Origin of the sequence: Streptomyces sp. NPDC048018 (assembly GCF_043202995.1) — a bacterium.
GTDB lineage: Bacteria > Actinomycetota > Actinomycetes > Streptomycetales > Streptomycetaceae > Streptomyces.
In genome coordinates, this window is sequence record NZ_JBIDBK010000007.1 from 114386 (window position 1) to 172056 (window position 57671).

Consider the following 57671-nt stretch of genomic DNA (forward strand, 5'->3'; position numbering starts at 1 on the left):
GCTGGCAGCGCACACCGCCGGTCGCCCGGCCCTTGCGCGGGTACTGGTCGAACGGCGTCAGCTTGGCGGACGTGCCGGCCGAGGCGTCCAGCGTGCCGGTCGCGCCGGCGACCGTGAACACCACGGCCTCCGCCGCCGGATCCACCGCGGTGAACGAGATGACCTCGGCGCCGGCGGTCAGCTTGATGCCCGCCATGCCGCCGGCCGGCCGGCCCTGCGGCCGCACCTGGGAGGCCTGGAACCGCAGCAGTTGGGCGTCGGAGGTGATGAAGACCAGGTCCTCCTCACCCGTCCGCAGCTCGGTCGCGCCGACGATCCGGTCACCGTCCCTGAGGGTGATGACCTCCAGCTCGTCCTTGTTCGCCGGGTAGTCCGGCACCACGCGCTTGACGACGCCCTGCAGGGTGCCGAGCGCCAGACCCGGCGAGGCCTCGTCGAGGGTGGTCAGGCACACCACGGTCTCGCCCGCCTCCAGGGAGACGAACTCCGAGAGCTGCGCGCCGCCCGCCAGGTTGGGGGCGTTCGCGGTGTCGGGGAGCTGCGGCAGGTCGATCACCGCGAGACGCAGCAGACGGCCGGCCGACGTGACCACACCGACGTCACCGCGCTGGGTCGCCGCGACCGCCGAGACGATCACGTCGTGCCGGGTCCGCTTGCCCTCCTCGGCCGCCGGGAGCTCCGCGGTCGCCGTCCGGGCCAGCAGACCCGTCGAGGACAGCAGCACCTGGCACGGGTCGTCCGCGACCTCCAGGGACACGGACGCGACCGGCGAGCCCGCCGACTCCAGCAGGACCGTGCGCCGGTCGGTGGCGAACTTCTTCGCCACCGCCGCCAGCTCCGCCGAGACCAGCTTGCGCAGCTCCGAGTCGGACTCCAGGATCCCGGTCAGCTCGTCGATCTCGCCGTTGAGGCGGTCGCGCTCGGTCTCCAGCTCCAGCCGGTCGAACTTGGTCAGCCGGCGCAGCGGGGTGTCCAGGATGTACTGCGTCTGGATCTCGCTCAGCGAGAAGCGCTCGATCAGGCGCGCCTTGGCCTCCGCGGAGTTCTCGCTCTCCCGGATCAGCCGGATGACCTCGTCGATGTCGAGGAGCGCGACGAGCAGGCCCTCGACCAGGTGGAGCCGGTCGCGCTTCTTGGCGCGGCGGTACTCGGAGCGCCGCCGGACGACGTCGAAGCGGTGGTCGAGGTAGACCTCCAGGAGCTCCTTGAGGCCCAGCGTGAGCGGCTGGCCGTCGACCAGCGCCACGTTGTTGATGCCGAAGGACTCCTCCATGGGCGTCAGCTTGTACAGCTGCTCCAGGACGGCCTCCGGCACGAAGCCGTTCTTCACCTCGATGACCAGGCGCAGGCCGTGGCTGCGGTCGGTGAGGTCCTTGACGTCGGCGATGCCCTGGAGCTTCTTCGACCCGACCAGGTCCTTGATCTTGGAGATGACCTTCTCGGGTCCGACGGTGAAGGGCAGTTCGGTGACGACGATGCCCTTGCGGCGGGCCGTGACGCTCTCCACGGTGGCCGTCGCGCGGATCTTGAACGTGCCGCGGCCGGACTCGTACGCGTCCTTGATGCCGGACAGGCCGACGATCCGGCCGCCGGTGGGCAGGTCCGGCCCCGGCACGAAGCGCATCAGCGCCTCCAGGTCCGCGTTCGGGTGGCGGATGAGGTGCCGGGCCGCCGCGATGACCTCGCCCAGGTTGTGCGGGGGCATGTTCGTCGCCATGCCGACCGCGATCCCGGAGGCGCCGTTGACCAGCAGGTTCGGGTACGCCGCCGGGAGCGCGACGGGCTCCTGCTCCTGGCCGTCGTAGTTCGGTGTGAAGTCGACGGTGTCCTCGTCGATGGAGTCCGTCATGAGCAGGGCGGCCGGGGCCATCCTCGACTCCGTGTACCGCATGGCGGCCGGCGGGTCGTCGTTGCCCAGGGAGCCGAAGTTGCCGTGGCCGTCGACGAGCGGCAGGCGCATGGAGAAGGGCTGTGCCATGCGGACCATCGCGTCGTAGATCGACGCGTCGCCGTGCGGGTGCAGCTTGCCCATGACCTCGCCCACGACGCGGGCGCACTTCACGAATCCGCGATCGGGCCGCAGACCCATCTCGCTCATCTGGTAGACGATGCGGCGCTGCACGGGCTTCATGCCGTCGCGGGCGTCGGGCAGGGCGCGCGAGTAGATCACCGAGTACGCGTACTCGAGGAAGGAGCCCTGCATCTCGTCAACGACGTCGATGTCGAGGATTCGCTCCTCGAACGCGTCGTCCGGCGGCGGTGTCTTCGTGCTGCGGCGGGCCATCGCGGCTGCGGCTCCTTCACCAACAAGGTTGATCTGACGCGGACCATTGTGGACCGTGCCACCGACAACGCCGACCGCGACCCGGAAGAGGGACATCACGAACGGGCGGGAACTTCGCCAGGTGTCGGCGCGCTTGCATACAGTGGCAGGACTTTTCCACATCGCGATCGAAGGGACGTACATGCCCATGGGTCACACGGCCACGGCCGAGGCCGGCTCCGGCGGCCTGACAGCGACCGAGCACCGGCTGGCCAACGGCCTGCGCGTGGTGCTGTCCGAGGACCACCTCACCCCGGTCGCCGCGGTCTGCCTCTGGTACGACGTCGGTTCGCGGCACGAGGTCCAGGGCCGCACCGGGCTCGCCCACCTCTTCGAGCACCTGATGTTCCAGGGCTCGAAGCAGGTGCACGGCAACGGGCACTTCGAGCTGGTGCAGGGCGCCGGCGGCTCGCTCAACGGCACGACGAGCTTCGAGCGCACCAACTACTTCGAGACCATGCCCACGCACCAGCTGGAGCTGGCGCTCTGGCTGGAGGCCGACCGCATGGGCTCGCTGCTCGCGGCCCTTGACGACGAGTCCATGGAGAACCAGCGGGACGTCGTCAAGAACGAGCGCCGCCAGCGCTACGACAACGTGCCGTACGGCACCGCGTTCGAGCGCCTCACCGCGCTCGCGTACCCCGAAGGCCACCCGTACCACCACACCCCGATCGGTTCGATGGCCGACCTGGACGCCGCCACCCTGGAGGACGCGCGGAACTTCTTCCGCACGTACTACGCGCCGAACAACGCGGTGCTGTCGGTCGTCGGCGACATCGACCCGGAGCAGACGCTGGCCTGGGTCGAGAAGTACTTCGGCTCCATCCCCGGCCACGACGGCAAGCCCGCGCCGCGCCCCGGCGACCTCCCCGAGGTCATCGGCGAGCAGCTGCGCGAGGTGATCGAGGAGGAGGTCCCGGCCCGTGCGCTGATGGCCGCCTACCGTCTGCCGCACGACGGCACGCGCGCGTGCGACGCGGCCGACCTGGCCCTGACCATCCTCGGCGGCGGCGAGTCCTCCCGCCTGCACAACCGCCTGGTCCGCCGCGACCGCACCGCCGTGGCCGCCGGCTTCGGCCTGCTGCGGCTCGCCGGCGCCCCCTCGCTCGGCTGGCTGGACGTCAAGACCTCCGGCGGCGTCGAGGTGCCGCAGATCGAGACCGCCGTCGACGAGGAGCTGGCCCGGTTCGCCGCCGAGGGCCCGACGCCCGAGGAGATGGAGCGTGCCCAGGCCCAGCTGGAGCGCGAATGGCTGGACCGGCTCGGCACGGTCGCCGGCCGCGCCGACGAACTGTGCCGCTACGCGGTGCTGTTCGGTGACCCGCAGCTCGCCCTGACCGCCGTGAACCGGGTCCTGGAGGTCACCGCCGAGGAGGTGCAGGAGGTCGCCAAGGCCCGGCTGCGCCCCGACAACCGCGCCGTCCTGGTCTACGAGCCGGTGGGCACCGAGAACGCCGACGACAGCGACGAGGAAGAGGGAGCGGACCAGTGACCGACGCTGCCGCGTCTTTGACGAGCATGACCTTCCACCCGCAGCCCCAGCCGGGCGCGGCCAGGCCGTGGGCCTTCCCGGCCCCCGAGCGCGGCGCGCTCGACAACGGTCTGACCGTGCTGCGCTGCCACCGTCCCGGCCAGCAGGTGGTCGCCGTCGAGATCTTCGTCGACGCCCCGCTCGACGCCGAGCCCGAGGGGCTCGACGGCGTCGCCACGATCATGGCCCGGGCCCTGTCCGAGGGCACCGACCAGCGCTCGGCCGAGGAGTTCGCGGCCGAGCTGGAGCGCTGCGGCGCCACCCTCGACGCGCACGCCGACCACCCCGGTGTGCGGGTCTCCCTGGAGGTCCCGGTCTCCCGGCTGCCCAAGGCGCTCGCCCTGCTCTCCGAGGCCCTGATCGCCCCGGCGTTCGCCGAGTCCGAGATCGAGCGCCTGGTGCGCAACCGGCTCGACGAGATCCCGCACGAGTCGGCCAACCCGGCCCGCCGGGCCGCCAAGCAGCTCTCCAAGGAGCTGTTCCCCGCCGCCGCGCGCATGTCCCGGCCGCGCCAGGGCACCGAGGAGACCGTCGAGGCGATCGACGCCGCCGCCGTCCGCGCCTTCTACGACGCGCACGTACGGCCGGCCGCGGCCACCGCCGTGGTCGTCGGCGACCTCACCGGCGTCGAGCTCGACAAGGTGCTCGACGAGACCCTGGGCGGCTGGACGGGTGCCCCGGCGGCGCCGCGCCCGATGCCGCCCATCACCGCCGACGACACCGGCCGGGTCGTCATCGTGGACCGCCCGGGTGCCGTCCAGACGCAGCTGCTCATCGGCCGCGTCGGCGCCGACCGGCACGACCGTGTGTGGCCGGCCCAGGTGCTCGGCACGTACTGCCTCGGCGGCACCCTCACCTCCCGTCTGGACCGCGTCCTGCGCGAGGAGAAGGGCTACACCTACGGGGTGCGTGCCTTCGGCCAGGTGCTGCGCTCCGACGGCGAGGGCCACGGCGCCTCGATGCTCGCCATCAGCGGCTCCGTCGACACCCCCAACACCGGTCCGGCACTTGGCGACCTGTGGAAGGTGCTGCGCACGCTCGCCGCCGAGGGCCTGACGGACGCCGAGCGCGACGTCGCCGTGCAGAACCTCGTGGGCGTCGCCCCGCTCAAGTACGAGACGGCCGCCTCCGTCGCGGGCACCCTGGCCGACCAGGTCGAGCAGCACCTCCCGGACGACTTCCAGGCGCAGTTGTACGCGCGTCTCGCCGAGACGGGCACCGTGGAGGCGACCGCCGCGGTGGTCAACGCCTTCCCGGTGGACCGCCTCGTCACCGTCCTGGTCGGGGACGCTTCGCAGATCGAGGAGCCGGTGCGCGCCCTGGGCATCGGTGAAGTGAGGGTCGTCACCGGCTGACTGAGCCGCCGTCACGCACGGAGGAGGACCCCGGCGACCTGGTTCGCCGGGGTCCTCCCCTTTGTCCGTATTGATGGTTGCTGTTGCTGAATGACCTGTGGCATGCCTTACAAAAACGCGGCTCTGTTTGGTGATTGACAGAAGATCGGCCTAGCGTCGGTCCGGCTGTCCGGCCACATGCACGACGCCGCACCCGCGGCAACGGACAGTCATCGCCGAGTCCCCCTGAGGCGCGAGCCTGGGGAGCCGGGGACCCACACGCAGTCCCTGGGGTGAATCGGACGCCTTCGCGCCACGCGGAGGGGCCCGTAGGAGACCTTCCTGCTCCGAACCCGTCAGCTAACCCGGTAGGCGAGAGGGAAGGAAAGGATCAGCCACTACATGGCGTTCACCCGTGCCACCGGGAAGCATCGTGGTCCGAGCCGTCTGGCGCGCCGTGGCGCGGGCGTCGCCGGCGTGGCGACCATCGCCACCGCAGGCGTCATCGGCACCCTCGCCTCCCCGGCGCTCGCCGCCGACACGGAGCAGCCCTCCGTCGAGGACACCGGCCTCACCCAGGTGATCACCGAGGAGTCCCTCGCCCAGCGGGTCGACGCCCAGGCCGCCGCGCAGGAGAAGGAGGCCTACGAGGCCGCCGCCCGCGCCAGGGCCGCCGCCGAGGCGAAGCGCAAGGCCGAGGCCCGCGCCAAGGAGATCCGGGCCGCCAAGGAGCGCGCCGCCCGCGAGGCCGAGCGCAAGCGCCTGGCGTCCTTCCAGCTCCCCGTCTCCGGCTCCTACGTGAGCACCGGCTACAAGACCGGCGGCTCGCTCTGGTCCTCCGGCAGCCACACCGGCATCGACTTCCACGCCGCCTACGGCACCACGGTCGTCTCCGTCGGCTCCGGCACCGTCGTCGAGGCCGGCTGGGGCGGCGCGTACGGCAACAACATCGTGATCCGGATGAACGACGGCACGTACACGCAGTACGGGCACCTCTCCGCGATCCAGGTCTCCGTCGGCCAGAAGGTCACCCCGGGCGAGCGGATCGGCATCTCCGGCTCCTCCGGCAACTCCACCGGCCCGCACCTCCACTTCGAGGCCCGCACCGGCGCCGACTACGGCACGGACATCAACCCGCTCAGCTACCTCCGCTCCCGCGGCGTGGACGTCTGACGGTCGCCTCCCGCGCAAAAGCCCCGGCTCGCAGCGAGCCGGGGCTTTTTTGCGTCCCTTTCCATCGGGCGGCATCGGAAATTCCGGCGTCCTGCAATAGAGTCGCCGGACAGGCGCCGCTCGATCTGGATTCGCGCGGACAAAAGCGGAGGTCGGACATGCGCATTCCCGCGCACTCGGTATGCACGGCGATCCGGGACGACATCGTCTCCGGGGTGTACGCGCGGGGAGCCAGACTGACCGAGGAACAGCTCGCCCGCCGTTACGGCGTCTCCCGTGTCCCGGTCCGCGAGGCGCTGCGCACCCTGGAGTCCGAGGGCTTCGTGGTCAGCCGCCGGCACGCCGGCGCCCATGTCGCCGAGCCCACCGCGCAGGAGGCCGCCGACCTGCTCGACATGCGCTCCCTGCTGGAACCCCTGGGCGCCGCCCGGGCCGCGCAACGGCGTACCGAGGCCCACCTCAAGGTGCTGCGCGGCCTGGTCAGGCTGGGGCAGGAGCGGGCCAGGCGGGGCCGGGGCGAGGACCTGGCCTCGCTCGGCGGCTGGTTCCACGAGACGCTGGCGCAGGCCTCGGGCAGTCCGCCGCTCACGGCGCTGCTCACCCAGCTGCGCCACAAGATCGCCTGGATGTACGCGGTCGAGCCCTCGGAGCGGCCCGTGGAGGCCTGGGCCGAGCACGGCGCGATCGTGGACGCGGTCGCGCGCGGGGACGCCGAGCGGGCCCGGAACCTGACCGCGCTGCACGGGGAGCACGCGGCGGCGCTGCACCGGCTGAAACAGGCGGACCGGCCCCGTGTGAGGCTTTCGCAACACGTCGTCAACATGGCGGGCCCCCGAAATTAACACGGGCGCCGTATACAAAGGAGTGAGGGAATTCCTCGGCGTAATGCACGGCGCCTGAATTCTCCGGCGGCGTGCCGTGCCGGTCCTCCGGCTGCCCGCATTGTTCGACCCGTCGGGAAGAGACGAAAAAGAAGCCGCACCTCCGGAATTCCGGAGCTGCGGCTTCCGTGCGATCCGTCGTCGGGGAGGAGACGGCTCAGACGGTCTCGGGGAGCTCCTCGAGACCCTCGGCCACCAGCTTCGCCAGGCGGTCGAGCGCGGCCTCGGCGCCATCGGCGTCCGAGGCGAGCACGATCTCCTCGCCGCCCTGGGCGCCCAGGCCGAGCACCGCGAGCATCGACGCGGCGTTGACCGGGTTGCCGTCGGCCTTGGCGATCGTCACGGGGACGCCGGCGGCCGTGGCGGCACGGACGAAGATGGAGGCGGGGCGGGCGTGCAGGCCCTCGGCCCAGCCGACGTTGACGCGGCGCTCAGCCATGGTGGTTGCCCTTCAACTTTCAGCGGTTGTCTAGACCAGTCTCTCACGGGTGGCGACGTGCTCCTACCGACCTCCGACCCCGGTGCGGGAGGGCCCTTCGGTCCTCCTTACCTTGCACGGAGGGCAACCGGCGCGCGACCGGTGCCACCGTCGTACCCCGGCCGTAGGCTTGGCCCATGCAGAGCGCGTCGGAGCAGTCGGAGCAGTCGGAGCACGCGTACCCCGACCACTGGGAGGCGGACGTCGTCCTCCGCGACGGCGGCACCGCGCGCATCCGGCCCATCACCGCCGACGACGCCGAACGGCTGGTCAGCTTCTACGAGCAGGTCTCGGACGAGTCGAAGTACTACCGCTTCTTCGCCCCCTACCCGCGCCTGTCCGCCAAGGACGTCCACCGCTTCACCCACCACGACTTCGTGGACCGGGTGGGGCTCGCGGCGACCGTGGGCGGCGAGTTCATCGCCACCGTCCGCTACGACCGCATCAACGAACTGGGGCGCCCGGCCTCCGCCCCCGCCGACGAGGCCGAGGTCGCCTTCCTCGTCCAGGACGCCCACCAGGGCCGCGGCGTCGCCTCCGCCCTCCTCGAACACATCGCGGCCGTCGCCCGGGAGCGCGGAATCCGGCGGTTCGCCGCCGAGGTGCTGCCCGCCAACACGAAGATGATCAAGGTCTTCACGGACGCCGGCTACACCCAGAAGCGCAGCTTCGAGGACGGATCCGTCCGTCTCCACCTCGACCTCGAACCCACCGACCGCTCGCTCGCCGTCCAGCGTGCCCGCGAACAGCGCGCCGAGGCCCGCTCGGTGCAGCGTCTCCTCACCCCCGGCTCCGTCGCCGTGATCGGCGTCGGCCGCGCCCCCGGAGGCGTCGGCAGGACCGTACTCCGCAATCTGCTCGACTCCGGCTACACCGGCCGCGTCCACGCCGTGAACGCCGCCCTGGGGGAGGGCCCGCACCAGCTGGAGGGCGTTCCCGCCGTCCGCTCCGTCGCCTCCATCGGCGAGCCCGTCGACCTCGCCGTCGTCGCCGTCCCCGCCGAGCGCGTCCCCGAGGCCGTCGCCGACTGCGGCGAGCACGGGGTCCGCGGGCTCGTCGTCCTCTCCGCCGGATACGCCGAGAGCGGCGCCGAGGGCCGCGAACGCCAGCGCGCGCTGGTGCGCCAGGCCCGCTCGTACGGCATGCGGATCATCGGGCCGAACGCCTTCGGGATCATCAATACGGCCGAGTCCGTCCGGCTGAACGCCTCCCTCGCCCCCCAGATGCCGGCCGCAGGACGGATCGGGCTCTTCACCCAGTCCGGCGCCATCGGCATCGCCCTGCTCGCCGGACTGCACCGGCGCGGTGCCGGCCTGTCCGCCTTCCTCTCCGCGGGCAACCGCGCCGACGTCTCCGGCAACGACCTCCTCCAGCACTGGTACGACGACCCCGCCACCGACGTCGTCCTCCTCTACCTGGAGTCGATCGGCAACCCCCGGAAGTTCACGCGGCTGGCCCGCCGGACCGCCGCGCTCAAACCCGTCGTGGTCGTCAAGGGCGCCCGGCACAGCGGCAGCGCCCCGTCCGGCCACCGGGTCCCGGTCACCCGCATCCCGCACGCCACCGTCTCCGCCCTGCTGCGGCAGGCGGGCGTCATCCGCGTCGACACCGTCACCGAACTCGTCGACGCGGGTGTCCTCCTCGCCGACCAGCCCCTGCCCGCCGGCCCCCGCGTCGCCATCCTCGGCAACTCCGAATCCCTCGGCCTGCTCACCTACGACGCCTGCCTCACCGAGGGTCTGCGCCCGCTCCGGCCCCTCGACCTGACCACCGGGGCCACCCCCGCCGACTTCCGCGCCGCGCTCACCGCGGCCCTCGCCGACGACGCCTGTGACGCCGTCGTCGTCACCGCCATCCCCTGGGTCGGCGAGAACGGCGCCACCGAGTCCGGCGACGGCCAGGTCCTCGCCGCGGCCCTCCGCTCCGCCGTGGCCGCCGCCCCCGGCCCGGCCAAGCCGGTCGTCGTCGTCCACGTCGAGATGGGCGCCCTCGCCGAGGCCCTCTCCGTCGCCACCCGCACCCGCCCCGCCGGCCGCACCGCCCCCGTCGCCCCCGCCCCGGCGGGTGGCGCGGCCCCGACGACGGACGGGCCGCCGACGCAGCCGGACACGGCGGCCGAGCCCGCTCCGGCGCAGGCCCCCGCACCCGGGCCCATCCCCGCCTACCCCGCCGCCGAGCGCGCCGTCCGGGCCCTCGCCGAATCCGTCCGCTACGCCCAGTGGCGCCGCCAGGCCGCCGCCGACCCCGGACGCGTGCCCGAGTTCGACCGCATCGACGAGACCGGCGCCGCCGCCCTCATCGAGCGCAGCCTCGGCGAGCCGCAGGCCGACCCGCGGGGCGTCACCCTCGGCCCCGACGCCACGCTGCACCTGCTCGGCCGGTACGGCATCGAGGTGCTGCCCACCCTGCCGGCGCCCACCCCCGACGACGCCGTCCGCGCCGCCGCCCGCCTCGGCTTCCCCGTCGCCCTCAAGACCACGGCACCCCACCTGCGCCACCGCCCCGACCTCGGCGGCGTCCGGCTCGACCTGGCCACCGAGGAGCAGCTGCGCACCGCGTACGGCGAGCTCACCGAGACCCTCGGCAAGCCCGAGGAGCTCCAGCCGGTCGTCCAGGCGATGGTGCCCCGCGGCGTCGACACGGTCGTCCGCTCCGCCATCGACCCCGCCGTCGGCGCCGTCCTCTCCTTCGGTCTCGCCGGCGCGGCCTCCGAACTCCTCGGCGACATGTCCCACCGGCTCGTTCCGGCCACCGACCGGGACGCCGCCGAGCTGGTCCGCTCCATCCGCACCGCACCCCTCCTCTTCGGCTGGCGCGGCTCGGCCCCCGTCGACACGCCCGCCCTGGAGGAACTCCTGCTGCGCGTCTCCCGGCTCGTCGACGACCACCCCGAGGTCGTCGCCATCTCCCTCGAACCCGTCGTCGTCGCCCCCCGCGGCCTCTCCGTCCTCGGCGCCACCGTCCGCCTCGCGCCGCCGCCGCCCCGCACCGACCTCGGCCCGCGCCGTCTGCCGAGCTACTAGGGAGACCGTGAGATGACCGAGCCGACCAGCCCCGCCGGAGGGCCGGAGGGGGCCCCGCAGCCCCGTAGGATGGAGTCCATGGCGAAGACCGGTACGACGACCCAGGGGCTGCGCGCGGCGATCGAGCGCAGCGGCTACTACCCGGCCCTCGTGGCCGAGGCGGTGGAGTCCGCCGTCGGCGGCGAGGCCGTCACGTCGTACGTGGTCCACCAGGAGACCACCTTCGACGCCAACGAGGTCCGGCGCCACGTCACCGTCCTCGTCCTCACGGCCAACCGTTTCATCGTCAGCCACACCGACGAGCAGTCCGCCGACAACAGCTCCCCGACGCCGTACGCCACGACGTCCACCGAGTCCGTCAAGCTCGACCGGATCTCGTCGATCGTCGTCAGCCGCGTCGTCGCCAACCCCGAGTCGTACACGCCCGGCACCCTGCCCCGCGAAGTCGTCCTGACCATCGGGTGGGGCGCGGTCTCGCGCATCGACCTGGAGCCGGCCGCCTGCGGCGACCCCAACTGCGACGCCGACCACGGCTACACCGGCAACTCCACCGCCGACGACCTCAGCCTCCGGGTCAGCGACGCCGGCGACGGCCCCGACACCGTCCGGCAGACCCTGGCCTTCGCCCAGGCGCTCTCCGAGGCCACCGCCGCCACCGCGGTCGCCCGCTGATGGCCCAGCCCGCCGCGCTCGCCCAGGGCTGGCCCGACGAACCGGTGCCGCTGGACCCTGCCACGGCCCCGCTTCCCGAGTACGGCAGCGGGTCGCTCGCCGACCTGCTCCCGACGCTCGTCGCCGGTCAGGGCGTCCCCGGCTGCGAGGCGCGGATCACCGAGCTCGCGCCCGCCGACCGCAACTGCGTCTTCCTCATCGACGGACTCGGCTGGGAGCAGATCACGACCCACCCGGACGAGGCCCCGTACCTCACCTCGCTCCTCGCCACCTCACGCGGCGGCACCGGGCGCCCCCTCACCGCCGGCTTCCCCGCCACCACCGCGACCTCGCTCGCCTCGGTCGGCACCGGACAGTTCCCCGGCGCCCACGGCCTGCCCGGCTACACCGTGCGCAATCCGGACACCGGCGAGCTGATGAACCAGCTCCGCTGGAAGCCCTGGACCCCGCCCCGCGCCTGGCAGCCGTACCCCACGATCTTCCAGCTCGCCGACGAGGCCGGGGTCCACACGGCCCAGGTCTCCTCGCCGATCTTCCAGGACACCCCGCTCACCAAGATCGCACTGAGCGGCGGCACCTTCCTCGGGCGGCTCTCCGGCGAGGAGCGCATGGACGGCGCCGCCGAGCAGCTCGCCGCCGGCGACCGCGCGCTGGTCTACACGTACTACAGCGAACTCGACGGCGCCGGACACCGCTTCGGCATCGACTCCGACGCCTGGCGCGGCCAGCTGATGTTCGTCGACCGGCTCGTCCAGCGACTCGCCGAACAGCTGCCGCCCCGCTCGGCCCTCTACGTCACCGCCGACCACGGGATGGTCGACATCCCCTTCGACGAGGACCACCGGATCGACTTCGACGAGGACTGGGAGCTGCGGGCCGGAGTCGCCCTGCTCGGCGGCGAGGGGCGCGCCCGGCACGTCTACGCCGTTCGCGGTGCCGAGGCGGACGTCCTCACCTGCTGGCGCGAGGTCATCGGCGACCGCTTCTGGGTGGCGAGCCGCGACGAGGCCATCGAACTCGGCTGGTTCGGCGACCGGATCGACGAGCGGGTGTACGGCCGGATCGGCGACGTGGTCGCCGCGGCCCAGGGCGACCTCGCCATCACCGCCTCCGTCAACGAGCCGAACGAGTCCGCCATGGCGGGCATGCACGGGTCCATGACCCCGGCGGAGCAGCTCGTCCCGCTGCTCGAAGTCCGCACCTGAGACGACCGGCACCGCCGGCCCCCGCCCCTCGCCACCTTCCCCTCCCCGATCGCGAAAGGTCCTCGACCTCCCATGCCCGAGCTGGTGTTCTTCTCCGGAACGATGGACTGCGGAAAGAGCACCCTCGCTCTTCAGATCGAGCACAACCGCTCCACCCGCGGCCTCCAGGGCATGATCTTCACGCGGGACGACCGCGCCGGCGAGGGCAAGCTCTCCTCCCGGCTCGGCCTGGTCACCGACGCCGTCGAGGCCGCCGAGGGCTTCGACTTCTACGCGTACCTGGTCGCCCACCTGTCGAAGGGCGGCCGTTGCGACTACGTCATCGCCGACGAGGCCCAGTTCCTGGCGCCCGAGCAGATCGACCAGCTCGCCCGGGTCGTCGACGACCTGGAACTCGACGTCTTCGCCTTCGGCATCACCACCGACTTCCGCTCCAAGCTGTTCCCCGGCTCGCAGCGGCTCGTCGAGCTGGCGGACCGGGTGGAGGTCCTCCAGGTCGAGGCCCTGTGCTGGTGCGGTGCCCGCGCCACCCACAACGCGCGCACCGTCGGCGGCGAGATGGTGGTCGAGGGCGCGCAGGTGGTCGTCGGCGACGTCAACGCGGGTGACGAGGTCGGCTACGAAGTGCTGTGCCGCCGTCACCACCGGCGCCGCATGACGGCCGCCACCGCCCGCGCGGCGGCGCTGTCCCCGGACGTCCTGCCCGTCCCCGACCCCTCCTAGCCACCGCCCCCGGCCCTCCCGGCAACCGTCCCCGGCCCCTCCTGGCAGCCGTCCCCGGCCCCTCCTGCGTCCCCCGCCGCCGCGGGGGAGGGAAACACCCGGAAGCGGCGCCGGTACTCCATCGGTGTCGTGTCGAGCCTGCGCCGGAAAGCCCGGATCAGGGTGTCGGTGGTGCCGAAGCCGCAGCTGCTCGTGATGCGTTCGAGGGTGGCGTCGGTGGATTCCAGCAGGTGGCGGGCGCGTTCGACGCGGGCCGACTCCACGTAGGCGCCGGGGGTCGTGCCCAGCTCGGCCTTGAAGATCCTGGTGAGCTGGCGCTCGCTGACGTGGGCGCTCGCGGCGAGTTCCGCGAGGGTCAGCGGGGAGTCGAGCCGGCGCATGACGTAGTGGCGCAGGTCCTCGACGCGCCGGGTGGTGGAGGCCGGTTCGAGCGGCACGCCGAACTGGCTCTGGCCGCTGGGCCGCTTCAGGTACATCACCAGCTGGCGCGCCACCCGCAGCGCCAGTGCCTCGCCGAAGTCGTCGGCGACGAGGGCGAGCGACAGATCGAGGCACGAGCTGATGCCGGCGCCGGTCCACACGTCGCCGTCACGGATGAAGATCGGGTCGGCGTCGACCTCCACCGCCGGGTGGTCGGCGGCGAGTTGCTGCGCGGTGGACCAGTGGGTGGTGGCGCGCCTGCCGTCGAGCAGCCCGGCGGCGGCGAGGATGTGCGCGCCGACGCAGACCGACGCCACACGTCGGCTCCGCTCGGCCAGGGTGCGCACCCGGGCGACCACCGCGGGATCGACCAGCGCGTGCACACGCCGGTCGTCGTCCACCTCGACGGAGCCGGGTACGAGCAGCGTGTCGATGCTCCGGGCGGCCGCCTCCTCGAAGGTGACGTCGGGCAGCACGCGTACCCCGGCCGCCGTGGTGACCGGCGCCATGGTCTCGGCGGCGAGGAGGACCTCGTAGGCCGCCGCGTCGTCCGTCTCGCGCCGCAGGAGGGCGAACACCTCGGGCGGTCCGGTGACGTCGAGCAGGTCCACCCCCTCGAAGAGGACGATGACGATCAGGCGTCCGACGGTGCTCATGAGGTCTCCGCCCGGTGTTCGGCACATGGTGTGGGAAACGGTGTTCGGATACGCAGGGTAGCCGCGCCCGGCGGCACCGGCTGTTCACCTGAGGTGCGCTCAGGGACCTCCTCGTGCTCGGACGGGGGTCGCCCGGCTCGGGGGTAATGCGTTTCTACGACGATCAGAACGCCGAGCCGGGCCGAGGAGCCGTACGGGCCGATCCGGGCGGAACGGGCCGGCGAGCCGCCCCTGGAGGACGTGTGCCACCCGCTGCCGAGACCGAGCACTCCCCGTCACGGCCCCGGCTGCGGGCAGCGGCCGGGGCGGCCGCGCTCACCGGACTCCTCTTCTGCCTCGCCGGCCGGCTCGCGGGCAGCTACCCGTTCGGTCCCAGGACCCGGAACATCGTCGACCTGGGCCAGCAGTACCTGCCCTTCCACGCCTACTGGCGGACGCTGCTGACGGGGGAGAGCCCCGGCGACCTCTTCCTCAACTGGTCGTCGGGCTTCGGCTCCAACTTCCTCGGAGACTTCGGCACCTACCTGAGCAGCCCCTTCGACCTGCTCGTCGTCCTCTTCCCGGCCGACCGCACCGAACTCGCGCTGTACGTCATCACCACGGCCAAGACCGCCACCGCGGCCGCGGCGATGGCGGCCCTGCTCCTCACGCTCAGGCGCGGACCCTGGCCGCTCGCCGCCGTCCTCGGCACCGCGTACGCCCTGTCCGGCTGGACCTTCAACTACGCGGCCACCGTCCCGATGTGGCTCGACGGACTCGTCGCCTTCCCGCTGCTGTGCCTGGTGGGGGAGTGGGCCCGCACGGGCCGCCGGCCGGTCCTGGGGCCGCTCGTGGTGGCGCTCGCCTGGTTCGCCAACTTCTACACCGCGTACATGGCCACCATCGGCGCCGCCGTCGTCCTCGCCGTCCGGCTGCTCACCACCGACGACACCGGAACCGACCGCCCGTCCGGGCCGCGCGCCGGCACCGGAGCCGACCGCCCGACGGGCACGCGCACGGCGAGCGGCTCCGACGGCACCCGCCGCTCCGGCGGCCGGCGGCGCCCGCGCCTGGCCGCGCTGCTGCGGGCCGCCCGCAGCGTCCTGATCGGCATCGGGCTCGCCGCCCCGCTCGTCGGCGTCATCTTCCTCGCCACCAAGGTCGCCGACCCGACCCCGCCCACCGCCTTCGCGCGCGCCGCCTGGACGGACGTCCTCGCCCGCTTCCTGCCCGCCACCGCCGGCGTGGCCACCCCCGCCCTCTTCATCGGCACCCCCGCCCTCGGCCTCGCCCTCACCCTGCCCTTCAACACCGCCGTCGCCGCCCGCGTCCGCACCGGCTGGGCCGTGGCGATCGTCCTGGTCACCCTCTCCCTGCAGTGGGAGCCGACCCATCTGATCTGGCACGCGGGCGCCTCGCCCAACGGCATCCCCTACCGCCAGACCTTCGTCCTGTGCGGCCTGCTCCTCGTGGCCGCCTGGCTGTCCGTGGCCCAGGGCGTGCCCCGGCCCCTCGCGCTGCTCGGCGGTGCCGGACTGCTCGCGTTCGGCGCCCGCGCGGCCGCCGTCAGCCCGGACATCGACCGCTGGACCTACCCGGCCGCCGCCGGGGCCGCCGCCCTCGCCGCCGTCGCCGCGCTGCTCGCCCACGGGGCGACGGGCCGCCGCGCCCGGCGGCTGCTGCCCGTCCTGGCCGTCGGACTGCTGCTCGCCGCGCAGGCCGGGGAGACCCTCGTCACCGGCAAGCGCATCGAGGAACAGCAGCTGAGCAAGGTCTCCTGGTCGCCCCGTGTCGGCCCCTGGCACACCGACATGACCCGGGCCGTGGCGGAGAAGGACGCCTGGCCGGGCCACCGCACCGACCCCGGCGAGGTGCCGGGCGGCAACGACGTCCTGCTCGTCGGCGGTCAGGGCGCCGACTACTACAGCAGCCTCACCGCCGACACGTACTCCCGGATGCTCGCCGGGCTCGGCTTCGGCTATTACGCCAAGGGCCGGCACCCCGTCAGCCTGGACAACCCCGTCACCGACGCGATCTTCTCGATCGGCACCCGGATGCGGTCCACCCCGAAGGGCGAGCCCGCCGTCGACCGGCTCCCCGAGGCCGGCATCACGGTCACCGACACCCCCGTACCGCCGCTCGTGACCGTCCACCCGGCGGACCCGCGGACGGGGACGAGCACGCCCAGCGCCTTCGCCCGCCAGGAACGCATGCTCGGACACACCGTCTACGAGGTCCCCGCCGCCCCGCGCCGCACCGACGCCCCCGACGGCACCGCCACCCTCGAAGCGCAGTGCCCGGCCGGCTCCGAGGTCTGGTTCTGGGCGCCCGAATACCAGGGCACCGCCGCGCTCGCGGACGGCCCGGCCGTCGGCTTCGCGGGCAGATTGCCCGCCGTCCTCGGCCCCATGCAGCGACTCGGCACCGTCCCCGCCACCGGCGCCGTCCGGATCCGGCTGCACCCCGAGCCGGGCGCGAAGCCCCGGCTGAAGCTGCCCCCGCAGCCCGTCGGCTGCCTGGACCGGCACCGGCTCGCCGACGCCGTCCGGGACCTCACCGCCACCGGCGCGACCGACGTGCGCACCACCGGCCACACCCTCACCGCCGACCTCCCCGCCGGCAGCACCGGCACCGCCGTGCTCGCCGTCCCCCGGATCTCCGGCTGGCGCTGCGCCGCCGGCGCCGCCCGCCTCGCGCCCGCGCACAGCCGCCTCGGCCTGCTCGCCGTCCCCCTCGACGGCAAGGCCACCTCCGTGACCTGCTCCTTCCGCCCGCCGGGCGTCCGGCTCGGTGGCGCGGTCGGTGCGGCGGCCCTCGCCGCCCTCCTGGCCACCGCATGGCTCCACCGGCGCCGCGGCCGGGCACACGGGGGACGGCAAGAGTTCACCGACCGTGCACGTCCGGCTTGTTCACCGGAGAAGAGCGCTGTCTAGTCTGCCCGCCTGTACCGATACGTGAGCCGAGGATTCCGAGTGCCGAAACTGTCCGTCGTCGTGCCGTTCCACAATGTCGGGCCCTACGCCCCCGACACCCTGCGCAGTCTCGCCGACAACGCGGATGCGGACACCGAGTTCCTGCTGGTCGACGACCACTCCACCGACGAGACCCCGGACTTCCTCGACCGCTGGAAGGACCGCATCCCGCAGGCCACCGTGATCCGCCACGAGACCAACCTCGGCGTGGCGCAGGCCCGCAACACCGGCATCGACGCGGCGACCGGCGACTACGTCACCTTCCTCGACGGCGACGACTGGTACGCCCCCGGCCACCTGCGCGCGATGGTGGCCGGCATCCACCGCCTGGGCTGCGACTTCGCCCGCACCGACCACGTCCTGTCGACCGACCGCAACCGGCAGATCCGCTACGCGCCGGCCAAGGAACGCGACACCGTCATGGACCCCAGGGACGGCATCGCCCCGGCCGCCATGGTGACGATGGTCGACTACCCCTTCGTGCCCTTCGGCATCTACAGCGCCCGCCTCTTCGAGAACGGTGCCTCGCGCTTCGAGACGAAGCTGCGCACCGCGGAGGACCGGCTGTGGATCTGGCGGCTCCACCTCACCGCCCGCACCTACGCGGCACTCTCCCTGCACGGGGTCTTCTACCGGCGGGGTGTCACCACCTCGCTGACCCAGATCACCGACAACCGCCAGCTCGACTTCATCCCGTCCTACGACCTGCTGCTCGACGAGGTCTCCCGCGACCGCGACGCCGACCGCTTCCTGCCGAAGGCCGTCCGCACCTACTGCGCGATGATCGCCTTCCACATGGCGAAGGCCGGCCAGTACGAGCCCGCCGTCACCAAGCGCCTCCGGCGCGACGTCACCGACGCCCTGCGCCGGATGCCGCAGTCGGTCCTCGACGAGACCCTCGCGACGATGGACACCCCCCGCAGCACCCTGCTCAGGAGCCTGCGCGACACCGGAAAGGCCGCCTGACCCATGGCGCACGACCGCGTTCAGATCTTCCAGGTGTCGACGCTCTACGGCGCCGCCACCGTGGCGGCCGCCCTCGACGCCGGGCAGTTCGGCGCCCCCGGACACGCCCGCCGCCTCCTTCTCGTCTCGAACAACGCCGAGATCCCCGAGACCGCCGTCCGGATCGACGCGATGACCGGCTACGAGCGGATCGCCGCCCGCTTCGACGAGGTCGTCGACTGGAACGAGGCCGTCCACCCGCATCACCCCAGCTCCTGGGCGCCCCGCCCCGAGGAGTCCCCGCTGTGGCAGCGGGTCCTCCGCACCGCCTGGGGGCTGGGCTCCGCCACCGTCGAGGTGATCGTCGAGTCCATCCAGGTCAACCCGGCCAAGGCGCTCGCCGCCGTGTTCGCGGAGAGCGCCGTCCACGTCTACGCCGACGGCCTCATGAGCTACGGCCCCACCCGCGACGAGCTGCCCCAGTCGATCGCCGCCCGGGTCCGCCGGGTCCTCCACCTGGACCTGGTGCCGGGACTGCGTCCGCTGCTGCTCACCGAGTACGGCGTCGGGGCCGAGCTCGTCCCCGACGACGCCTTCCGGGCCGTCCTCCGGGAGATCGCGGAGGACGGGGGCGAGGACGGCCGGCTGGCGCGCGCGGTCGCCGCGGCGCCGACGGCGCTGCTGCTCGGCCAGTACCTCGCGGTCCTCGGCATCCTCACCGGCGAGGAGGAAGAGGAGCTGCACCTGCGGATGCTGCGCGGCGCGGCCGCGGCCGGGCACCGCTCGATCGTCTTCAAGCCGCACCCCACGGCCCCGGCGAGCTATTCGACCGCCCTCCACGAGGAGGCCGCCCGCACCGGCGTCACCCTCACCGTGCTGGACGGGCCGCTGCTCGCCGAGACCTTCTACGAGCGCTGCCGTCCCGGTCTCGTCGTCGGCTGCTTCTCCACCGCGATGCTCACGGCCGCGGTCTACTACGGCGTCCCCGTCGCGCGCGTCGGCACCGGCACGGTCCTGGCCCGGCTCACCCCGTACGAGAACAGCAACCGCGTCCCGCTGACGGTCGTCCACCACATCGTCCCCGACCTGGAGGGCGCCGCCGAGCCCGCCGTGCCCGGTGCGGCACCGGACGGTCTCGCACCGCTCGTCCGGGCGGTCGGCCACTGCATGCGCCCGACCGCGCACCCCGGCCTGCGCGCCGAGACGCTCGCCTACCTGGCGGCGCACGGCACCGGCCCCGCGGCCGCGCTGCACTTCCCGGCGGAACGGCTGGCGGAGCTGGACCTGCGCGTCCCGGCGCGGACGACGTAGTCCCACCGGCCCGCGGCCACGCCCGGTGCCCTGGCCGGGCTACCGTGCGGCGGCGTCCTGACCGCGGTCCGACGCGTGCCCTGGGGCGTGGCTTCCGGAGCGCGGGCCGGCACGATCCGGAGGGCGTGACCTAAGGCCGGACCGCCGACCGCACCAGAGTGAAGACCGCGCCCTCGGGGTCGGCGACCAGGGCGAGCCGCCCCGCCGTGCCCTCGTGCGGCGGGCGCAGCAGCCGGCCGCCGAGCTCGTCGACCAGGCGGGCGGACGCGTCCACGTCGTCCACCTCGAAGTACGTCATCCAGTGCGCGCCGCGGTCCCGCGGCAGCTCCGTGCCGACCCCGCGCAGGGAGGCGACCGGCCGGCCGTCGAGGTGGAGCGTCTGGTGGTCGAGGTCGGCGGAGACGACGGGCCGGGTCTCGTAACGGAAGATCGTCCGGTAGAACTTGCCGACCGACGACGTCTCGTACGTCAGGAGCTCGTTCCAGACCGGAGTCCCGGCGGGTCCGGCGGTCGCGGTGCCGTGGTGGGCGTCGGCCTGCCAGACGCCGAAGACGGCGCCGGCCGGGTCCGCGCAGATCGCCATGCGCCCCGCCTCGCCCGCGTCGATCGGGCCGACCGCCACCGTGCCGCCGCAGCAGCGGATGTTCTCCGCCGTCTCGTCGGCGTCGTCGGTGGCCAGGTAGGTGGTCCAGGCGATCGGCAGATGCCGGTCGGGGGGCAGCTGGCCGATGCCGGCCACCTCCCGGCCGTCGAGCAGCGCGCGCACGTACGGGCCGAGCTGCTGCGGCCCGGGCACGAACTCCCAGCCGAACAGCGCGCCGTAGAACTCCTGCGTCGCGTCAAGTCCATGCACCATCAGGCTCACCCAACAGGGTGTACCGGGTGTGCGCCGAGTCGCCTCGGTCATCGTCACTCTCTCCTCGCCAGGGGGCGTACGAGGTGGGGCCGGAAGCCCGGACAGGAGCGCCCCGGCGGGTCATTGCCCGCCGCCCGGCCCTCCTACACCTGCACCGGTCGTACACTCTGCGCTGATCGTCGCACCACGGAGCGTGCCGCGCGCCCCGGACAATACGGGAGAGGCCCGGTCCCGGGGCGCGTGCTGCGCGAGGATGGCCCCATGAAGCCCATCATCTCCGCAAGCGAACTCGTGAGCGAATCGGCCGGGGCGCGGCCGCCGGTCCTGCTGGACGTCCGCTGGACCCTCGGCGGTCCGCCCGGACGCCCCGAGTACGAGGCCGGGCACCTGCCCGGCGCCGTCTACGTGGACCTCGACACCGACCTCGCGGGCCCGCCCGGAAGCGGCGGACGGCACCCGCTGCCGGACGTCACCGCCTTCGGCGCGGCCATGCGCCGGGCGGGTGTCTCGGCGGACACGCCGGTCGTCGTCTACGACGGCGGTCCGGGCTGGGGCGCGGCGCGGGCGTGGTGGCTGCTGCGCTGGGCCGGGCACCCGGAGGTCCGGGTCCTCGACGGTGGGCTGGCCGCGTGGCCGGGGGAGCTGGTGAAGGACGTCCCGGACCCGGAGCCGGGCGACTTCGAGCCGCGTCCGGGCGCCCTGGGCCTGCTGGACGCGGACGGCGCGGCGAGCCTGGCCCGTTCCGGTCTCCTTCTCGACGCGCGCGCCGCCGAGCGCTACCGCGGCGACGTGGAGCCCATCGACCGGGTCGGCGGCCACATCCCGGGCGCCGTCTCGGCCCCGACAACGCAGAACGTGGGTCCGGACGGTCTGTTCCTCCCCGCGGAGGCCCTCGCGGCCCGCTTCGCCGCCCTGGGCGCCGTGGAGGGCGCGGACGTCGCGGTCTACTGCGGCTCCGGTGTCTCCGGAGCCCACGAGGTCCTCGCCCTCGCGATCGCCGGCCTCCCGGCGGCGCTCTACGCGGGCTCCTGGTCCGAGTGGTCCGCCGACCCCGGCCGCCCGGTGGCGACGGGTCCGGATCCGCAGTAGTCCGCCGGGCCGCGCGCACGGCGAAAGGGCCCGCGCCCCGGGCGCGGGCCCTCACACGTCAGGCCTCAGTCCTGCTTCTTGCGGCGGGTGCCGAAGACGATCTCGTCCCAGCTCGGTACGGCCGCGCGGCGGCCCGGGCGGACGCCGTCGGCCTCGGCCTGGCGGTCCGTGGTGCCGATGAGGCGGTCGCGGTGGCCCGAGACGGCGCGGGGCATGAGGACGTCCGCGTAGGCGGAGCCGGCGCCCGCGGAGGCCGCCGGGGCCGGCGGCTCCTCGGCCTCGACCTCGTCGGAGGGCTCGGTGTCGGCCGGTTCGGGGACCACCATGTCGCCGCGGAAGCTCGGCACGGCCTCCAGGAGGCTGGTCAGGGAGTCCCGCTCCTCCTCCGGCTCGGGGGCCGGGGCGGGCGTCCGCTCGATCTGGCGGTCGAGCGCACGGTCCAGCGGCCGGTCCCGGGGCAGCCGGGCGATCCGCGGCACGAAGGGGAAGGTCGGCTCCGGGGCGGCGGCCAGCGTGTCGTCGGTCTCGCCGATCAGTGCCCGCGCCTCGTCGTCGACGGCCTGCACGAGCCGCCGGGGCGGGTCGTACGTCCAGCTCGCGGTGTGCACCTCGCCCGCGACGCGGTAGACGAGCAGCACCTCCCAGGTGCCGTCGTCGCGGCGCCAGGAGTCCCACTGCACGGTGTCCTTCTCGGCGCCGCGCAGCAGCAGCCGCTCCTGCACCGCCTCGCCGAGCTGGGGGCCGGTGTTCTCGCCGGGCCGGCGCACGGGGGTCTTGCGGGCCCGCTCCGCCATGAACGCGCGCTCGGCGAGGACGGGGCCCTCGAAGCGCCGCACCCGGTCGACGGGGATGCCGGCGAGCTGAGCGACCTCCTCCGCGGAGGCGCCGGCCCGTATCCGGGCCTGGATGTCGCGGGGGCGGAGGTGGCTCTCCACCTCGATCTCGATCTGGCCGAGCCGTGCGCGGTCGTTGCGCACCGCGGCGCGCAGCCGCTCGTCGATCGGAAGCGTGTACTCCGTGCTGTCAGCAGCCTTCAGCACCAGTCGTGTGCCGTCGTTCGAGACGGCCACGACACGCAGTTCGGGCATGGGAACCTCCCGGGTGGTGCCTGCCGACGTCACGTGCGTCGCTGCTTCCGCTAGTCGAGTGTGGCCTGCCCGGGTGCAGCCTGCCACAACCCTGCCGAGTTGCCCGGCGTGTCGGGCATGGACCCTGGAGCGCCGTTATGGCACGGTTACCTGATTGCGACGCAGAGTGACAGGCCGTCACGCTGTGTCGCGGGTGCCCGTGTGTGCCGTGGCTCCGCCGGTTCGAGTGCCACCATCGGCCCCCTTCCGTCGATTCCGGACACCCGTGAGGGGTCCGGACCCAGGGCTCGCCACAGTACTCCATTCGGGCCACCTGGGTGGACCGCCGCGCCGCCCAACTTCTCGGGAGGTTCGGGAGTTGAGTCTCCGCCTCCCACCCCCGTGCGTGTCCCTCTTCACAGAAACACCAGAAACGGAACTAATCCCTTCGCCCATTTGTCCCTTGTGAGTGCATGGTGGAACAGATGAACAGCAGGGGTTGGACATGCGTCACACGCCGGAAACCGGCACTGAGGAGCGGAAAACCGGCGCAATGGAGCGCGAGAACGAGAGGAGACGCTTCGACCTGAGCGTCCCTCAGGTCGCGGGCAGCGCCATCGCCGCCGTCCTCGCCGCCAAACTCGCCTCCACGCTCGGCGTGTACGGCACCATCCTCGGCGCCGGTGTGATCAGTGTCATCGCCACCTGCGGCGGTCCGGTCCTGCAGCACGTCTTCAAGCGCACCGGCGAGCAGATGCGCGAGGCGGCCGGCACCCAGGCGAAGCCCTGTGCGCGCCGCCCGGCCGCGACGCCCGGGAACGGCCACAGCGGGGAGTTCGGCGCGGCCACCGTCCACGGCACCCGGGTCAGAGGCTGGAAACGCCCCGCCCTCGGCGCGGCCGTGGTCTTCCTGGTCGCGATGGGCGGCATCACCGCGTACGAGCTGAGCTCCGGTCAGGACCTCGGCGGCACCCAGGGGTCCACCACCTTCGGCTCGGCGGTCCGCGGCCAGGCGAACGGCGACGCCGGCGGCGACAAGGGCGAGGAGCGCCCGTCGGAGGGCGGCACGCCCGGCGCCACCCCGAGCTCCGGCGGCGACGGGTCCACCGGCGGACGGGGGACGCACCCGACCCCGGGCGCCACCCCCGGGACCGGCTCTCCGACCCCCGAGGCCACCCCGACCCCCACGCCCACGCCGTCCGGCTCCGCCGATCCCACCGACGGCGGCACGACCCCGCCCCCGACCGCGCCGACGGCGACCCCGCCGCCCACCGCTCCCGCGAGCCCGCGGGAGACGGACGGGTGACGGTCAGTCGCCGAGCACGCGGCGCAGGTAGTCGTTGCCGAAGCGCCGGTCCGGGTCCAGCCGGTCCCGCAGTTCGACGAACTCGCCGAACCGCGGATAGACCTTCTCGAAGTAGGCGGCGTCCCTGGTGTGCACCTTCCCCCAGTGCGGCCGGCCGCCGTGCTCGGTCATGATGCGCTCCACCGAGGTGAAGTACGCCTGGTGGGGCGTGCCCTTGTACAGGTGCACCGCGATGTACGCGGACTCCCGGTCCGAGGCCGTGGACAGCGTGATGTCGTCGGCGGGCGCCGTCCGCACCTCCACCGGGAAGCTCACCTTCAGCGGCGAACGCTCGATCATCGCCTTCAGCTCCCGCAGCGCCGGCACGGCCGCCTCACGGGGCAGGGCGTACTCCATCTCCAGGAAGCGCACCCGCCGCGGCGAGGTGTAGACCTTGTACGGGATGTCCGTGTACGTACGGGCCGACAGGGCGCGGCTGGAGATCCTGGCGATCGACGGGATGACCGGCGGCACGGCCCGGCCCAGGGAACAGGCCAGCTGGAAGATGCCGTTGGACAGCAGCTCGTCCTCGATCCAGCCGCTGATCCTCCCGGGCGGGGCCACGGGGCCCGCGCTGCGGTTGTTGCGCTTGGTGTTGCAGTTGTCCGTGTGCGGGAACCAGTAGAACTCGAAGTGCTCGTTCTCCGCGTGCAGCTCGTCGAACTCCGCGGTCACCCGGTCGAAGGACATCGGCTCCTCGCGCGCGGTGAGCAGGAAGACGGGCTCCACGGCGAAGGTGATGGCGGTGATCACGCCGAGCGCGCCCAGGCCGATCCGTGCGGCGGCGAAGACGTCGGGGTTCTCCGTGCTGGAGCAGGTCATCAGACGCCCGTCGGCCGTGACCAGTTCGAGTGCGCGGATCTGCGCGGCGATCGAGGCCGATTCCCGGCCGGTGCCGTGGGTGCCCGTGGAGGTGGCCCCGGCGACCGTCTGCTCCATGATGTCGCCCATGTTCGTGAGCGACAGACCCTCGCGGGCCAGCGCCACGTTGAGCCGCTTCAGCGGCGTGCCGGACTCCACGGTCACGGTCATCGCCTCGCGGTCGATCCGCCGGATGCCGGTGAGCAGTCCGGGCCGGACGAGCACGCCGTCCGTGGCGGCGATCGCGGTGAACGAGTGGCCGGTGCCGACCGTCTTCACCCGCAGCCCGTCCTCGGCGGCCTTCCGCACGGCGTCCGCGAGCTCCTCGGCCGAGGCCGGGCTCACCTCCCGCACGGGGCGGGAGGTGACGTTCCCCGCCCAGTTACGCCACGGGCCGTTCGCCGCCCCGTTCCCCGACCACTGCGTCGCCCGTGTCCTCGGAGTCCTGCTCACGCTGCCCCTCCCGTGTCGGCACCGGCCTGCGCAGCCGGCGGAAGCCCAGGAGTGCCACCACGACCGCGAGCGCACCCGAGACCACGGGCACCACGTACGCCGCCTTCGCCCCGGACGCGTCGACCACCCAGCCGGCGGCCGAGGAGCCGAGCGCCACACCGATCGCGAGCCCGGTCCCTGTCCAGGTCATGCCCTCGGTCAGCTTGGTGCGCGGTACGTGCGCTTCGACGAGGGCCATCGTGGTCACCATCGTCGGTGCGATGGAGAGGCCCGCGACAAAGAGCGCCACGGCCAGCAACGGCAAGTTCCCGGCCAGTAGGAGGGGGATCATACTCACGGCCATCGCGCAGACGCCCAGGAGCCACCTCAGCGACGCCTCGCTCCTGAGGTGCAGCAGCCCGAAGACCGCGCCGGCCAGGCAGGACCCCAGCGCGTAGACGGCCAGAACCAGACTTGCGGCGGCCTTGTGGCCCTGCTCCTCGGCGTACGCGACCGTCACCACGTCCACGGATCCGAAGATGGCCCCGGTGGCGACGAACGCGAGCGCGAGCACCTGGAGGCCGGGGGAGCGCAGCGCGGAGCCGCCGGTGTGCGCCCCGCGCGGATGCGGGGCGGGCTCGGTGGCGCGCTGCGCGGTCAGCCAGAAGACGCCGATGGCGAGGAAGACGCCGGCGAGCAGCGGGCCCGCCTCGGGGAACCAGACGGTCGACAGGCCGATCGAGACGATCGGCCCGAAGATGAAGCAGACCTCGTCGACGATCGACTCCCACGAGTACGCGGTGTGCAACCGGCGCGCCTCGCCCCGGTAGATGTCCGCCCACCGGGCGCGCGTCATCGCGCCGACGCTCGGCACACAGCCGATGAAGGCCGTGAAGACGAACAGGGTCCAGTCCGGCGCCTCGAACTGCACGCAGAACAGCAGTCCCGCGCCCGCCACGAGCGAGACCAGGGTCGCCGGGCGCAGCACCCGCCGCTGCCCGTGCCGGTCGACCAGCCGCGAGATCTGCGGGCCGATCGCCGCTGCCGACATCGCGAGCGTCGCGGAGAGCGCGCCGGCGAGCCCGTACCGCCCGGTGACCTGCGAGATCATCGTGACGATGCCGATGCCCATCATGGACAGCGGCAGCCGGCCGACGAAGCCGGCCACGGAGAAGGCTCTGCTGCCGGGGGCGGTGAAGATCGCACGGTAGGGACTGGGCAAGGGGATCTCCGGGCTCGGGCAGGACGTGCGGACGCGCACGGGTCGGGCGGGGCACGCTCAACACGTGTAATTAATAGCTAAAGCCTACGGCTTTGAAGTGGTCGGGTCACTCACTTTTCCCGGTCGGGCCGCGCCCCGGGCCGTCCGCGGCGAGTGGGAGGATCGGTGCCATGTCCGACGAGCTCGATCCCGCCCCGTACGACGCCCTGCTGCTGCTCTCCTTCGGCGGCCCCGAAGGCCCGGACGACGTGGTCCCGTTCCTGGAGAACGTGACCCGCGGCCGCGGCATCCCCAAGGAACGGCTGAAAGAGGTGGGGCAGCACTACTTCCTCTTCGGCGGCGTCAGCCCCATCAACGACCAGAACCGCGCCCTGCTCGACGCCTTGCGCGCGGACTTCGCCGCCGGCGGCCTCGACCTGCCGGTCTACTGGGGCAACCGCAACTGGGCGCCGTACCTCACCGACACCCTGCGCGAGATGATCACCGACGGCCGGCGCCACATCGCCGTCCTCGCCACCAGCGCCTACGCCTCGTACTCCGGCTGCCGCCAGTACCGCGAGAACCTCGCCGACTCCCTCGCCGAGCTGGAGGCGGAGGGGCTGCCGCTGCCCCGCGTCGACAAGCTCCGGCACTACTTCAACCACCCCGGCTTCGTCCGCCCCATGGTCGAGGGCGTGCTCGCCTCCCTCGACGAGCTCGACCCGTCCGTACGCGACGGCGCCCACCTCGCCTTCACCACCCACTCCATCCCCGACTCCGCCGCCGACACCTCGGGCCCCGTCACCGACCACGGCGACGGCGGCGCCTACGTGAAGCAGCACCTCGACGTCGCCCGGCTGATCGCCGACGCGGTCCGCGAGGAGACCGGAGTCGAGCACCCCTGGCAGCTCGTCTACCAGTCGCGCAGTGGCGCCCCGCACATCCCGTGGCTGGAGCCCGACATCTGCGACCACCTGGAGGAGCTGCACGGCGCCGGCGCCCCCGCCGTCGTCATGGTGCCGATCGGCTTCGTCTCGGACCACATGGAGGTCCTCTACGACCTCGACACCGAGGCCACCGCGAAGGCCGCGGAGCTGGGGCTCCCGGTCCGGCGCTCGGCCACCGTCGGGGCCGACCCGCGGTTCGCCGCGGCCGTGCGCGAGCTCGTCCTGGAGCGCGCCGCGAACGAGCGCGGGGAGCGCGTCGAGCGCTGCGCCCTCGGCGCGCTGGGCCCCTCCCACGACCTCTGCCCGATCACCTGCTGCCCCGCCCGGGCCGAACGGCCGGCGGCGGCCGGCGCCGACAGCCCGTACGCGTAAGGAGACCGCCCCCGTGACCGACCCCCTGCTGCCCGAACTCCTCGACCTGGCCCTGGAGGCCGGTCGCCGGGCCGGCGCCCTGCTGCGCGACGGGCGACCGGACGACCTGGCGGTGGCCCGGACCAAGACCAGCGCCATCGACGTCGTCACCGAGATGGACATCGCCGCCGAGAAGCTGATCACCGGCTTCCTCGCCGAGCACCGCCCCCAGGACGGCTTCCTCGGCGAGGAGGGCGCCTCCAGCACCGGCACCAGCGGCATCCGCTGGGTCGTCGACCCGCTGGACGGCACCGTGAACTACCTCTACGGCCTGCCGACCTGGTCGGTGTCCATCGCCGCCGAGCGGGACGGCGAGACCGTCGTCGGCGTCGTCGAGGTCCCGCTGCGCGGCGAGACCTTCCACGCGGTCCTCGGCGGCGGCGCCTGGCTCGGCGACCGGCGCCTGGCCGTCCGCCCCTCCCCGAAACTCGACCAGGCCCTCGTCGCCACCGGCTTCGGCTACCTCCAGACCCGCCGCGCCCACCAGGCCGAGGTCGCCCAGCGCCTCCTCCCGCGCGTCCGCGACATCCGCCGCGGCGGCTCGGCCGCGATCGACCTCTGCGACGTCGCCGCCGGCCGCCTCGACGCCTACTACGAACGCGGCCTCAACCCCTGGGACCTCGCCGCCGGCGACCTCATCGCCCGGGAGGCGGGCGCCCTCACCGGCGGCCGGGCAGGCGTCGCCGCGTCCGGAGAGCTGGCCCTGGCGTCGTCCCCGGGGCTGTTCGGCGTCCTCCAGGAGTTCCTGGAGGAGTCGGGCGCCTGGCACGACTGAGCCCGGACGCGCCATGACAGGGGTGGGCCCCCGGAGTCGGTGACTCCGGGGGCCCACCCGTGGTGCGGGTGCGGGAGGTCAGGCGCAGCGCGCGCCGACCTCCACGCCGTGTTCGGCGGCCAGGCGGTGCAGGTCGTCCAGCTCGGCCTGCTCGACATCCGCGAGGAAGTCGTCGCCCGACTCACGAGCGCGCGTGAGGTCGGACTGCGTGGCCTTGATGCGGTGCAGCAGTCCTGCGGTGAAAGCGTCCATCGTGCGCCCCCTCGTGGTGGGTCGGTGGCACGGGGAGTGCCGGGGGTGGGTGGACCACACACTGCTACCTCTGGGGGACAGAGAGCGGTAGGTGGCGTGCCACCTACAGGGCGTGATCGCGGGGTGTGCAGTCGTCCTCCCCAGCCCTTTCCTCACAGAAACCTCAACTGGCGCGCGAATCAGGTGAATTCTTCCGGCCCCGCCCCGCCACCCCGCTCCACCGCGCCCGCCCGCCGGCCCCCGCAGGGCCGTCTTACAGCCGGTTTACGCGCGTTCGGGGCAGGATGGACACGCACAGTCAGTGCGCAGAACGCCCCGTCCGCGTCCAGGAACAGGGCTCCAGGAAAGGACTTACCGACGTGCGCGTACTCGTCGTCGAGGACGAGCAGCTGCTCGCGGATGCGGTGGCCACCGGCCTGCGCCGGGAGGCCATGGCCGTCGACGTCGTGTACGACGGCGCCGCGGCCCTCGAACGGGTCGGGGTCAACGACTACGACGTCGTCGTCCTCGACCGGGATCTCCCCCTGGTCCACGGCGACGACGTCTGCCGCAAGATCGTCGAGCTCGGCATGCCCACCCGCGTCCTGATGCTCACCGCCTCCGGAGACGTCAGCGACCGTGTCGAGGGCCTGGAACTGGGCGCCGACGACTACCTGCCCAAGCCCTTCGCCTTCAGCGAGCTCACCGCCCGCGTCCGCGCCCTCGGCCGCCGCACCACCGTCCCGCTCCCGCCCGTCCTGGAGCGGGCCGGCATCAAGCTCGACCCCAACCGCCGCGAGGTCTTCCGCGACGGCAAGGAGGTCCAGCTGGCGCCCAAGGAGTTCGCGGTCCTGGAGGTCCTCATGCGCAGCGAGGGCGCCGTCGTCTCCGCGGAGCAGCTCCTGGAGAAGGCCTGGGACGAGAACACCGACCCGTTCACCAACGTCGTACGGGTCACCGTGATGACCCTGCGCCGCAAGCTGGGCGAGCCCCCGGTCATCGTCACGGTCCCCGGCTCGGGATACCGGATCTGACCCGATGCCCCAGAGCCCGGCGCCCGTGCACGCGCCTCCCAAACCGACCTGGGACCCCAGGGACCCGGTCGGCCCGCTGCTGCGTCCGACCATCCGCATAAGACTCACCCTGCTCTACGGCGGGATGTTCCTGATCGCCGGCATCCTGCTGCTGGCGATCATCTACCTGTTCACCGCGCAGGCCCTGCGCGACAGCACGAGCGAACTGCCCTTCAAGGTGGTCACCGGCACGGTCACCGCCACCACGGACTGGTGCCGGCTGCCCGACAAGTCCACCGGCGAGCAGCTCAACAACGCCGTCTCCATGTGCCTGCGGCACCAGAGCGACCTCGCCCTGGACGACCTGCTGCGCCGCTCCCTGTTCGCCCTGCTCGGCCTGAGCATCATCGCCTTCGCCTTCGGCTACGCGATGGCCGGCCGGGTGCTCTCCCCGCTCGGCCGGATCACCCGCACCGCCCGCCAGGTGGCCGGTTCCGATCTGTCCCGGCGGATCGAGCTGGACGGGCCGGACGACGAGCTCAAGGAGCTCGCCGACACCTTCGACGACATGCTGGGGCGCCTGGAGCGCGCCTTCAGCGCCCAGCAGCGCTTCGTCGCCAACGCCTCCCACGAGCTGCGCACACCGCTCGCGATCAACCGCACGCTGCTGGAGGTCCAGCTCTCGGACCCCGGGGCGCCGATGGAGCTCCAGCAGCTCGGCAAGACCCTCCTCGCCACCAACGAGCGCAGCGAGCAGCTGGTCGAGGGCCTGCTGCTGCTCGCCCGGAGCGACAACGAGATCGTCGAGCGCAAACCCGTCGACCTCGCCGAGGTCGCCTCGCGGGCCGTGGACCAGGTGCACGCCGAGGCCGAGGCCAAGGGCGTCGAGTTCCGCGGGGAGCGGGCCCCGGCCGTCGTCCAGGGCAACGGCGTCCTGCTGGAGCGGATCGCCCTGAACCTGGTGCAGAACGCCGTCAGGTACAACGTTCCCGAGGGCGGCTGGGTGGAGGTCACGACCGAGACCCGGGACGGCGAGGCGGTCCTGCTCGTCACCAACACCGGACCCGTGGTCCCGGCGTACGAGATCGACAACATCTTCGAGCCATTCCGGCGCCTCCGGCAGGACCGCACCGGCAGCGACAAGGGTGTCGGCCTCGGCCTGTCGATCGCGCGCTCCGTCGCGCGTGCCCACGGCGGCCGTATCATCGCGGAGCCCCGGGACGGGGGTGGCCTCGTGATGCGCGTCACGCTTCCGATCTGACACACTTCACGTGCCGACCGGATTTGTTCGCTATGGGCGGAATTCCCGGTTCTCGTTCCTGAGACGGTCCTGTGTGATCGATCACAGGAATGAGTGTCCGGAGTTCCACTCTCCGTGATCGCGAATTCTTCGGAAAACCCGGAAAAGTCCGGGTTTCCGGGGGTCGGAATGACGGGAAGTACACGGGGTGGCACCCGTGAAGGAGGCCCCGCGGACCGTGTACGGTCCGCATCGCCACCCAAAGCCGCTCACTCGTGAGAGGGCGGATTGGGTGTCGATTGAGTAACAGACCTTGATGTGAGGCAAAATCTCCGCCTCGGGTCGGGCACAAGTCCGGCCTCTCACGCGTTACGTGCGCTGGAGACACCGCAAACCACCCAGAGGGGGAGAGCGACATGGCAACGGATTACGACACCCCACGCAAGACCGACGACGACGTCGACTCGGACAGCCTTGAAGAACTGAAGGCCCGCCGGAACGACAAGTCGACCTCCACGGTCGACGTCGACGAGTTCGAGGCCGCCGAGGGCCTGGAACTTCCCGGCGCAGACCTTTCGAACGAGGAGCTGGCCGTCCGGGTCCTGCCCAAGCAGGCGGACGAGTTCACCTGCATGAGCTGCTTCCTCGTGCACCACCGCAGCCAGCTGGCTCGGGAGAAGAACGGCCAGCCGATCTGCCGCGACTGCGACTGAGATCGAGCGGCCGTGGCAGGCGACACACCGTCTCGGAAGCGGCGCCTCCGACTCCTGAAGAGGTCGGAGGCGTACAAGGGCGGCCCGGGCTCGGCAGAGGGCGTCATGGACGACCCCTCCGCCGTGCACTCCGCCCACCTGCCCACATCTGGCGCACGTGACGACGAGCGGGGCCACACGGCCTCGCTCGAAGCAGCGGACGCCCCCCACCAGGCCGCCGACGGGCCTGATACCGAACAGCAGGACGCCCCCAAGGGCGGCCTCATCAGACGCGTGGCCAACCCCGCGCGCGTCCAGCTCGACCGCATCAAGCTCGACAACGCCCGCATCGACGCCGTACGGCGCGGAGTCAAGCGCGGCGGCCAGGGCGCCAAGGCCGGGATCGGCTATCTCGCGGACCGGGTCATGGAACTCGCCCCGCGCGTACCCGTCCGGGACCTGGCCACCCTGCAACGGCATTTCCCCGGGCTCGGCCCCGAGCAGATCGCCGACAAGCTGATCACCGGCGCGGCCAACGCCAGCGCCACCGTCGGCGCCGGCATCGGCGCCGCCGCCATGCTGCCCGTACCGCCCGCGATGCCCGCGGAACTGGCCGCGGAGATCACCGGCGTCGCCGCCGTCGAGATCAAGCTCATCGCCGAACTCCACGAGGTCTACGGCCTGCGACCGCCCGGCGGGCTCACCCAGCGCTCGACCGCGTACCTGACCTCCTGGGCGGAGGAGCGCGGCATCGACCCCACCAAGCCGACCACGGTCAACGCGGCCCTCGGCGGCCAGCTCAAACGCGAACTGCGCCAGCAGATCATGAAGCGCATGGTGCGCAACCTGCCGATGCTCACACCCTTCATGGTGGGCGCGGCTGTCGGCGCGGTCATGAACCGGCGCGACACCAGAAAACTCGCCGCCCACGTCCGCAAGGACCTGCGGGCCCGCCAGATCCCGTGGGACGCCCTCCCGGCCCTGCCTCCCCTGGAACAGCCGGAGAACCCCAAGGAGATCGACTTCTAGCCGCCCGGGGCCCCAGGGGCCCCCTCCATGGCCCGGGCGCCCTCCAGGGGGCGTCCACCGCCCTTCCCGGGGCCTCTCCCCGCGCACCGCCGGAACCCCGGAGCGCGATGGCGGCCGACCACCCCCGCCGGCCCTGAGCCCGGGCCCGCCCCGCCCGCCTGGTCAAGCCCGGTCGACGCGCGCTAACGCACCTCGGCGCGGGCCGTCTCCAGGGCACTCACCAGCGCCTCCGGATCACGACTGGACAGGTAGACGTACGGCGTCGGATCCGCCGGATCCGTGACCTCGACCCGCACGGCCGTCGGCACATAGCTGCGCATCAGCATGAAGGCGCGCGGATCGGCCTTGTACGAGCGCCAGGCACGCGCCTCCTCCGCGTCCAGGACCTCCGGGACACCCAGGGCCGACACCGGAATCCTCGCGTCCCCCGCGACCAGCGAACCGGACACCACCCGCACCCGGGCGGAGCCGTACGAGGACACCGCCACCGCCGCCAGCGCCGCCGCCGCCGCCACACCCACCAGCGTCGGCACCGTACCCAGCGGGAACAGCACCAGACCGCCGGACAGACCCAGCAGGGCCACGATCACCCACCAGGAGGCAGGCGCGGTGAGGCGCTCGTCGAAGCTCGGCGCGGCGGGCTGTGCGGAAGACGCTGCGGAAGGCTGCATGCATCCAAGCTTGGCACGGCGCGACCAGCGCCCGGCCGCGCGGGTAAGGTCTGCGCCTGTGACTGGAACATCTGCCGCTCTCACCCCGCCGGCCGACGCCATACCGCCGGTACGCCACCCGGACGCGCCCGCCCCCGGCGAGCTGCTCGGTGCGCACTACGAGTACTGCTTCGGGTGCGGCGGCGGGCAGCCCCACGGGCTGCACCTGGAGGCGCGCGCGGGCGAGGGCGTCACGGTCACCGCCGAGTTCACGGTGACCCCCGACCACCAGGGCGCCCCCGGTCTCGCGCACGGCGGCGTCCTCGCCACCGCGCTCGACGAGACGCTCGGCTCCCTCAACTGGCTGCTGCGGGTCATCGCCGTGACCGGCCGCCTGGAGACCGACTTCGCCCGGCCCGTGCCGGTCGGCACCGTCCTCCACCTGCAGGCCGAGGTCACCGCCGTACACGGCCGCAAGATCTACTCGACCGCCGTCGGCCGGATCGGCGGGCCCGAAGGCCCCGTCGCCGTCCGCGCCGACGCCCTCTTCATCGAGGTCAAGGTCGACCACTTCATCGACAACGGGCGCCCGGAGGAGATCCAGGCAGCCATGTCCGACCCCGACCAGGTCAGGCGCGCCCGCGCCTTCGAGGTGAACCCCTGATGCGCAATCCCGTCGACGTACTGATCCGCCGCCTGGACCCGGAGGTGCCGATCCCGGCCTACGGGCACCCGGGCGACGCCGGCGCCGATCTGGTGACCACCGAGGCCGCCGAACTCGCCCCCGGGGAGCGCGCCGTCCTGCCCACCGGCGTCTCCATCGCCCTGCCCGACGGCTACGCGGCCTTCGTGCACCCACGCTCCGGGCTCGCCGCCCGCTGCGGAGTCGCCCTCGTGAATGCCCCGGGGACGGTCGATGCCGGGTACCGTGGAGAGATCAAGGTGATCGTGGTCAATCTCGACCCGCGCGAAAGCGTGCGGTTCGAACGGTTCGACCGGATCGCCCAGCTGGTCGTCCAGCAGGTCGAGAAGGTGCGCTTCCACGAGGTCGCGGAACTTCCCGGCTCTGCGCGGGCCGAAGGGGGCTTCGGGTCCACCGGCGGTCATGCCGCCGTGGACGGCACTACGGGTGGGAATCGATACGCTTCGGTCGTATCCGACCGGGAAGGACAGTGACGTGTTCGGACGTCGCAAGAAGAGCGGTGCCGCGGAGGACGCGGCGGGCGAGGCCGAGCAGGTCGTCGACGCGGTCGACACCGAGGACGCGGCCACGCCGCGCCGGGTGAACCTTCCGCCGGCGCCCCGGCCCGACGGGCCCTGGGACATCTCCGAGGTCAGCACGCCCGAGGAAGGCCGCGTGGACCTCGGCGGCATCTTCGTGCCCGGCGTCGAGGGCATGGAACTGCGCGTCGAGGTGGCGGGCGACGCGATCGTCGCGGCCACCGTCGTGCTCCGCGACAGCGCGGTGCAGCTCCAGGCCTTCGCCGCGCCGAAGAAGGAAGGCATCTGGGGCGAGGTCCGCGACGAGATCGCCGAGGGCATCACCCAGCAGGGCGGCGCCATCGAGGAGATCGAGGGCCCGCTGGGCTGGGAGCTGCGGGCCCAGGTCCCCGTACAGCTGCCCGACGGCAACAGGGGCGTGCAGCTCGTGCGCTTCGTCGGCGTCGACGGCCCGCGCTGGTTCCTGCGCGGCGTGATCTCCGGCCAGGGCGCGGTGCAGCCCGAGGCCGCCGGTCTGCTGGAGCAGATCTTCCGGGACACCGTCGTCGTCCGCGGCGAAGGCCCCATGGCCCCGCGCGACCCGATCGTCCTCAAGCTGCCCAACGACGCGCAGATGGTGCCGGACGGCGTGCAGCAGGAGGACCAGGCCGGCTCCCGCTTCTCCGGCGGCATGGGCCAGCTGCAGCGCGGTCCGGAGATCTCCGAGATCCGCTGACCCCGACGACATGACCCAGGCCCGGTGGGCCGCCCCCGCACCCAGGGAGCGGCCCACCGGGCTTTTCCACAGCCCCCACCGCGCCCCCGCACCGGCTTGTCCACAGCCCTGGCACCCGCCACCGCCCTGTGCCCATACTGGCGGCGCACACGTTCCGACCAGGGGGTAGCACGGTGAGTGAGAGCAACGCGCGGACCGGCACGACCGTCATCGAGGACCCGGCCGGCGCGCCCATGATCCGCGTGGAGAACCTGCACCGGTCGTACGGCACGGGCGCCGCCGCCGTCCACGCCCTGCGCGGCGTCTCCTTCGCCGTCCCGCGCGGCGAACTCGTCGCCCTCAAGGGCCGCTCCGGCTCCGGCAAGACCACCCTGCTCAACCTGGTCGGCGGCCTCGACACCGCCGACACGGGCCGCATCGTCATCGACGGCACCGACCTCGCCGACCTCGGCGAGGAGGGACTCCTGGAACTGCGCCGCGACCGGATCGGCTTCATCTTCCAGTCCTTCGGCCTCATACCGATCCTCACCGCCGCCGAGAACGTCGGCGTCCCCATGCGGCTGCGCAAGGCCGACCCGAAGGAGCGCGAGGAGCGCGTCGCCCTGCTGCTCGCCCTCGTCGGACTCGCCGACCACGCCGCGCAGCGCCCCGGCGAGCTCTCCGGCGGCCAGCAGCAGCGCGTCGCCATCGCCCGCGCCCTCGCCAACCGCCCCGCGCTCCTGATATGCGACGAGCCGACCGGCCAGCTCGACGCCGAGACCGGCCTCGCGGTCATGGAGCTCCTGCGAGCCGTGGTCCGCAGCGAGGGCTGCACCGCCCTCGTCGCCACCCACGACTCCCAGCTCCTCGGCCTGGCCGACCGCGTCCTGGAGCTGAGCGACGGCGAGATCATCGAGCACTGACGGGGCGGCCCGGTCACTGACGGCCCCGGGACATCAGGATCACGTCAATACCCGTCCAAGCCCCCCACACCCGCGCGGAATGTCCGTTTGGCTGGACGTAAGGTCGAGCCATGGGACGCGGCACACTACGGATCTACCTCGGCGCGGCACCGGGCGTCGGCAAGACGTACGCGATGCTGTCCGAGGGGCATCGTCGCGTCGAGCGGGGGACGGACTGCGTGGTGGCGTTCGTGGAGCACCACGGGCGGCCGCGTACGGAAGTGATGCTGCACGGGCTTGAGCAGGTGCCCCGGCGGGAGATCGAGTACCGGGGGACGGCGTTCCCCGAGATGGACATCGACGCCACGCTGGCCCGGAAGCCCGCCGTGGCGCTCGTGGACGAGCTCGCCCACACCAATGTGCCCGGCTCCCGCAACGCGAAGCGGTGGCAGGACGTCGAGGAGCTGCTCGCCGCGGGGATCGACGTCGTGTCGACCGTCAACATCCAGCACCTGGAGTCACTGGGTGACGTGGTCGAGTCGATCACCGGCGTACGACAGCGGGAGACCGTCCCCGACGAGGTGGTCAGACGGGCCGACCAGATAGAGCTCGTCGACATGTCGCCGCAGGCCCTGCGGCGCCGGATGGCGCACGGCAACATCTACCGGTCCGACAAGGTCGACGCGGCCCTGTCGAACTACTTCCGCCCCGGCAACCTCACCGCGCTGCGGGAGCTGGCGCTGCTCTGGACCGCCGACCGGGTCGACGAGTACCTGCGCAAGTACCGCGGTGAGCACAACATCCGTTCCACCTGGCAGGCCCGCGAGCGCATCGTCGTCGGCCTCACCGGCGGCCCCGAGGGACGCACCCTCATCCGCCGCGCCGCCCGCCTCGCGGAGAAGGGCGCGGGCGGGGAGGTCCTCGCCGTCTACATCTCCCGCAGCGACGGCCTCACCTCCGCCTCTCCGAAGGAGCTCGCCGACCAGCGGACCCTCGTCGAGGACCTCGGTGGAACGTTCCACCACGTCATAGGCGACGACGTGCCGTCCGCCCTCCTGGAGTTCGCCCGCGGCGTCAACGCCACCCAGATCGTCCTCGGATCCAGCCGCCGCCGCTCCTGGCAGTACGTGTTCGGTCCCTGCGTCGGCCAGACCGTCGCCCGTGACTCGGGACCCGACCTCGACGTCCACATCGTCACCCACGAGGAGGCCGCCAAGGGCCGCGGCCTGCCCGTCGCCCGCGGCGCCCGGCTCGGCCGGGTGCGGATCCTGTGGGGCTGGGTGGTGGGTGTCGCCGCGCCCCTGCTGCTCACCCTGGTGCTCACGAGCGTCGACGCGGACCTCGGGCTCGCCAACGACATGCTGCTGTTCCTCGCGCTGACGGTCGCCGCCGCCCTCCTCGGCGGCTTTCTGCCGGCGCTCGCGGCCGCCGCCTTCGGCTCGCTGCTCCTCAACTGGTTCTTCACTCCGCCGATCCACCGGCTCACGATCGCCGATCCCACGAACATCGTGGCCATCGTCGTGTTCTTCGGTGTGGGCATGTCCGTGGCCTCCGTGGTCGATCTCGCCGCCCGGCGTACCCACCAGGCCGCCCGGCTGCGCGCCGAGTCCGAGGTCCTCTCCCATCTCGCGGGCAGCGTCCTGCGCGGGGAGTCGAGCCTGGAGGCCCTCCTCGAACGCGTCCGTGAGACCTTCTCCATGGACTCCGTCGCCCTCCTGGAACGCTCGGGCGACCTCGAACCGTGGACCTGTGCGGCGAGCGTCGGCTCCCGGCCCGTCGACCGGCCCGAGGAGGCCGACGTCGACATGCCGGTCGGCGACCATCTCGCCCTCGCCCTGACCGGCCGGGTGCTTCCCGCCGAGGACCGCCGGGTGCTGGGCGCGTTCGCCGCCCAGGCCGCCGTCGTCCTGGACCGTCAGCGGCTCGTCGGCGAGGCCGAGGAGGCCCGCCGGCTCGCCGAGGGCAACAAGATCCGCACCTCGCTCCTCGCCGCCGTCAGCCACGACCTGCGCACCCCCCTCGCCGGCATCAAGGCCTCCGTGTCCTCCCTGCGCTCCGACGACGTCGAGTGGTCCGACGAGGACCGCGCCGTGCTCCTGCAGGGCATCGAGGAGGGGGCCGACCGGCTCGACCACCTCGTCGGCAACCTCCTCGACATGTCCCGGCTCCAGACCGGCACCGTCACGCCGCTCATCCGTCCGACGGACCTCGACGAGGTGGTGCCCATGGCGCTGGGAGGTGTCCCCGACGGGAGCGTCGAGCTCGACATCCCCGAGACCCTGCCGATGGTCGCCGTCGACCGCGGGCTGCTGGAACGGGCCGTCGCCAACATCGTCGAGAACGCCGTGAAGTACAGCCCGGAGGGCGTTCCGGTCGCCGTCGGCGCCAGCGTGCTCGGCGAGCGGCTCGAACTGAGGGTCACGGACCGCGGGCCCGGCGTCCCGGACGCGGGCAAGGAGCGCATCTTCGAGCCCTTCCAGCGCTTCGGCGACGCCCCGCGCGGCTCGGGTGTCGGCCTCGGCCTGGCGGTCGCCCGCGGCTTCGTCGAGGCCATGGGCGGTACGGTCTCCGCGGAGGACACCCCGGGCGGCGGACTGACCATGGTCCTCACCCTCAGGACCGCCGCCGGCACCGCGCCCCCGCCCGCCGGCGCCGCCGCGACGACGTCCGTCCACACCTTCACGTAGCGCGAGGCCCGGGCCGTAAGGCGCCGCTCACCGCCGCACACCGCTGATCCCCGCACACCGCTCACCCCGCCCCGTCCACTGCCGCCCCGTCCACTCCCGCACCGCTCACACCCCCGCACCGCCTACCCACGGAAAGAAGGGCACCTCTCCATGACCCGGGTCCTCGTGGTCGACGACGAGCCACAGATCGTCCGCGCCCTGGTGATCAACCTGAAGGCACGCAAGTACGAGGTCGACGCGGCGCCCGACGGCGCCACCGCGCTGCGGCTGGCCGCAGAACGCCACCCCGACGTCGTCGTCCTCGACCTCGGTCTGCCCGACATGGACGGCGTCGAGGTGATCAAGGGCCTGCGCGGCTGGACCCGGGTGCCGATCCTGGTGCTCTCGGCCCGGCAGACCTCCGACGAGAAGGTGGAGGCGCTCGACGCGGGCGCCGACGACTACGTCACCAAGCCCTTCGGCATGGACGAGCTGCTGGCCCGGCTGCGCGCGGCGGTCCGCCGGGCCGAGCCGGTCGGCGGCGGGGAGGAGGGCGTCGTGGTCGTGGAGACCGAGGGCTTCAGCGTCGACCTGGCCGCGAAGAAGGTCCACCGCGACGGCAAGGACGTCCGGCTCACCCCCACCGAGTGGCACCTCCTGGAGGTCCTCGTCCGCAACAGCGGCCGCCTGGTCAGCCAGAAGCAACTGCTCCAGGAGGTCTGGGGACCCTCGTACGGCACGGAGACCAACTACCTCCGTGTGTACATGGCGCAGCTGCGGCGGAAGCTGGAGCAGGACCCCTCGCATCCGCGGCACTTCGTCACCGAACCGGGCATGGGCTACCGCTTCGAACACTGAGTTCGGTGCCGGGTTCCGTGTGGGCGGGGGCCGGTACGCTTTCTGTATGAGTGCTGCACCCCGTACAGAGAAGCCGGCCGGGCGTTTCCGCCGCTTGCTCGACCGACTTTCCACCTCGCAGGAGGAGCTGGAGTCGGTGGAGCTCCAGGAGGACTCCGCGGCCTCCGGGTGCACCCGCATCTCGGACTGTTCCGACCGCCAGATAGTCAAGGTGACTGGTACTTTGCGCACGGTCACCCTGCGTCCCCGGGCGGGGGTGCCCGCGCTGGAGGCCGAGCTGTTCGACGGCACGGCGCCGCTGGACGTCGTCTGGCTGGGCCGCCGGTCCATCGTGGGCATCGAACCGGGGCGCAAGCTGATCGCCTCCGGCCGCATCTCGATGAGCCACGGCCGGCGGGTCCTCTTCAATCCCAAATACGAGCTCCGACCGCTCGGACAGGAGTAGCCGGTGACGTCAGTCGACAAGCCGACCGCACACCCGTCGGCCCCGGACCAGGACGCCCGGACCGACAAGGCGGTGACCGAGGCCGCGCTCTTCGAGGCGTTCGGCGGGGTCCGCGGCATGGTGGAGACGGTCCTGCCGGGCCTGCTCTTCGTCACGATCTACACGATCAACAAGAACCTGCACGTCTCGGCGATCGCCGCGCTCGCGGTCTCCGTCGTCCTCGTGGTCGTCCGGCTGGTCCGTCGCGACACCGTCAAGCACGCCTTCAGCGGCGTCTTCGGCGTGGCCTTCGGTGTCGTCTTCGCGATGATGACCGGCAACGCGAAGGACTTCTACCTGCCGGGCATGATCTACACGCTCGGGCTCGCGCTCGCGTACATCGTCACGACCCTCGCCGGCGTGCCCCTGATCGGCCTGATCCTCGGTCCGGTCTTCAAGGAGAACCTCTCCTGGCGCACCCGGAACCCGGGGCGCAAGAAGGCGTACGCGAAGGCCAGCTGGGCCTGGGGCCTGATCCTGCTCGCCAAGTGCGCGATCCTCTTCCCGCTCTACTGGTGGGCGGACACGGCGCAGCTCGGCTGGGTGCTGGTCGCCCTGAAGATCCCGCCGTTCCTGCTCGCGGTGTATCTGACCTGGGTCTTCCTCGCCAAGGCGCCGCCGCCGATCGACGTGTTCGCCGAGATGGAGGCGGAGGAGGAGGCCGAGAAGGCCCGCAAGGAGGCCGCGGCCCAGGGGCGCATCGAGCCGTAGCCGGTGGGCGGAGCGGTTGGCCCGCGGCCGGCAGCCAAGCCGCAGCCGCAGCCGCAGCCGCAGCCGCAGCCGCAGTCGTAGCCGCAGCCGGTAGCCATCAGCCGCAGCCGTGCTCCACGGCGCCCCGTAGCCGCGGCCCACGGCACCCCGCCCCCCGCACCCCGCGGCATGCCGCCCCCGCACGCTCCTCCTCGTACGGAAAGGGGCCCGGGACCTGTGACAGGTCCCGGGCCCCTTCGCGTTGCGGCGGGCGGCGCCTCGGGAGGCGCCGCCCGGCGGCCGTCAGCTCTCCGTGGGCTCCCGGCGGACCGACAGCAGGTCCTCCAGCTGCTCCTCGCGCGCCTGGGTGGCGACGAACAGCAGCTCGTCGCCCGCCTCCAGGGTCTCCTCCGCGCTCGGCGTGAGGACCCGCGAGCCGCGGATGATGGTGACGAGGGAGGTGTCCTGCGGCCAGGCCACGTCGCCGACCTGCGTGCCCGCGATCGCCGACTCCGGCGGCAGCGTGAGCTCGACCAGGTTGGCGTCGCCGTGGCTGAAGCGCAGCAGCCGGACCAGGTCGCCGACGCTCACCGCCTCCTCCACCAGGGCCGACATCAGGCGCGGCGTCGAGACGGCGACGTCGACGCCCCATGCCTCGTTGAACAGCCACTCGTTCTTCGGGTTGTTGACCCGGGCGACCACGCGCGGCACGCCGTACTCGGTCTTCGCGAGCAGCGAGACGACCAGGTTCACCTTGTCGTCGCCGGTCGCGGCGATCACGACGTTGCAGCGCTGCAGCGCGGCCTCGTCCAGCGAGGTGATCTCGCAGGCGTCGGCGAGCAGCCACTCCGCCTGGGGCACCCGCTCCACCGAGATGGCGGTCGGCGCCTTGTCGATGAGCAGGACCTCGTGGCCGTTCTCCAGGAGCTCGCCCGCGATGGAACGGCCCACCGCGCCGGCGCCGGCAATAGCGACACGCATCAGTGACCGCCCTCCTCGGGACCCTCGGCGAAGGCCGCCTCGACCTTGTCGATCTCGTCGGTGCGCATCATGACGTGCACGAGGTCGCCCTCCTGCAGCACCGTCTGCGAGGTCGGGAGAATCGCTTCGCCCAGCCGGGTGAGAAACGCCACGCGCACGCCGGTCTCCTCCTGGAGGCGGCTGACCTTGTGGCCGATCCACGCCGGGGAGGTGTGCACCTCGGCGAGCTGTACTCCGCCGCTCGGGTCACGCCACAGCGGCTCGGCGCCGGACGGCAGCAGCCGTCGCAGCATCTGGTCGGCGGTCCAGCGGACCGTCGCGACGGTGGGGATGCCCAGGCGCTGGTAGACCTCGGCGCGCCGGGGGTCGTAGATGCGGGCGGCGACGTTCTCGATGCCGAACATCTCGCGGGCGACCCGCGCCGCGATGATGTTGGAGTTGTCGCCGCTGCTCACCGCGGCGAAGGCGCCGGCCTCTTCGATGCCCGCCTCGCGCAGCGTGTCCTGGTCGAAGCCCACGCCCGTGACCCGGCGGCCGCCGAAGCCCGAGCCGAGACGGCGGAACGCCGTCGGGTCCTGGTCCACGACCGCGACCGTGTGCCCCTGCTGCTCCAGGGTCTGCGCGAGAGCGGCTCCCACTCGCCCGCAGCCCATGATGACGATGTGCACGTCCCCTTACCCCGCACTCCTGATCGTCTTACTGACCTGCGAAAACACCCTGCTCACAACTTCCTGGCCGCGTGCGCGGCCAACCCGTCCGGCTCGACGCCGGCCTGATACCGGCCCGTTTCGGACAGGTACCCGGCCCGTCTGGCCCGGGCCGTGGCGGACCGGCACAGACGTGCTGTCCGGAACGAGCTTATGCGGCCACGGGGGTGGTGACCTCACGCAGCCCTCGTTAGGAACGCGTCAAGACACCGTCATGACCGCGTCAGCCATGCCGGGAGGTGCTCGCCGGGGCCCGTGCGCAGGTGGTATCCAGGGAGATTCCGTGCGGATAGGGGTGGTGGGTCGGCGCCGCCCTTTTCGAACGCTTACGATCCTCTGCGTGTCCAAACTGACCGACGTGCCCAAACGGATCCTGATCGGGCGGGCCCTGCGCAGCGACAAGCTCGGAGAGACCCTTCTCCCGAAGCGGATCGCCCTCCCCGTCTTCGCCTCCGACCCGCTGTCCTCGGTGGCGTACGCGCCGGGCGAGGTCCTTCTCGTCCTCTCCGTCGCTGGCCTGTCGGCCTACCACTTCAGCCCGTGGATCGCGCTGGCCGTGGTGGTGCTGATGTTCACGGTCGTCGCCTCGTACCGGCAGAACGTCCACGCGTATCCGAGCGGCGGCGGCGACTACGAGGTCGCCACCACCAACCTCGGGCCGAAGGCCGGACTGACCGTCGCGAGCGCCCTGCTCGTCGACTACGTGCTCACCGTCGCGGTGTCGATCTCCTCCGGCATCGAGAACCTCGGTTCGGCCGTGCCGTTCGTCGTCGAGCACAAGGTCGCCTCGGCCGTCGCGGTGATCGTGCTGCTCACGCTGATGAACCTGCGCGGCGTGAAGGAGTCCGGCGGCCTCTTCGCCATCCCGACGTACGTGTTCGTCTTCGGCGTCTTCGTCATGATCCTCTGGGGTGCCTGGCGCGGTCTCGTCCTCGACGACACCATGCGCGCGCCCACCGCCGGCTTCGAGATCAAGGCCGAACACCAGGGTCTGGCCGGCTTCGCCCTGGTCTTCCTGCTGCTGCGGGCCTTCTCCTCCGGCTGTGCGGCGCTCACCGGTGTCGAGGCCATCTCCAACGGTGTGCCCGCCTTCCGCAAGCCGAAGTCGAAGAACGCCGCGACGACGCTCGCCCTCATGGGCGGCCTGGCCGTCACCATGTTCTGCGGCATCATCTTCCTGGCCATGGCCACCGACGTCCGGATGGCCGAGAAGCCCGGCGAGGACCTGCTGCTCAACGGTGTGCCGGTCGGCCCGGGATACGTCCAGGACCCGGTCATCTCGCAGGTCGCCGCCGCCGTCTTCGGCCAGGACACCTTCTTCTTCGTGCTGCTGGCCGCCGCCACCGCGCTCGTCCTCTTCCTGGCCGCGAACACGGCGTACAACGGCTTCCCGCTCCTCGGCTCGATCCTCGCCCAGGACCGCTACCTGCCCCGCCAGCTGCACACCCGCGGCGACCGCCTCGCCTTCTCCAACGGCATCGTGCTGCTGGCCGGCGCCGCCGCCCTGCTGGTGTGGATCTACGGCGCGGACTCGACGCGCCTGATCCAGCTGTACATCGTCGGCGTGTTCGTCTCCTTCACCCTGAGCCAGATCGGCATGGTCCGGCACTGGAACCGGCACCTGGCCACCGAGCGGGACCAGGCCAAGCGCCGTCACATGATCCGCTCCCGCGCCATCAACACCTTCGGCGCCTTCTTCACCGGCCTCGTCCTCGTCGTCGTCCTCGCGACCAAGTTCACCCACGGCGCGTGGGTCGCCCTGCTCGGCATGGTGATCTTCTACGTGACGATGACCGCGATCCGCCGCCACTACGACTCCGTCGCCGCCGAGATCGCCGCCGCCGAGGAGCGCCCCGACGAGTACGTCCGCCCCTCCCGGGTCCGGTCCGTCGTCCTCGTCTCCAAGCTCCACAAGCCCACCCTGCGGGCCCTCGCCTACGCGAAGCTGCTGCACGCCAGCGAGCTGGAGGCGCTGACCGTCAACGTCGACCCGGTGGAGACGAAGGCGCTCAAGGAGGAGTGGGAGCGGCGCGGCATCAACGTGCCGCTGAAGATCCTCGACTCCCCGTACCGCGAGATCACCCGGCCGGTGATCGAGTACGTGAAGAACCTCCGCAAGGAGAGCCCGCGCGACGCCGTCTCGGTCTACATCCCCGAGTACGTGGTCGGCCACTGGTACGAGCACCTGCTGCACAACCAGAGCGCCCTGCGCCTCAAGGGCCGCCTGCTCTTCACCCCGGGCGTCATGGTGACCTCGGTCCCGTACCAGCTCCAGTCCTCCGAGGCCGCGAAGAAGCGGGCGAGGAAGCGCCAGGAGTGGAACGCGCCGGGCTCGGTGCGCCGCGGCCCGGTGGAGAAGGGCGTCAAGGAACCGGCCGGAAAGAACAACTGAAAAAGAACAACTAGACTGGTGGGCTGCTGTCACGACAGCAGCCCACGTGTCTTCCTCCCCCTTCCTCCCTGGAGCCCCCGGTCATGCAGAACACCCCTGTTGCGTCGTTGGTCGGGGCGGAGTACGAGGTCGAGGTCGGCCCGGTGGCTCACGGCGGTCACTGCATCGCCCGCACCGAGGAGGGCCGGGTCCTCTTTGTCCGGCACACCCTGCCGGGCGAGCGGGTCCGGGCCCGGGTCACCGAGGGCGAGGAGACCTCGCGTTTCCTGCGCGCCGACGCGGTCGAGATCCTCGAGGCATCCAAGGACCGGATCGAGGCGCCGTGCCCCTTCGCCGGACCCGGGAAGTGCGGCGGCTGCGACTGGCAGCACGCCAAGCCGGGCGCCCAGCGACGCCTGAAGGGCGAGGTCATCGCCGAGCAGCTCAAGCGGCTCGCCGGGCTGACCCCCGAGGAGGCCGGCTGGGACGGCACCGTGCTGCCGGCCGAGGGTGACAAGCTTCCCGCGGGGGAGGTCCCGCAGTGGCGCACCCGCGTGCAGTACGCGGTCGACGAGTTCGGCCGCCCCGGCCTGCGCAAGCACCGCTCGCACGAGGTCGAGGTGATCGACCAGTGCATGATCGCCGCCGAGGGCGTCTCCGAGCTCGGGATCGAGAAGCGCACCTGGGAGGGCATGGAGTCGATCGAGGCCATCGCGGCGAGCGGCTCGCAGGACCGCCAGGTGATCCTCACCCCGCGCCCGGGCGCCCGCCTGCCCATCGTGGAGCTGGACAAGCCCGTCTCCGTGATGCGCGTGGAGGAGAAGGACGGCGGCGTCCACCGCGTCCACGGCCGGCCCTTCGTCCGCGAGCGCGCCGACGACCGCACCTACCGCGTCGGCAGCGGCGGTTTCTGGCAGGTCCACCCGAAGGCCGCGCAGACGCTCATGCTCGCGGTCATGCAGGGCCTGACGCCCCGCAAGGGCGAGACGGCCCTCGACCTCTACTGCGGCGTCGGCCTCTTCGCGGGCGCCCTCGCCGACCGTGTCGGCGACCAGGGAGCCGTCCTCGGCATCGAGTCCGGCAAGCGCGCCGTCGAGGACGCCCGCCACAACCTGGCCGGCTTCCCGCGCGTCCGCATCGAGCAGGGCAAGGTCGAGTCGGTCCTCCCGCGCACCGGCATCACGGACGTCGACCTCATCGTCCTCGACCCCCCGCGCGCCGGCGCCGGCAAGCAGACCGTCCAGCACCTCGCCTCCCTCGGCGCCCGCCGCATCGCCTACGTCGCCTGCGACCCGGCCGCCCTGGCGCGGGACATCGCCTACTTCAAGGAGGGCGGCTACCGGGTGCGGACGCTGCGGGCGTTCGACCTGTTCCCGATGACCCACCACGTCGAGTGCGTCGCGATCCTTGAGCCCGCCGAAAAGGGCCGCTGACCTGCCGTTTCTCCGAGTGTGCGTTATGGGCGTTACGTGCGTTAGGTGCGATATCTTGACGCACGTTCGACGCACGTTCGACGCACGTGACGCACGTTTGACGCACGGACGGCACGGTTTCTGATGGGTCGTCATGCGGGCTGGTGACCGCCGGTTGGACCCCTCGGCTGCGGGGCGGTAGGGATCTTGAGGTGGCCGGGGCACTGGCTGCGGAACTGTTGGCTGCCCCTGCCCCATCCGCTTGTCGGTAGTGACGTTCCATGACGCTCGGTGGAGTGTCCGGTCCGTGTTGTGTCAGGGGCCGTAGGGACTCCAGTGTCCGAGGAAGGGCTTGAGGTCGTCGGCTCGTGGTTCGGGGATGTCGGGCAGTCGGGGCGGTGTGCTCAGGGGGTCGAGGCGCTCCACGCGTGCTGCCGCCCAGTCGGTCCATGCTTCGGCTTCGGTTCTGGCCTGGGGGCATGGTCTCGACCCGGGTGCGTACGGCGCTCACGTACTCCGCGAGGCGGATGGCGTGGCGCCATGCCGCTTCCTGAGCCTCGAAGTGCCTGACGCGGTATGCCTCGGCGTACTGGACGCGCGCTTCATCCATGGCGGCTTCCCAGCGGATGCGCTTCTGGCGGGCCGCTTCGATCTCGTCGAGACGTCTGCGTTCGGCGGCTTCGCCGCGAAGCGTGACCTCCTGCACGATCTCGGCGACCTGGTCTTCGAGGGAGAGTGCGGGAGTCGGCCCGCACGTGGCCGCATGCCGAGGCCGAGGCCGAGGCCGTCGACACCACACACACCTCACGTCCGCCCGGGCCGCCCTGCAGATCTCAGAGGCCGTCAAGAGCTGACGAACCGACCTGCGGTTTTCTTTGACCTGCTGTGGCCCTGCATGTTCCCCATGGCCCAACGTGGAGTGCGTGGCGGTTCTGGAGCCTGCTCAGTAGGGCGCTGAACCGGCCTTTCGCCGATTACTGGACGGCGTTACGTGCGTGTGGCGCGGTATCTCGATGCACGTCTGAGGCACGGGACGATCGGTAGACGCCGTACGGATCGCGTCAAGCACGGGGGGACTCCCGCGTCCGGTGAAGGGCTTCAGGTCGTGGGTGCGCGTGATCGCTCTGCCGCTCCGGGCACGCGCGATCAGAGGAATCTCGAACTTGCGGAGGCTGAACCCTTCAGGGTCCGCGGCCGTACACAGCGCCGAGGCCGTCGGCGCTCCCAGCGGGTGCGCGTGATGGCCGGTGTTCATCCGGACGGCAACCCTGTCGGCCTCCTTGTCATGATGCCGACGCCACTCCCTTAAGGACCGTAGACCCATGACGATGATCAACAGCCCACTGTCGGAGGGTGACCGCGAGATCGCCGGCGCGGCCCTCCAGGCGACCTTGGTCGACCTGCTCGATTTGTCCCTGGTAGCCAAGCAGGCCCACTGGAACCTGTATGGTCCCCGTTTTCGATCAGTCCACGTCCAGCTCGACGAGGTCGCCGCGATCGCACGCGATCACGCGGACACGGTGGCCGAACGCGCGGCTGCGCTGGGAGTGAGTCCGGACGGACGGGCGGGCACCATCGCGGGTGCCAGCGGCTTGCCCGCCTTCCCGTCGGGCTGGACGAAGGACGGCGACGCCGTCGACGCCCTGGTGCAGGCGTTCTCCGCGGTCATCGGGAGGGTGCGGGAACGCATCGAGGTGACTGGTCCGGTGGACGCCGTAAGCCAGGATCTCCTCATCGGACTGACGGCCGAACTGGAGAAGCAATCCTGGATGTTCCAGGCGGAGAACCGCGCCTGACAAGGTCGCGCGTGTTGTCGGACGGGGTGACCGCCGGTCATCGATTGCCGCGCCACCGGAGGTGTGCGGTCTCCGAAGGTGGCGCATCGCATGGGCAGCCCGGGTGAGGGGGAGCGGTCCACGCCGACCGGCGGGCAGAAAGCCGCGCCGGGCCCCGGTGGCGGAGCTGGGGGAGCGCGACCGCGACCCGATCGGCCACCACCGGTCAGTCCCTCGCGCGGGTACCGACGCCCCCTCGCCGCGGCCGGAACACGAGCTATATACCGAGCACGCCTTGCCTCTCCAAAGCCTTGCGCAGGGCACGCACGGCGTAGAAGGCGCGGCTCTTGACGGTGCCGGGCGGGATGCCGAGGTGCTCGGCCGCCTGGGCCACGCTGCATTCCAGGTAGTACATGAGACGGATGACGGTCCGGTGCTGCTCCTTCAGCTCCCGCAGTGCCTCAAGCACCGCATGGGAGGTGATCGTGGACTCCGTGGCGTCCCAGGAGGTGTTCAGGTCCTCGACCGCCATCAGATCAAGTGGCCGTAGCCGCCGGGCCCGGTGATGGTCGATGACCAGGTTCCTGACCACGGTGAACAGCCACGGTCGGATGTGTTCACTGCGGGTGCTCAGAAACGGGGCGTGTTTCCAGGCGCGCGCCGCGGTCTCCTGGAGGATGTCCTCCGCTCTGTGCCAGTCGCCGTCCAGCAGCCGGGCGGCGTACCGGACGAGCAGAGGGCCGTACTGCTCGTAGATGTCTTGTACGAAGGCATCGTGGTCGGTCTCCGAAGCGACGTGCCGGAGGTGCGGCCGACTCGGAGCGAGGGTGGCCGTCCCCGCCTTCATGGTCCCGTTCATGGGTGGTGCCAATTCTGTTCGAGTGTTCCGTGGCGTGCTCTCCCGCTTGCGCGGGGGAGTGGCTCCACACTCGGCGGGACCCCTTTGCGGAACCTTGTCGTCTCCTTGTCGCGCCGCTCGTCGGTCCATGCCGCCGACTCTCGGCACGTCGTCGTATCCGCCGAGGCGATGTTCGGCGGGGCCGACGACGCTCGGGCCCGGGTCCGAGGAGAAGGGCCGGCACAGGGGGTTCACGGGGCGCGGACCGCGTTTCTGTGGGCTTCCAGTTACTCGAACGCGCCCGGCGCCCGCCGCCTCCTCGTACCGGTTGGGTCGATGGAGGGCACAGCCCACGCTGTCCCAGCGCTGGACCTCACGCCCCGGTGCTTCCTCGCAGGGGGCGGTGGCCTGGTGCTGTGCCGCTTCCGGGGCGAGGGTCGGTGAGGTGATCGCCTCGGGCCCACTCCCGGCGTGCGGGTGCTCCTTCGGCGACCACGCGAAGCCGGTGGGGGGGGATGGACCGGCTTCCGGCCGACGGCGGTCTGCAGCGATCTGGCCAGTACCCGGTGCCTGTCGGCGAACCACAGGCGTGCCTGTTCGATGGTGGTGGACGTCTCCGGGACGACGCCCGTGCCGGGAACCGAGGCCGGGTGGTGACCCCTGCTCGTACAGGACAAGCCGGCTTCGTCGGCCGTCACATGTGGTGGGTCCGGGACCCGAAGGGGGCCGGAGCCGAGGTCAGCAGCGTCGGTGAACCGCGGTGCGGGACTGTTCGTAGGAAGCAGTGACGTCCGGCCATATGAAAGCCCTGACCGGACGTCAGCCCTGTCGGCTGTTGTGGCGGCAGTCGGCAGGACCGGTCAGGCTCCGGAGCCGCAACCGTCCGATGAGACAGAACGAAGTCTCACGCCAATTTCATCGCGCACGAATCAATTGAATGCAATGTGACGTTGTGCTGCGTTTCCCACCGGAGCCGGTTCGTCTTGCCGGCCCCGCCCCTCAGGGCTACAGCCCTCACACAGAAGGACATCGAAGATGCGTATCACCCGACCGGCCAGACCCGCCCGTCTGGTCACCCTGCTCGGCATCGCGGCCGTAGGCCTCTCCGTCACGACGATCACCCTGCCCGGAACGGCCGGCGCGGCGCCCCGCCAGCCGGTCCGGCCGACGGTCGTGCTGGAGCACGGTGCGTTCGCCGACGCCTCCAGCTGGGACGGGGTCGTCGAGCGGCTGCAGCGCGCCGGCTACCCGGTGGTGGCCGCCGCCAACCCCCTGCGCGGACCGGCCACCGATGCCGCCTACTTGCGCAGCGTCGTCGAACACATCGACGGCCCGGTGGTCCTGGTCGGCCATTCCTATGGAGGCACCGTCATCAGCCAGGCCGCCACGGGCCTGGAAGAAAAGGTCAAGGCGCTCGTCTACATCGCCGCGTTCCTGCCCGACACGGGCGAGAACTCGCTGGGCCTGACGAACAAGTTTCCCGGCAGCACCCTCGGCCAGGTCATCGCTCCGGTGAACTACACGCTTCCCGACGGAGCCTCGGGCGCCGACGTCTTCATCAAGCCGGACAAGTTCCACCAGCAGTTCGCCGCGGACGTCCTCGCGGACAAGGCGAGGCTCATGGCCACCGGGCAGCGTCCGATCGCCGCCGCCGCGCTGGAGGAGAACTCCACCGGTGCCGCTTGGAAGACGATTCCCTCCTGGTCGCTGGTCACGACCGAGGACCGGAACATCCCCGTGGCGGCCCAGCGCTTCATGTCGGCCCGGGCGCACGCCCGTACGACCGAGATCGACGCCTCGCACGCGGTGGCCGTCTCGCGTCCCGACGCCGTCGCCCGCATCGTGGAGAAGGCGGCTCGTACGGTCCGCTGACCGGGACCTGCTGGTCCAGACACGGGAGTCGTTCCGGCGGGCGCTTCCATCAGCAGAGCGCCCGGTCCGGAGCGCGCCTCGCGGGGGCCGCCGCGGACCCATGCCCAGAGGTCACCGATGCCCCTTGCATTCCGGCCGCGTCAGCAATCCCCTTCGTCCAGATGTGAACCGCGCCCACCCCGTCCCCGTGTCCAGGGTGGCAGATGCGACGCCGGTCGACCGAGGTCGCGGCCTGCACCGACCGCCGACCACACCCGAACCACCATCCCGCACCACAACCCGCAACGAGAGGCAGCACCAACCATGCCGTTCATCACCGTCGGCCAGGAGAACTCCACCACCATCGACCTCTACTACGAGGACCACGGTGCCGGGCAGCCGGTCGTGCTCATCCACGGCTACCCGCTCGACGGCCACTCCTGGGAGAAGCAGGCCGCGGCCCTGCTGGAGGCCGGCCACCGTGTCATCACCTACGACCGGCGCGGATTCGGCCGCTCCGGCCAGCCCACCACCGGCTACGACTACGACACCTTCGCCGCCGACCTGAACACCGTCATGGAGACCCTCGACCTCCACGACGCCGTTCTCGTCGGGTTCTCCATGGGCACCGGCGAAGTCGGCCGCTACCTCGGCACCTACGGCTCGGCCCGGGTCGCCAAGGCCGCCTTCCTCGCCTCGCTGGAGCCGTTCCTGCTCAAGACCGACGACAACCCCGAGGGTGTCGACGGGAGCGTCTTCGAGGGCATCAAGCAGGCCGTCACCGCCGACCGGTACGCCTACTTCAGCGCGTTCTACCAGGACTTCTACAACCTGGACGAGAACCTCGGCACCCGGATCAGCGAGGAGGCCGTCCGCAACAGCTGGAACGTGGCCGCCGGAGCCTCCTGGTACGCCTCGCTGGCCTGCGTCTCCACGTGGACCACCGACTTCCGTTCCGACATCCGGAAGATCGACGTGCCGGCACTGATCCTGCACGGCACCGCCGACCGCATCCTGCCCATCGAAGCCACCGGCGAGCTCTTCCACAAGGCGCTCCCGCAGGCCGACTACGTCGTCGTCGAGGGCGCCCCGCACGGCCTGCTGTGGACCCACGCCCAGGAGGTCACCGACGCCCTCCTCGCTTTTCTCGCCAAGTAGCCCCGGAGGCCGACGGCCTCTCACGGGCCGGACGGCGACCCGGACGTGCCCCGTCACCGTCGAACGGTGACGGGGCGCCGTCTTGGCCGCCCGCCGCAGCCGGAGAAGAAGGATGCATAACGGTGACCATCGTGCCGACGGCGATGACCATGCTTCTGGACGCTCCCCCGCCGTCCGGGCGGCGAGGAGCCGGGCGGACGGCCGGAGCTCGCCCTCATCGCCGCGTTCGGGCTCGCCTCGAAGGCGTCCCGTTCCGGCCTCCGATGTGAAGCCGGACGTCGCCCCGGACGGGCCGCTCGGCAGCCGCAACTCTTCGGGCGATGGAAGAAGCCTAAGCCACAGGACGGCCGCTTCTCGGAGTCGGAAGCTTATGACCGTGACGGGCGGCCGCTCTCTCCGGCACGGCGGGTACGGGGTCCGCCTCCATGTCCAGGGCTGTGAGCCGGTCGCGGATCTGCTGGGCGCTGTGGGACATGGCGCGCGCGTCGGCCCTTTCGAGGGCGTGGACCCAGTCCGCCCGCGCGCCTTCCCGGTCGCCGAGCGCCAGCCGGGTGTCGCCCAGCCGCATCAGTGAGCCGACGGCGTTCCTGTGGTCGCCCAGCTCCTCGAACGCCCGTGTCGACCGCTGGTAGGTGGCCACCGACTCCTCGTGACGGCCGAGCATACGGAGGGTGTAACCCAGGATGTCCCAGGCCTGGGCCAGCTGCCACGGCGCGCCCAGGCGCTGGAACAGGGCGATGCCCTCCTCGCTGTACGAGAGGCTCTTCTCGAGGTTCCCGAGGTTGGAGTGGAACCAGGCGAGCTCGACGAGGCACTCGGCCAGCCACAACTCCTCACCCGTCTCACGGGACAGCTCCAGTCCCCGTTCGGAGAACGTCACGGCCTCCTGGATCCGGCCGAACAGGAACAGCGCGCACGCCATGACGTAGTGGGCTCGGGCCTGTTCACCGGTCGCGTCGAGCTCTTCGAAGATCGTGGTGGCGCGTCGCAGATGGTGAAGGGCTTGCTCCTGGTGGCCGAGATAGGCGTGGATGTGGCCGAGGTGGCGCAGGCAACGGCCTTCTTCGAGAAGGTTGTTCTGGCGCCGGGCCACTTCGAGTGCGGGGGTCAGCGCGGTGATGGCCTCGGGCCAGAATTCCTGGCGGTTGAGATGTTCCTTGAGGGACCAGGCAAGGCCGGTGGTGTGGTGGTCCAGCTTCTGGTCGACGGCGGTGTGGAGCAGGCCGGTCAGCACCCGGTGTTCGGCGGTCAGCCATCGGGTCGCCTGCCCGACGGTGGTGAGGCTCTCCGGGGTGACGCCCGGGCCGGGTGCACCGAGGTCGAGGTCGGGCGGCGTGTCCTGTTTGAGGAGCTGGTTCGCGTCGTGGGCCGTGAACATGTAGTGGTCCAGGACCCGGAGGGTGGCGTGGTGGCGTTCCTGGACGGTGTCGTGAGCGTGGGCGAGTTCGGTGGCGTAGCCGCGCAGCAGGTCGTGCAGGCCGTAGCGGCCGGGTAGCGGCTGTTCCACGAGGCAGGAGCCGACCAGGCCGGCGAGGGCGCGGCGGGTTCGGGCGAGGGGGAGGCCGGCGAGGCTCGCGGCGGCGGGGGCGGTGATGTGGGGGCCGGGATGCAGTGCCAGGAGACGCAGGAGCCTGGCGGTGGCCTCGTCCAGGGACCGGTAGGACCAGGAGAAGACGGCGCGTACGTCGGTGGTGGAGTCGAAGCCGGTGAACGCGTCCAAGCCGTCGGTGGCGCGCAGGTCGTCGACGATGGCGTGAAGAGGGAACGAGGGATCGAGTTCGGCGCGGGCGGCGACCACCGCCATGGCCAGGGGAAGCCGTCCGCACAGGCGGATGATGTCGGCCGTGGCGGCGGGCTCGGCGGTCACTCGGTCGGTGCCCAGGCGTCGTTCGAGGGCTTGGTGAGCCTCCGCCTGTGAGGGCAGAGGGAGGGCGAGGGGCCGGGCGCCGTCGGTGGTGATCAGCCCGGGAAGCCGGTTGCGGCTGGTGATCAGCGTGAGACAGCCCGCTCCCCCGGGGAGCAGGGGACGCACTTGTTGCTCGTCGCGGGCGTTGTCCAGGACGACGAGGACCTGGCGGTCGGCGAGGAGGCTGCGGAAGAGCGTGCTGCGGCCCGGGGTGTCCTCCGGGATGCGCTGTGCGGGAACGCCGAGGGCGGTCAGGAAGCCGTGCAGAGCGTTACCGGGTTCGACGGCGGGTGCGTGGGGGTGGAAACCGCACAGGTCGACGAAAAGCTGCCCGTCGGGGAAAGAAGAGGCTATGCGGTGGGCGTGGTGGACGGCGAAGGTGGTCTTGCCGACCCCGGGAGCCCCACTGATGACGACGGCAGAGGCAGCGGTCGTTTCGGACCGGGCCGGCACACCGCTCACGGCCGACAGCCACGCGCCCTCGGCCTCCCGTCCCGCGAACACCGTCAGACTGCCCGGCAGTTGTGCAGGACGCATCCGGGGCGTCGGCGTGGTTCCCTCGACATCCGCGGCCGGGTCGCGACGCGCATCGGGCCGATCGCCGGCGCCGGTCGGCCTTTCGGCGGCCGGGCCCACGGACGTGGCCGCCTCATCCTCCTCCGGCGGCCCGGACGTGTTCGGCCCGAGCGGATCGCGCCCGTGGCCGGTACTTCCTCCGGAAGCGGATGCCGCGCCGAACCTGCTCAGCTCGTTGGCTGGGCGAAGGGGCGGCAGGTCGTGGTGGAGGATGCCGTGGTGCAGGGCGCGCAGGGTCGGGCCGGGTTCGAGGCCGAGCTCTTCGTCGAGGTGCCGACGCAGGTCGGTATAGCGCTCGAGCGCCTCGGGGTGCCGGCCTGCCAGGTACAGGGCGCGCAGCAGCAGGACCCAGCCGGTTTCTCTCAGGGGATGCTCTGCGGTCATCTGCTGTGCCGCGTCCAGGGCCTCGACGATCCGTCCTTGCAGGAGGAGGGCGGTGGCACGGATCTCACGGGTGGTCTGGCGCAGTTCTTCCAGGCGTGCCGCCTCGTTGACGGCGAACAGGTGGTGTGCGGCGTCGGCGAAGGCGGGGCCGCGCCACATCTCCAGGGCTGTTCGCGCCTCGTCCACGACGCGTTCGGGATGCCCTTGGTCCATGAACCGGTGTGCCCGGGCAAGGGTCCGCTCGAAGCGTACGGTGTCACGGCTTTCGGGCGGCACCCGCAGGGCGTAGCCCAGGGGTTCGGTGACCAGCACCTCGTAGGTGCCCTTCCTGCGCAGGTGCCGGGGTTCCAGGACCGCGCGTACCTTGCTGACATGGGCGTGCAGGGAGCCCATCGCTCCGTCGGGTGTCCGGCCCGGCTCTCGCGGCCACAGTTCCTCGCACAGCGTCTGCGGAGCGACCGCCCGGCCGTCGGCGAGCAGCAGGCGGATCAGCAGCAGCCGTTGTCGGCGCCGGCCCGGATCGAGTACCGCCCCCGCCCGCCGTACCACCAGCGGACCCAGCAGTCCGAAGTCGAGATCCTGTCCCACGCCTGTCACCGCACTCATCCAGAATCGCGCTCGCCGATGCCACCGTCGGAAGCGCGTACATGACCATGCCCTGTGGCCGCGGGGGCGACCCGCTCCCGCTGTGACGAAAACCGGACCCACGTGACCTGTCGCGGTGACCCGACCGCCGAGACGGGGGCCGCTCAGGTGATCGGAGCGGCGAGGACCCCGTCGTCCCCTCCCACATACCACACAGGACATTAGCAGGACGCCGATCGGCATGATCCCTTCGGAGACTTCGGAGGCGGCCACGCGCTGGATGCCTTCCTCGACCAGGCGAGCCCGGCCTGCGGATTGCCGCACACGATACGCGTGAGGCAATCCGCAACAGGTCCGTCCTGGTCGGGCGCCTGGACCGCCACCCTGCGAAGGCGTCGCGGGTTCCGGTCTGCTAAACCGCGGGCATCCGCCCCACGTGGCCGGTGGATGATCTCCACAGGCCACGTCCTGCCAGGGGGCGTCTGGACGGATACCCCTTCACCTGCGGCGACGCGTGAACCGGCACGACATCCGCTCCGTTGAGTGAGCGAACGGTCGTCGTCAGGAGTGGAGAGAAGACATGGTCTCTGTCGAAGGAACGAGCACCGCCCGGTTCGAACCGGTCCGAGCGGCGCTGGCAGCGCACCTGGAGTCCGGCGAGGAGCTGGGGGCGTCGATCGCCGTGGACGTCGACGGAGTCATGGAAGTCGACCTGTGGGGCGGGCATACCGACGAAGCGCGGACCGTCCCGTGGCACCAGGACACGTTGGTCAACCTGTGGTCGACCACCAAGACCCTGAGCAGTCTGGCGGCCCTCGTCCTCGTCGACAGGGGGGCACTGGATCTCTACCGCCCGGTCGCGCACTACTGGCCCGAGTTCGCCGCTCAGGGCAAGCAGGACATCGAGGTGCGGCACGTCCTGGCCCACACCTCGGGGCTCTCCGGCTGGCAGCAGCCGTTCACCATGGACGATCTGTACGACCGGCCCACCGCCAGCGCCCGGCTGGCCGCGCAGGCGCCCTGGTGGGAACCGGGCAGCGCCTCGGGCTATCACGTGCAGACCCAGGGACAGCTCGTGGGAGAGCTCGTCCGGCGGGTCAGCGGCCGCACCCTGACCGAGTTCGTCGACACGGAGATCGCCAAACCAGCGCAGGCCGACGTCCAGATCGGCGCGCGGCAGGCCGACTGGCCGCGCATCGCCGAACTGGTGCCCCCGGCGCAGCTCTCCGGAATACCCGCCGGCCTCGATCCCGAGGGGATCTTCACCAAGACCTTGCTCGGAAGCCCCGCCAGGGACGAGCACGTCGATACTCCGCAGTGGCGCCGTGCCGAACTCGGCGCCGTCAACGGCCACGGCAACGCACGAGGCATGGCCCGCGCCCTCTCCGTGATCTCCCGACGCGGCCGGGTGAACGGCCTCCGGCTCATTTCCGAGGAGACGGCGGAGAAGGTCCTCGACGTACAGGCGGACGGGGTCGACCTGTTCCTGGGCGTTCCCGTGCGCTGGGGCATCGGCTTCGCACTCGCCGACGCGAGGACCATGCCGCACATGCCCACCGGAAGAGTCTGCTTCTGGGTCGGTCGGGGCGGCTCGATCGTCATGATGGACCTCGACCGGCGCGTCACGTTCTCGTACACGATGAACCGGCTGGGCGACGGAATCCTCGGCTCGGAGCGCACCCATGACTACATCAGGCATGTCTACGAAGTCCTGGGCTCCACCGCCTCCTGACCTCAGGAACTGCAGGGGCGTTGACTCTGTTCAAGGTCGGCGAGCCTTGCTCGGTCGCGGTGTCAGGGCCACCGGATACTGGTTGACGGCTCTCGCGCCGCACGCCGCGTGTGGGCTCGCGGGGCGGTTCCCCGAGACGCTATGACCCTCGGGGTGGAGTGGACAGGCGGCATCCGGCCGGCGGGGCGCGACTTGTTCCGGCGCTCCGCCGGGAGCGTGGGGACGCGCCTTCGGGCGAGCGGCCAACAGGCTTGGAGGGAGACCGCGACCGCGTCCGAAGAAAGGCGCTCAAGCGGTGAACGGGACCGCCTTTCGCCACGTTGCGCTGATTGGACGCGCGTGTGTCCCTGCGATGCCGCCGCGCGCCGTGGCCCCCGGCGGCACCACACCACCATGGAAGGAACAACTCACCAGT

General features: G+C 72.0%; 47 protein-coding genes and 1 riboswitch (2 of these 48 running past the window's edge). Of the genes, 34 read left to right on the top strand and 13 right to left on the bottom strand.

Annotated features, from left to right (window positions below; all coding sequences use genetic code 11):
* Positions 1–2284 carry the 5' portion of a DNA topoisomerase (ATP-hydrolyzing) subunit A gene (locus ACGF1Z_RS26340; RefSeq protein ID WP_393008049.1) on the bottom strand. Its footprint begins 173 nt before the window's first position, so 2284 of the gene's 2457 nt are visible here — the first part of the coding sequence; the start codon lies at positions 2282–2284; its stop codon lies off the left edge, out of view.
* A 181-nt stretch (positions 2285–2465) separates the two neighbouring features.
* On the opposite strand from ACGF1Z_RS26340, the gene ACGF1Z_RS26345 reads away from it, so the two are divergent.
* The 4 genes from ACGF1Z_RS26345 to ACGF1Z_RS26360 all read left to right on the top strand — a co-directional run bounded on the left by ACGF1Z_RS26345 (position 2466) and on the right by ACGF1Z_RS26360 (position 7203).
* On the top strand, positions 2466–3815 hold the full coding sequence (locus ACGF1Z_RS26345) for a M16 family metallopeptidase (protein WP_376628647.1): 1350 nt from the start codon (positions 2466–2468) through the stop codon (positions 3813–3815).
* A gap of 26 nt (positions 3816–3841) precedes the next feature.
* Positions 3842–5209, top strand: a complete 1368-nt coding sequence (locus ACGF1Z_RS26350; protein WP_393008474.1) for a M16 family metallopeptidase — start codon at positions 3842–3844, stop codon at positions 5207–5209.
* Between the two features lie 203 nt (positions 5210–5412).
* Positions 5413–5578: riboswitch (cyclic di-AMP (ydaO/yuaA leader) on the top strand.
* 12 nt (positions 5579–5590) lie between these two features.
* Positions 5591–6361, top strand: a complete 771-nt coding sequence (locus ACGF1Z_RS26355) for a M23 family metallopeptidase (protein ID WP_393008051.1) — start codon at positions 5591–5593, stop codon at positions 6359–6361.
* A 158-nt stretch (positions 6362–6519) separates the two neighbouring features.
* Positions 6520–7203, top strand: coding sequence for a GntR family transcriptional regulator (locus tag ACGF1Z_RS26360; RefSeq protein WP_393008053.1), 684 nt, complete (start codon positions 6520–6522; stop codon positions 7201–7203).
* A gap of 196 nt (positions 7204–7399) precedes the next feature.
* Here ACGF1Z_RS26360 and ACGF1Z_RS26365 read toward each other — a convergent pair whose 3' ends face one another.
* On the bottom strand, positions 7400–7681 hold the full coding sequence (locus ACGF1Z_RS26365; RefSeq protein WP_046910823.1) for an HPr family phosphocarrier protein: 282 nt from the start codon (positions 7679–7681) through the stop codon (positions 7400–7402).
* A gap of 176 nt (positions 7682–7857) precedes the next feature.
* Between ACGF1Z_RS26365 and ACGF1Z_RS26370 the strand changes: the two genes are divergently transcribed.
* The 4 genes from ACGF1Z_RS26370 (at position 7858) to ACGF1Z_RS26385 (ending at position 13343) form a co-directional block, all read left to right on the top strand.
* Positions 7858–10743: a GNAT family N-acetyltransferase gene (locus ACGF1Z_RS26370; protein ID WP_393008056.1), complete on the top strand. Its 2886-nt coding sequence runs from the start codon at positions 7858–7860 to the stop codon at positions 10741–10743.
* 78 nt (positions 10744–10821) lie between these two features.
* On the top strand, positions 10822–11415 hold the full coding sequence (locus ACGF1Z_RS26375; protein ID WP_376628655.1) for a DUF5998 family protein: 594 nt from the start codon (positions 10822–10824) through the stop codon (positions 11413–11415).
* Complete coding sequence (locus ACGF1Z_RS26380; RefSeq protein ID WP_393008058.1) at positions 11415–12620, top strand: alkaline phosphatase family protein; 1206 nt, start codon at positions 11415–11417, stop codon at positions 12618–12620. The genes ACGF1Z_RS26375 and ACGF1Z_RS26380 overlap by 1 nt, the downstream gene beginning before the upstream one ends.
* Positions 12621–12692: 72 nt before the next feature.
* The gene (locus ACGF1Z_RS26385) at positions 12693–13343 is read left to right on the top strand and encodes a thymidine kinase (protein ID WP_393008060.1); all 651 of its coding nucleotides are present in this window, start codon (positions 12693–12695) and stop codon (positions 13341–13343) included.
* Here the strand turns inward: ACGF1Z_RS26385 and ACGF1Z_RS26390 are convergent.
* On the bottom strand, positions 13340–14419 hold the full coding sequence (locus tag ACGF1Z_RS26390) for a GlxA family transcriptional regulator (protein WP_393008062.1): 1080 nt from the start codon (positions 14417–14419) through the stop codon (positions 13340–13342). The genes ACGF1Z_RS26385 and ACGF1Z_RS26390 overlap by 4 nt on opposite strands.
* Before the next feature lie 146 nt (positions 14420–14565).
* On the opposite strand from ACGF1Z_RS26390, the gene ACGF1Z_RS26395 reads away from it, so the two are divergent.
* From ACGF1Z_RS26395 to ACGF1Z_RS26405, 3 genes are read left to right on the top strand one after another with little or no spacing between them, the layout of a single operon-like run.
* Complete coding sequence (locus ACGF1Z_RS26395; RefSeq protein ID WP_393008064.1) at positions 14566–17331, top strand: YfhO family protein; 2766 nt, start codon at positions 14566–14568, stop codon at positions 17329–17331.
* 39 nt (positions 17332–17370) lie between these two features.
* Positions 17371–18336 carry a glycosyltransferase family 2 protein gene (locus tag ACGF1Z_RS26400; protein WP_393008066.1) on the top strand — a complete coding sequence of 322 codons (966 nt, stop codon included), beginning with the start codon at positions 17371–17373 and terminating at the stop codon, positions 18334–18336.
* Between the two features lie 3 nt (positions 18337–18339).
* Complete coding sequence (locus ACGF1Z_RS26405) at positions 18340–19626, top strand: polysialyltransferase family glycosyltransferase (protein WP_393008068.1); 1287 nt, start codon at positions 18340–18342, stop codon at positions 19624–19626.
* Positions 19627–19756: 130 nt separating this feature from the next.
* Here ACGF1Z_RS26405 and ACGF1Z_RS26410 read toward each other — a convergent pair whose 3' ends face one another.
* Positions 19757–20533: a VOC family protein gene (locus ACGF1Z_RS26410; protein WP_393008070.1), complete on the bottom strand. Its 777-nt coding sequence runs from the start codon at positions 20531–20533 to the stop codon at positions 19757–19759.
* 210 nt (positions 20534–20743) lie between these two features.
* On the opposite strand from ACGF1Z_RS26410, the gene ACGF1Z_RS26415 reads away from it, so the two are divergent.
* Positions 20744–21571, top strand: a complete 828-nt coding sequence (locus tag ACGF1Z_RS26415) for a sulfurtransferase (RefSeq protein WP_393008072.1) — start codon at positions 20744–20746, stop codon at positions 21569–21571.
* Between the two features lie 65 nt (positions 21572–21636).
* Here the strand turns inward: ACGF1Z_RS26415 and sepH are convergent, their stop codons facing one another.
* A complete protein-coding gene (gene sepH / locus ACGF1Z_RS26420; protein WP_393008074.1) occupies positions 21637–22692 on the bottom strand; it encodes a septation protein SepH in 1056 nt (351 codons plus the stop codon).
* Between the two features lie 499 nt (positions 22693–23191).
* Here sepH and ACGF1Z_RS26425 point away from each other — a divergent pair, with 499 nt between their 5' ends.
* Positions 23192–23944, top strand: a complete 753-nt coding sequence (locus tag ACGF1Z_RS26425; protein ID WP_393008076.1) for a hypothetical protein — start codon at positions 23192–23194, stop codon at positions 23942–23944.
* Positions 23945–23947: 3 nt separating this feature from the next.
* On the opposite strand, the gene ACGF1Z_RS26430 is transcribed toward ACGF1Z_RS26425, so the two are convergent.
* Both ACGF1Z_RS26430 and ACGF1Z_RS26435 read right to left on the bottom strand, forming a co-directional pair.
* The gene (locus ACGF1Z_RS26430) at positions 23948–25198 is read right to left on the bottom strand and encodes a D-arabinono-1,4-lactone oxidase (RefSeq protein ID WP_393008476.1); all 1251 of its coding nucleotides are present in this window, start codon (positions 25196–25198) and stop codon (positions 23948–23950) included.
* A 28-nt stretch (positions 25199–25226) separates the two neighbouring features.
* Entirely contained in the window at positions 25227–26498 is a 1272-nt protein-coding gene (locus ACGF1Z_RS26435; RefSeq protein WP_393008078.1) for an MFS transporter, read from the bottom strand.
* A 170-nt stretch (positions 26499–26668) separates the two neighbouring features.
* Between ACGF1Z_RS26435 and ACGF1Z_RS26440 the strand changes: the two genes are divergently transcribed.
* The gene (locus ACGF1Z_RS26440) at positions 26669–27796 is read left to right on the top strand and encodes a ferrochelatase (protein ID WP_393008080.1); all 1128 of its coding nucleotides are present in this window, start codon (positions 26669–26671) and stop codon (positions 27794–27796) included.
* Positions 27797–27809: 13 nt separating this feature from the next.
* A complete protein-coding gene (locus ACGF1Z_RS26445) occupies positions 27810–28610 on the top strand; it encodes an inositol monophosphatase family protein (RefSeq protein ID WP_393008082.1) in 801 nt (266 codons plus the stop codon).
* 78 nt (positions 28611–28688) lie between these two features.
* Here the strand turns inward: ACGF1Z_RS26445 and ACGF1Z_RS26450 are convergent, their stop codons facing one another.
* Positions 28689–28862: a hypothetical protein gene (locus tag ACGF1Z_RS26450; protein WP_376628681.1), complete on the bottom strand. Its 174-nt coding sequence runs from the start codon at positions 28860–28862 to the stop codon at positions 28689–28691.
* 359 nt (positions 28863–29221) lie between these two features.
* Between ACGF1Z_RS26450 and ACGF1Z_RS26455 the strand changes: the two genes are divergently transcribed.
* The 4 genes from ACGF1Z_RS26455 (at position 29222) to ACGF1Z_RS26470 (ending at position 32815) form a co-directional block, all read left to right on the top strand.
* A complete protein-coding gene (locus tag ACGF1Z_RS26455) occupies positions 29222–29875 on the top strand; it encodes a response regulator transcription factor (RefSeq protein ID WP_345485078.1) in 654 nt (217 codons plus the stop codon).
* A 4-nt stretch (positions 29876–29879) separates the two neighbouring features.
* Complete coding sequence (locus ACGF1Z_RS26460) at positions 29880–31115, top strand: sensor histidine kinase (RefSeq protein ID WP_393008085.1); 1236 nt, start codon at positions 29880–29882, stop codon at positions 31113–31115.
* 395 nt (positions 31116–31510) lie between these two features.
* On the top strand, positions 31511–31807 hold the full coding sequence (locus ACGF1Z_RS26465) for a DUF4193 domain-containing protein (protein WP_003955561.1): 297 nt from the start codon (positions 31511–31513) through the stop codon (positions 31805–31807).
* 12 nt (positions 31808–31819) lie between these two features.
* Positions 31820–32815 (top strand): hypothetical protein, encoded by a 996-nt coding sequence (locus ACGF1Z_RS26470; protein WP_393008087.1) that lies wholly within the window; start codon positions 31820–31822, stop codon positions 32813–32815.
* Positions 32816–32997: 182 nt separating this feature from the next.
* On the opposite strand, the gene ACGF1Z_RS26475 is transcribed toward ACGF1Z_RS26470, so the two are convergent.
* Positions 32998–33486: a DUF3093 domain-containing protein gene (locus ACGF1Z_RS26475; RefSeq protein WP_393008089.1), complete on the bottom strand. Its 489-nt coding sequence runs from the start codon at positions 33484–33486 to the stop codon at positions 32998–33000.
* 58 nt (positions 33487–33544) lie between these two features.
* Between ACGF1Z_RS26475 and ACGF1Z_RS26480 the strand changes: the two genes are divergently transcribed.
* The 8 genes from ACGF1Z_RS26480 (at position 33545) to ACGF1Z_RS26515 (ending at position 41001) form a co-directional block, all read left to right on the top strand.
* Positions 33545–34129, top strand: coding sequence for a PaaI family thioesterase (locus tag ACGF1Z_RS26480; RefSeq protein WP_376628687.1), 585 nt, complete (start codon positions 33545–33547; stop codon positions 34127–34129).
* Positions 34129–34641 (top strand): dUTP diphosphatase, encoded by a 513-nt coding sequence (dut, locus tag ACGF1Z_RS26485; protein WP_389645545.1) that lies wholly within the window; start codon positions 34129–34131, stop codon positions 34639–34641. The genes ACGF1Z_RS26480 and dut overlap by 1 nt, the downstream gene beginning before the upstream one ends.
* A 1-nt stretch (position 34642) precedes the next feature.
* Positions 34643–35401, top strand: a complete 759-nt coding sequence (locus ACGF1Z_RS26490) for a DUF3710 domain-containing protein (protein WP_393008092.1) — start codon at positions 34643–34645, stop codon at positions 35399–35401.
* 233 nt (positions 35402–35634) lie between these two features.
* Positions 35635–36303 carry an ABC transporter ATP-binding protein gene (locus tag ACGF1Z_RS26495; RefSeq protein ID WP_393008478.1) on the top strand — a complete coding sequence of 223 codons (669 nt, stop codon included), beginning with the start codon at positions 35635–35637 and terminating at the stop codon, positions 36301–36303.
* Between the two features lie 110 nt (positions 36304–36413).
* Positions 36414–38969 carry an ATP-binding protein gene (locus ACGF1Z_RS26500; protein ID WP_393008094.1) on the top strand — a complete coding sequence of 852 codons (2556 nt, stop codon included), beginning with the start codon at positions 36414–36416 and terminating at the stop codon, positions 38967–38969.
* A gap of 150 nt (positions 38970–39119) precedes the next feature.
* A complete protein-coding gene (locus ACGF1Z_RS26505; RefSeq protein ID WP_393008096.1) occupies positions 39120–39806 on the top strand; it encodes a response regulator in 687 nt (228 codons plus the stop codon).
* Between the two features lie 46 nt (positions 39807–39852).
* Positions 39853–40251 (top strand): OB-fold nucleic acid binding domain-containing protein, encoded by a 399-nt coding sequence (locus tag ACGF1Z_RS26510; RefSeq protein WP_393008098.1) that lies wholly within the window; start codon positions 39853–39855, stop codon positions 40249–40251.
* A 3-nt stretch (positions 40252–40254) separates the two neighbouring features.
* Positions 40255–41001 carry a DUF3159 domain-containing protein gene (locus ACGF1Z_RS26515; protein ID WP_393008100.1) on the top strand — a complete coding sequence of 249 codons (747 nt, stop codon included), beginning with the start codon at positions 40255–40257 and terminating at the stop codon, positions 40999–41001.
* A 282-nt stretch (positions 41002–41283) separates the two neighbouring features.
* Here the strand turns inward: ACGF1Z_RS26515 and ACGF1Z_RS26520 are convergent, their stop codons facing one another.
* Positions 41284–41961 carry a potassium channel family protein gene (locus ACGF1Z_RS26520; RefSeq protein WP_376628699.1) on the bottom strand — a complete coding sequence of 226 codons (678 nt, stop codon included), beginning with the start codon at positions 41959–41961 and terminating at the stop codon, positions 41284–41286.
* The gene (locus ACGF1Z_RS26525) at positions 41961–42629 is read right to left on the bottom strand and encodes a TrkA family potassium uptake protein (protein ID WP_046911473.1); all 669 of its coding nucleotides are present in this window, start codon (positions 42627–42629) and stop codon (positions 41961–41963) included. The genes ACGF1Z_RS26520 and ACGF1Z_RS26525 overlap by 1 nt, the downstream gene beginning before the upstream one ends.
* A 379-nt stretch (positions 42630–43008) precedes the next feature.
* On the opposite strand from ACGF1Z_RS26525, the gene ACGF1Z_RS26530 reads away from it, so the two are divergent.
* The 3 genes from ACGF1Z_RS26530 (at position 43009) to ACGF1Z_RS26540 (ending at position 48247) form a co-directional block, all read left to right on the top strand.
* Positions 43009–45060 carry an APC family permease gene (locus tag ACGF1Z_RS26530; RefSeq protein ID WP_393008103.1) on the top strand — a complete coding sequence of 684 codons (2052 nt, stop codon included), beginning with the start codon at positions 43009–43011 and terminating at the stop codon, positions 45058–45060.
* Positions 45061–45143: 83 nt separating this feature from the next.
* Positions 45144–46472: a class I SAM-dependent RNA methyltransferase gene (locus tag ACGF1Z_RS26535; protein WP_393008105.1), complete on the top strand. Its 1329-nt coding sequence runs from the start codon at positions 45144–45146 to the stop codon at positions 46470–46472.
* Positions 46473–47773: 1301 nt separating this feature from the next.
* A complete protein-coding gene (locus ACGF1Z_RS26540) occupies positions 47774–48247 on the top strand; it encodes a Dps family protein (RefSeq protein ID WP_384908032.1) in 474 nt (157 codons plus the stop codon).
* A gap of 256 nt (positions 48248–48503) precedes the next feature.
* Here the strand turns inward: ACGF1Z_RS26540 and ACGF1Z_RS26545 are convergent, their stop codons facing one another.
* On the bottom strand, positions 48504–49085 hold the full coding sequence (locus ACGF1Z_RS26545) for a sigma-70 family RNA polymerase sigma factor (protein ID WP_393008107.1): 582 nt from the start codon (positions 49083–49085) through the stop codon (positions 48504–48506).
* A gap of 1014 nt (positions 49086–50099) precedes the next feature.
* Between ACGF1Z_RS26545 and ACGF1Z_RS26550 the strand changes: the two genes are divergently transcribed.
* Positions 50100–50936 carry an alpha/beta fold hydrolase gene (locus ACGF1Z_RS26550; protein ID WP_393008109.1) on the top strand — a complete coding sequence of 279 codons (837 nt, stop codon included), beginning with the start codon at positions 50100–50102 and terminating at the stop codon, positions 50934–50936.
* Positions 50937–51239: 303 nt separating this feature from the next.
* The gene (locus ACGF1Z_RS26555) at positions 51240–52073 is read left to right on the top strand and encodes an alpha/beta fold hydrolase (protein ID WP_393008111.1); all 834 of its coding nucleotides are present in this window, start codon (positions 51240–51242) and stop codon (positions 52071–52073) included.
* 331 nt (positions 52074–52404) lie between these two features.
* Here the strand turns inward: ACGF1Z_RS26555 and ACGF1Z_RS26560 are convergent, their stop codons facing one another.
* A complete protein-coding gene (locus tag ACGF1Z_RS26560; protein WP_393008113.1) occupies positions 52405–55527 on the bottom strand; it encodes a BTAD domain-containing putative transcriptional regulator in 3123 nt (1040 codons plus the stop codon).
* Positions 55528–56104: 577 nt separating this feature from the next.
* Here ACGF1Z_RS26560 and ACGF1Z_RS26565 point away from each other — a divergent pair.
* On the top strand, positions 56105–57256 hold the full coding sequence (locus ACGF1Z_RS26565) for a serine hydrolase domain-containing protein (protein ID WP_393008115.1): 1152 nt from the start codon (positions 56105–56107) through the stop codon (positions 57254–57256).
* Between the two features lie 413 nt (positions 57257–57669).
* Positions 57670–57671 carry a 2-nt sliver of a beta/gamma crystallin domain-containing protein gene (locus ACGF1Z_RS26570; protein ID WP_393008117.1) on the top strand. It continues 340 nt past the right edge of the window, so only 2 of the gene's 342 nt are visible here; its start codon straddles the right edge of the window (only 2 of its three bases are visible, at positions 57670–57671); its stop codon lies off the right edge, out of view.

Bases quoted from the DNA above. Each gene is read 5' to 3' on its own strand.
- ACGF1Z_RS26355 (WP_393008051.1), top strand. From the start codon at position 5,591: ATGGCGTTCACCCGTGCCACCGGGAAGCATCGTGGTCCGAGCCGTCTG.
- ACGF1Z_RS26510 (WP_393008098.1), top strand. From the start codon at position 39,853: ATGAGTGCTGCACCCCGTACAGAGAAGCCGGCCGGGCGTTTCCGCCGC.
- ACGF1Z_RS26450 (WP_376628681.1), bottom strand. From the start codon at position 28,862: ATGGACGCTTTCACCGCAGGACTGCTGCACCGCATCAAGGCCACGCAG.
- ACGF1Z_RS26410 (WP_393008070.1), bottom strand. From the start codon at position 20,533: ATGACCGAGGCGACTCGGCGCACACCCGGTACACCCTGTTGGGTGAGC.
- ACGF1Z_RS26390 (WP_393008062.1), bottom strand. From the start codon at position 14,419: ATGAGCACCGTCGGACGCCTGATCGTCATCGTCCTCTTCGAGGGGGTG.
- ACGF1Z_RS26370 (WP_393008056.1), top strand. From the start codon at position 7,858: ATGCAGAGCGCGTCGGAGCAGTCGGAGCAGTCGGAGCACGCGTACCCC.
- ACGF1Z_RS26475 (WP_393008089.1), bottom strand. From the start codon at position 33,486: ATGCAGCCTTCCGCAGCGTCTTCCGCACAGCCCGCCGCGCCGAGCTTC.
- ACGF1Z_RS26535 (WP_393008105.1), top strand. From the start codon at position 45,144: ATGCAGAACACCCCTGTTGCGTCGTTGGTCGGGGCGGAGTACGAGGTC.
- ACGF1Z_RS26550 (WP_393008109.1), top strand. From the start codon at position 50,100: ATGCGTATCACCCGACCGGCCAGACCCGCCCGTCTGGTCACCCTGCTC.
- ACGF1Z_RS26520 (WP_376628699.1), bottom strand. From the start codon at position 41,961: ATGCGTGTCGCTATTGCCGGCGCCGGCGCGGTGGGCCGTTCCATCGCG.
- ACGF1Z_RS26440 (WP_393008080.1), top strand. From the start codon at position 26,669: ATGTCCGACGAGCTCGATCCCGCCCCGTACGACGCCCTGCTGCTGCTC.
- ACGF1Z_RS26405 (WP_393008068.1), top strand. From the start codon at position 18,340: ATGGCGCACGACCGCGTTCAGATCTTCCAGGTGTCGACGCTCTACGGC.
- dut (WP_389645545.1), top strand. From the start codon at position 34,129: ATGCGCAATCCCGTCGACGTACTGATCCGCCGCCTGGACCCGGAGGTG.
- ACGF1Z_RS26425 (WP_393008076.1), top strand. From the start codon at position 23,192: ATGGAGCGCGAGAACGAGAGGAGACGCTTCGACCTGAGCGTCCCTCAG.
- ACGF1Z_RS26565 (WP_393008115.1), top strand. From the start codon at position 56,105: ATGGTCTCTGTCGAAGGAACGAGCACCGCCCGGTTCGAACCGGTCCGA.
- ACGF1Z_RS26365 (WP_046910823.1), bottom strand. From the start codon at position 7,681: ATGGCTGAGCGCCGCGTCAACGTCGGCTGGGCCGAGGGCCTGCACGCC.
- ACGF1Z_RS26505 (WP_393008096.1), top strand. From the start codon at position 39,120: ATGACCCGGGTCCTCGTGGTCGACGACGAGCCACAGATCGTCCGCGCC.
- ACGF1Z_RS26350 (WP_393008474.1), top strand. From the start codon at position 3,842: ATGACCTTCCACCCGCAGCCCCAGCCGGGCGCGGCCAGGCCGTGGGCC.
- ACGF1Z_RS26360 (WP_393008053.1), top strand. From the start codon at position 6,520: ATGCGCATTCCCGCGCACTCGGTATGCACGGCGATCCGGGACGACATC.
- ACGF1Z_RS26395 (WP_393008064.1), top strand. From the start codon at position 14,566: ATGCGTTTCTACGACGATCAGAACGCCGAGCCGGGCCGAGGAGCCGTA.
- ACGF1Z_RS26345 (WP_376628647.1), top strand. From the start codon at position 2,466: ATGCCCATGGGTCACACGGCCACGGCCGAGGCCGGCTCCGGCGGCCTG.
- ACGF1Z_RS26465 (WP_003955561.1), top strand. From the start codon at position 31,511: ATGGCAACGGATTACGACACCCCACGCAAGACCGACGACGACGTCGAC.
- ACGF1Z_RS26540 (WP_384908032.1), top strand. From the start codon at position 47,774: ATGACGATGATCAACAGCCCACTGTCGGAGGGTGACCGCGAGATCGCC.
- ACGF1Z_RS26495 (WP_393008478.1), top strand. From the start codon at position 35,635: ATGATCCGCGTGGAGAACCTGCACCGGTCGTACGGCACGGGCGCCGCC.
- ACGF1Z_RS26380 (WP_393008058.1), top strand. From the start codon at position 11,415: ATGGCCCAGCCCGCCGCGCTCGCCCAGGGCTGGCCCGACGAACCGGTG.
- ACGF1Z_RS26385 (WP_393008060.1), top strand. From the start codon at position 12,693: ATGCCCGAGCTGGTGTTCTTCTCCGGAACGATGGACTGCGGAAAGAGC.
- ACGF1Z_RS26375 (WP_376628655.1), top strand. From the start codon at position 10,822: ATGGCGAAGACCGGTACGACGACCCAGGGGCTGCGCGCGGCGATCGAG.
- ACGF1Z_RS26555 (WP_393008111.1), top strand. From the start codon at position 51,240: ATGCCGTTCATCACCGTCGGCCAGGAGAACTCCACCACCATCGACCTC.
- ACGF1Z_RS26545 (WP_393008107.1), bottom strand. From the start codon at position 49,085: ATGAACGGGACCATGAAGGCGGGGACGGCCACCCTCGCTCCGAGTCGG.
- ACGF1Z_RS26500 (WP_393008094.1), top strand. From the start codon at position 36,414: ATGGGACGCGGCACACTACGGATCTACCTCGGCGCGGCACCGGGCGTC.
- ACGF1Z_RS26415 (WP_393008072.1), top strand. From the start codon at position 20,744: ATGAAGCCCATCATCTCCGCAAGCGAACTCGTGAGCGAATCGGCCGGG.
- ACGF1Z_RS26460 (WP_393008085.1), top strand. From the start codon at position 29,880: ATGCCCCAGAGCCCGGCGCCCGTGCACGCGCCTCCCAAACCGACCTGG.